Genomic DNA, 57,265 nt, shown 5'->3' with positions numbered 1-57,265 from the left:
GCGATCGCCGCCAGCGCGCGTTCGAGATGCGCATCGTCGAAGCCGACGCTGCCCACGACGTGCAGGCTGCGTTCGACGATATCGGCCGGATGCACCGTCGAGGGCGCGTGCCCGATCGCGATGAGCAGCACCCGCCCGCCGAATTTCGCGGCATGCACGGCCTCGATCAGCGAATCCGGGTACCCGGCCGCATCCACGACCAGGTCGAACCGGCGCCCCTCCCGCGCGGCGAGCACCTGCGCACCCTGTTCGCGGGCCAACCGCGCCCGACGTTCGTTGGGTTCGATCACCGAGCACACGGCCGCGGGCCAGCGCCGGGCGATCTCCGCGTGCGCCAGCGCGCCGATCGGGCCGTAGCCCAGCAGCAGGACCGAGGCCGGATCGCTCGCGCCGACCTGGTCGATCGCGCACATCACCACCGCGAGCGGCTCGGCCAGCACGGCATCGACCGTGTCCAGTCCGGCGGGCACGGCGTACAGGGATTCGCCCGGAATCACCATGCTCTGCGCGAAACCGCCCGGCTGCGCCTCACCCAGCCATTGCAGGTCGGCGTCGAGTCGGTCGGCCCGCAGCCGACCATCGGCCGCCCGGGTGGGAATGCGCGAATCGGCGACCACGAGATCACCGGGACGGAATCGCGGATGTTCGGACCGGCGAACCCGGCCCGCCACTTCGTGTCCGAGCGTGGCGGGCCAGTAGGCGACCCAGTCCCCGCTGCGCAGTACGTGCAGGTCGGAGCCGCAGATTCCAGCCCAGTCCACGTCGACGACGACCTCACCGGTCTGCGGCTCCGGTATCACCCGCTCTCCCACGGACAAAGACAAGTCCTGCTGCAACATCAGGGCTGTCGCGCGCATGGGCGCCCTCCTCGTACCTCATTTGAGACTTACGTCTCGTATACAAGACATAAAGACGGGCTGCGTCAAGAGCGAAGACCCGTCGAGCGCGCGGAACGAGCGCTCCGACCTCAGGCGATCCCCATCTCCACGAGCGAATCGTCCACCCGCGCACCGAACCCGGCGGAGAATTCCCCCGCGGTAGTGGTCACCGCCGCGGCGATGGCCTCGATGTCCTGATCGGACTTGACCGCCGCCATGTACGCCACCCCCAGCGCTGCCACCGCGCGGCCGTCCCTGGTGACCACCGGACTGGCGATACAGTCGATTCCCGTTGTGGTGGAACTCTTCTCGTACGCGTAGCCGCGCTCGCGGGTCTCCGTCAGAACCGGGCGCAGCTCGGCCAGCGACGTGGGGCCCGAACCCGTGCGCACCGGCCAGGTGTAGCCGTCGTAGATATCGGCCAGCTGCTCGGGATCGAGGCGGCTCAGGATGGCCCGGCCGACGGCGGTGAGATGTGCGGGCAGGCGGGATCCGATCTCGGTGACCAACCGGACGCCCGGCGTCAGCGGCTCACGTTTGTCCAGGTAGATCACATCGGTCCCCTGCAACACCGCCAGATGTGAGGTCTCGTTCGTCGCGTTCGTCAGCGCGAGCATGTATTTCTGTCCCGCACGGTGCAGCGGCCCGGACCGCATATAGGACGCGCCGACCTCGAACGCCGAAACCCCCAGCGTCCAGGCTCGCTGATCCGGCCAGTACGACACGAATCGGCGTTCGCGCATGACGTTGAGCAGATGGTGGGTGGTGCTCTTGGGCATGGAGAGGGATTCGGCGATATCCATGGTGGCCAACGGAACCCCCCTGCGGGCAAGCAGATCCAGCACATCCAGGACCCGCTCGGCCGACTTGACCCTACTGCTCGTCGCCACAGCTGCCGTGCACCTTTCGATCGCGATCGCCGCCGAGAACAGCACAGTGGTCTCGGATACCAGACAACGATCTCATATTCGAACATCCGAGGCCGACAGTCCAGCTGCTAGGACGCGGCGAACCAGCCCTCGGGTGCGCGGCCGGACATCGTCCGGGTCAACTGCCGAGCCGCCTCCCGCACCGCCTGCACCAGCGCGTCCCTCGGGACGCCGGATCGATCGCGCCGCCGCGTCACGCTGAACGCCGCGGCGGGTCTGCCCAGATGATCGAACGCGCAGGCCGCGACCGACCGCAGGCCCTGCGTGATGAGCCCGTCCTCCTCGGCGAAGCCCTGCCCCCGCTCGGAGGTCAGCATCCTGCGCAGTTCCGGCAGCGACGCCGGGCCCGCACCGGTGCGATCGATGAACGCGGCCTTGTCCGGAAACAACGCTCTGACCTGCGCGGCGGGCAGATGAGCCAGGATCGAGCGCCCGTTGGCGGTCAGGTGGGCGGGCAGTCGCACGCCCACATCGGTGACCAGGGTGACCGGCACCCGCGTCACGGTCGGCTGCTCTTTGAGCAGGTACAGCGTTTCCGCGCCGTGCAGGATGCCCAGATGTGCGGTTTCGCCCGCCTCGGCGACCAGTCGTTTGAGAATCGGGCGGGCACGGATCTCCAGCGCCTCGTGCCGCAGATAGGCCGAACCGATCTCGAAGGCCGCGATGCCGAGCCCGTAGGACCGCTCCTCGGGTAGATGCACCACGAAACCGCGCGCGATCAGCACGTCGAGCAGGTGATACACCGAGGACCGAGGCAGGTCCAGATCCCGGACGATGGCCGCACCGGCCACCGGTCCCGATCGGGTCGCCAGATAGAGCAGCACGTCCAGCGCTCGGCCGACCGCAGGTGATGTACTCGACGCCATCCACACCTCCGCCGCGCGCCTTCACCCAGATTGTCTCGGATCCGAGACAATAGTATCGATCACACCCTCGAACAACACGCTGCCCCGGGGTGTCATGGGAACACCAGCATCGAGACCTACTTCCGGAAGGACGCCGCCGTGGCCTCCACCCCACCCCGCATCATCTCCGCACCCCGCGGCGCCACCCTGTCGTGCAAGGGCTGGCAGCAGGAAGCCGCGCTGCGGATGCTCATGAACAATCTCGACCCCGAGGTCGCCGAACACCCCGAGGATCTGGTCGTCTACGGCGGCACCGGACGTGCCGCCCGGAACTGGGCGGCGTTCGACGCGATCGTGGCGACGCTGCGCGACCTGGAAGACGACGAGACCATGCTGGTGCAGTCCGGCAAGCCGGTCGGGGTGTTCCGGACCAGCGAGTGGGCTCCGCGCGTGCTGATCGCGAACTCCAATCTCGTCGGAGACTGGGCGAACTGGGAGAAGTTCCGCGAACTCGAGGCCGCCGGTCTGATGATGTACGGGCAGATGACCGCGGGGTCGTGGATCTACATCGGCACCCAGGGCATCCTGCAGGGCACCTTCGAAACCTTCGGCGCCGTCGCGCGCAAGCGGTTCGGCGGCACGCTGGCCGGGACGATCACCCTGACCGCCGGTGTCGGTGGTATGGGCGGCGCCCAGCCGCTGGCGGTGACCATGAACGACGGCGTGGTGATCTGCGTCGACTGCGACCGCAGCCGCATCGAACGCCGCATCGCGCACCGGTACCTCGACGTCCAGGCCACCGACATAGACCATGCGCTGGCGCTGGCCACCGCCGCCCGCGACGAACGCCGCGCACTGTCGATCGGGCTGGTCGGCAACGCGGCCGAGGTCTTCCCCGAACTGCTCGACCGGGACGCCCCGATCGATATCGTCACCGACCAGACCTCCGCCCACGACCCGCTGTCCTACCTGCCCGCGGGCATCGCCTTCGAGGATATGAAGCAGGCCGCGGACAAGGATGCGGCCTGGTTCACCGAGCAGGCGCGAGCGTCGATGGCCAGACATGTCGCCGCGATGGTCGGGTTCAAGGACAAGGGCGCCGAGGTCTTCGACTACGGCAACTCCATCCGCGACGAGGCGCGAAAAGCCGGATACGAGCGCGCATTCGAGTTCCCCGGCTTCGTTCCCGCCTACATCCGCCCGCAATTCGAGGAGGGACTGGGCCCGTTCCGCTGGGCGGCCCTCTCGGGTGATCCGAAGGACATCGAGGCGACCGACCGCGCGGTGCTGGAACTGTTCCCGGACAACGAGCATCTGCGTCGCTGGATCACCATGGCCGAGCAGCAGGTCGCCTACCAGGGCCTGCCCGCGCGGATCTGCTGGCTCGGCTATGGCGAACGGCACCGGGCGGGCCTGAAGTTCAACGAGATGGTCGCCGACGGACGAGTGTCCGCGCCGATCGTGATCGGGCGTGACCACCTCGACTCCGGCTCGGTCGCCTCGCCGTATCGCGAGACCGAGGCCATGCTCGACGGATCGGACGCCATCGCCGACTGGCCGCTGCTCAACGCGCTGGTGAACACCGCGTCGGGCGCGTCGTGGGTATCGATCCACCACGGCGGCGGGGTGGGCATGGGCCGTTCGATCCACGCCGGTCAGGTCTGCGTCGCCGACGGCACCGAGCTGGCGGCCCGCAAACTCGAACGGGTGCTGACCAACGACCCGGGCATGGGCGTCATCCGGCACGTCGACGCGGGATACGAGCACGCCGCGCAGGTGGCCGCCGAACGCGGAGTGCGTATTCCGATGCAGGAGAACTAGATCCATGCGCGAGGAATCGGGACAGCACGTCCCGTGGACGGTCGTCGACAACATCGGCGCCCTGGTGACCAACGATCCCGAACTCGGACAGGGCCCGCTGGGCGTGATCCGCGACGCCGCCGTCGTACTCGGCGACGGCCTCGTGCAGTGGGTCGGCCCGCGCGCCCGAATCCCGGAGGGCAGCGCCGCGACACGCCACGACCTTGGCGGCCGCGCGGCGCTGCCCGGGTTCGTCGACAGCCACGCCCACCTCGTGTTCGCCGGTGACCGCACCGACGAATTCGCCGCCCGCATGACCGGCGCACCCTACGAGGCCGGAGGCATCCGCACCACGATCGCCGCCACCCGGAACGCCTCGGACGCCACACTGGACCGCAACACGGCCCGGCTGGTTGCCGAATCGCTGCGTTCGGGCACGACCACGATCGAATCCAAGTCCGGCTACGGCCAGTCCGTCGCCGACGAACTCCGCAGCCTCGAGATCCTCGAGCGGCACACCACCGAGGCCACACTGCTCGCGGCGCACGTCACCCCACCCGAATACGCCGGGCGCACAGACGATTACGTACACATGGTGATCGACGAGATGATTCCCGCGTGCGCTCCGCACGCCAGCTGGATCGATGTCTTCTGCGAGCGGGGTGCCTTCGATCTCGATCAGTCACGGGCCGTCCTGCGGGCCGGGACGGCGGCCGGACTCGTCCCGCGCGTGCACGGCAATCAGCTCGGCTACGGCCCGGGCGTGCAACTCGCCGTGGAGTTGCATGCCGCATCGGTCGACCACGTCACCCACACCACCGCCTCCGATGTCGACGCGTTGGCGGCGAGCAACACCGTTGCCACCCTGCTGCCGGGCGCGGACTTCTCGACCCGCGGCAAATACCCGGACGCGCGCACACTGCTGGATGCCGGTGTCACGGTGGCCCTGGCCGCGGACTGCAACCCCGGAACCAGCTACACCACCAGCATTCCGTTCTGCATCGCGCTGGCCGTGCGTGAGATGGCCATGAGCCCCGACGAGGCCGTCTGGGCGGCCACCGCGGGCGGCGCGGTGGCATTGCGCCGCAACGATATCGGACGAATCACCGTCGGTGCTCGAGCCGATCTCATCGCACTCGACGCACCCTCGCACATCCACCTGGCCTACCGCCCCGGCGTGCCGCTGGTCCGCGAAATCTGGAAGGACGGTCGCCTCCGGTGAGGTACACCGACGTCGAACCCACCGCTTGGACCGGCCGTGACGACGGACCCGGCATCGAGCACCTGCGCTGGCATCGGGCCGTCGAACCGCTGCCCGAGCACGCCGAGTCCGGAGCCGGAGTCCTGCTCGGGTTCCGCAGCGACGAGGGCGTGCGCCGCAACAAGGGACGTCCGGGCGCCGCAGAGGGTCCGGCGGCGCTGCGCCGGGCTCTCGGCCCGCTGGCGCTGGCCGCGCCGATCCGCGTCTACGACGCCGGTGACGTCGTGGTCGGCGGAACGGATCTCGAGCAGGGACAGTATCGTCTCGGCGCGGCCGCGACGCAGTTGATCGATGCCGGCCACCTCGTCACGATTCTGGGCGGTGGCCACGAGGTCGCGTACGGCAGCTACCTCGGCGTAGCGAACAGCGAATACGTCGCTGCCGGAGCACATTTCGGAGTCCTGAACCTCGACGCCCACTTCGATCTGCGGGCGGACGCGCGCCCGTCCTCCGGAACACCATTCCGGCAAATGGCCGACCGGGAACGCGAACACGGCCGCCGGTTCGACTACGCGGTGCTGGGCATCGCGCAGCCGAGCAATACCGCGACACTGTTCGCCACCGCGGACGACCTCGGCGTGAAGTACCTGCTCGACGACGACTGCACCACGGCGAACCTGACCGGCGTCGAATCGTTCGTCACCGATTTCCTCGACACCGTGGACCTGCTCTACCTCACCATCGATCTCGATGTCCTGCCCGCGGCCGTCGCACCCGGCGTCAGCGCACCGGCCGCGTTCGGAGTCCCGCTCGACGTCGTCCAGCGTGTGTGCGACCTCGTGGCGGGCAGCGGCAAACTCGCCCTGCTCGACGTCGCCGAACTCAACCCGGCGCTCGATATCGACGACCGCACCGCCAGAACGGCCGCCCGGCTGATTCACCGGACGGTCACCACCTCCCTCACCCGATCCGCCGCCGCGCCCATCGACAGCGAGGTCCACCCGGAGAACTAGACCGGTCGCGCTCAACAGCATCTGTGAGAATATTACTCTCGATATCGACAAACTATATTCTCGAAGACGAGGGCATCCGGGACAACGGTCCCTGGCCCGCTGTTCCAGAAAGACCTGCCATGACCGAGCGCCACACGACCATCGAACCCATCGACAGCTTCCGCGACCGAGCCCGCCGCTGGCTCGGGCAGAACCTGCCGCCCGCGACCGAGTACTACGTCGGCGCCTTCGACGAGGCTGTCTGGGCCCGCCACCGGGAATTGCAGCGGACCCTGTTCGACGGCGGGTTCGCCGGGATCTGCTTCCCGAAAGAGTATGGCGGACAAGGGCTCACCCCGGCTCATCAGCGAGCGTTCAGCGAGGAGTCGCTCGTTTACGAGATGCCGCTGGCACTGAATGTGCCGACCTTGGCCATCTGCGCGGCGACGCTGCTGGACCTGGGCACCGAGCAGCAGAAACGCACCCGGCTGCCCGCGGTGCTGCGGGGCGAGGAGGTCATGGTGCAGTTCCTGTCCGAGCCGCGGGGCGGCTCGGACCTGGCCGGGCTGATCACCCGCGCGGAACGCGACGGCGACGAATGGGTTCTCAACGGGACCAAGATCTGGAGTTCGGGCGCCTACGCCGCAGACTACGGACTCTGCCTGGCCCGCACGAACTGGGATGTGCCCAAACATCAAGGGCTCACCCTGTTCCTGGTGCCCACGACCGCCCCGGGCCTGACCATCCGGCGGATCAGGCAGGTCACCGGGTCGGTCGAATTCTGCGAGGAGTTCTTCGACGACGTCCGGCTCCCCGCGGATTCGGTGCTGGGCGAGGTCGGCGGCGGCTGGGCGGCCGCGACCACGCTGCTGCACCACGAGCGCGCGGCGGTGGGCGGCAGCTCCCCCTACATCAGCGGTGACCAGCCACATCTGGGCGGCGAGGCGGACACCCTCATCGAACTGGCCCGCAGCACCGGCTCCCTCGACGATCCCCGCGTGCGGGAGGACATCGGCGCGGCACGAACGACGCGCATCGTGCGTGACCAGTTGATCGCGCACGTCTCGGGTGCGATCGCCGCCGGGGCGATGCCCCCGGCGGCAGGGTCGCTCGTGCGGCTGTTCGGCGCCGAAACCACTTGGCTGCAAACCGATTCCGCACTGCGCATCGCGGGCACGGCAGCGGCGACCGGCGCGCCCGGCGGTCCCGGCAACGGACAGGTCGGCATCGACTACCTGTTCCGCAACGCCGGGAGCCTGGGCGGCGGCAGCACCGAGATGGCGCGCAACCTGATCAGCGAACGCGTACTGGGCATGCCCCGCGAGCACACCGCCGACCGCGACGTTCCGTTCAATCAGGTTCCCCGGGGACGCTGAGTTCGCAGAATCTCGGCCTCACTCCGCTATGGCGTGAGCACCACCCTGCCGAAAACCTCTCCGGCCGCCATCCGCTGATGGGCCACGACCGCCTCGCGCAACGGGAGCGTCTCGTGCACAACCGATTTCAGCTCGCCACGAGCCGCGTCGGCGAACAGCTCGGCGGTGACGGCCTGCCGGTCGGACATGGCGATGGTGTCGGCGCTGAAGGTGGCGAACGACATCGACTTCCTGAAGCCCGCCACCATCTCCTTGCCGAAGTCCACCGGCGGCCAGCCGCCCATCGCGCCGACGGCCACCATGCGGCCGTTCGGTTCGAGTTTGTCGAAGAAGGTGGGCAGATCCGGCCCGGCGATGATGTCGATGATGACGTCGTACCCTGCGGGAGCATCGGCCGGACCCCGGCCCGCGCGGTCCAGCACGTGCGTCGCGCCGAGTTCACGGAGGCGATCACCACGCTCGGCCGAGGACGTCGTGACCGCCACCGCACTCGCACCGGACCGCGCCGCGAGCTGGACCGCCATGACACCGATACCCCCGGCCGCGCCGCGCACCAGCACCGACTCGCCGGGCGCGAAATGCACATGGCGCAAAGCGAAATGGGCCACCATACCCGAACTGCCGAGCGTCACCGCGGCTGCCGCCGACAGTGTCTCCGGCAGCGCGATGACGTTCTCGACGGGGGCGACGACCTGTTCGGCGTAGCCGCCCATACCGGTGAACGCCCACACCCGCCGCCCCACCCACGCGGCGTCGACGCCCTCGCCGACGGCAGTCACGGTGCCCGCGACCTCGCTGCCGAGGATGTGGCCGGAGGTGAATCCGTAATCACCCAACGTGCCGCTGCGGATCAGCGCATCGACCCCACCGACGCCGATCGCCTCGATCGCGATCGACACCTGCCCGCCGCTCGGACTCGGGTCGGGCAGCTCGACCACCGCCAGACCCTCGGGGCTTCCGAACTCTTCGATCGTTACTGCCTGCACTGGTATCTCCCTGTTCACTTCGATCGGGACCGACCAGCGGAACGTAACGGACGCCCCCGTCCGTTTAGCTAAAGTGAGAGCGGTGACCGCTCATTTGCCTCACAACCTGCGCTCGGACGCCCGGGACAACCGCGAACGCATCCTCGACGCGGCGCGCTCGGTATTCGTCACCGACGGCCTGGAGGTACCGATCCGGGAGATCGCGCGCCGCGCCGAGGTCGGCCCCGCCACCGTCTACCGCCATTTCCCGACCAAGGAGATGTTGATCGCCGAGGCGTTCACCGATCAGATGCTCGCCTGCCGATCCATCGTCGACGAGGGACTGGCCGACCCGGATCCGTGGCGCGGCTTCTGCGGTGCGGTCGAGCAACTCTGCGAGTTGCAGGCGCGCGACCACGGCTTCACCGCGGCGTTCATGTCCACGTTCCCGCACGCGATGGATTTCGCCGCGATCCGCACGTCCTCGCTGACCGGCGCGGCCGAACTGATCCGCCGCGCCAAGGACAGCGGACAACTGCGGCCCGATATCGTCCTGGACGATCTCATCCTGATGATCATGGCCAACAACGGAATTCACGCGGATACGCCCGCCGCACGCCTGGCGGCATCGCGCCGCTTCGCTGCCCACATCCTGCAGGCGTTCCACGCCTCTCCCGGGTCCGCGCCGCTGCCGCCGGTACCCCGGCTGGTGCCCGCGGTGGCACTGCACCGACCCGAGCGAGCCAGCGAAACACGTAGTTGATCAACGGTTTTCGACCACCGCCGAGCAGCTAGGTCAGGGCAGGACCTGCGGCACGACACTCGGGTTCGTCGCACCGACGATGGCGCCGATGATCGTGCCCAGCGCGGAACCCGCGGAACCGGTCACCGACCCCGTCGCCAGGCCGACGGCCGACCCGACCGCGGAGCCGACCGAGCCCCCCAGGGACGCACCGTTGAGCACCGGGTCGGGGATCAGCGCGTCAGGGTTGGTCGAAGTGTCCTTCTGCAACGGAATTCCGGCCACGGGCTCGGCAGCCCGACCGGTGTCGGCCGAGGCGACCCCGGCGAACACGGCCGTCGCGGCCAGCGGCAGCGCCGCGACGGCCACCGCGCGCCTCGCTGTGCACAGGGTGATTCCAAGCATTTTTCCCCACTTTCCACCCTTCGGCACAACCGAGGGCACGACGAGCAGAATGGTCCGGCCGCCGAACCGGAGTCGACCGTCGTCGGCCGCACTCACGGTCCGAGGTGCAGCCGGACTCCCGATATCGAGATCATCCAACCATACTGTGGCACAGACGATCTCATCGGCCGCAGTTATAACATGTTGGCGTAGAGCCGATTACGGATCAGGTGTCACCCACGGCCTCGGGCACCCGGGCAGTTCAGGTCTACGACAGCCCCTGGCCTGAAAATACTTACACCACAACCATTTCGCTCGGATCGATGGCTTTGCGCCGAAGAAAGTTACGACAAGTTCTCGCAGGCGGTGCGAATCCCGCGTCGACCACCGAGCAGTCTCGCTCGGACGATGTGCACATTGCGGCGCCGACGATCGGGACATGTTCCCGGCGAATCCGCGACAGCTAGAGCATCTTCGGCGATCCGACGCGACCAGCCCTGCCGGACAGCTGTCACGAACCGGCTGCGTCGTCGGGAGTTGTCTGCGTCGTCGGGAGTTTGATCGCCGACATGTACATTTCCAGGACCGGCCGGTAGAGGTCGATATCGACCAGTTCGCTGCCGAGCACGACCGAATCGCTGGTGGCGATGAGCGCGTGCGCGAAGGTCAGGGGTGGGACCGACAGGGCTCCGCCGATGCGGTCCAGGCCCTCTGTGACGAACTTGCCCAATTCCTCGGCGACCTCGGTCCGTTTGGCCTCGACTCGTGCGCGGGCCTCGGGGTTGCGGATCAGGTACAGCGTGAACTCGTGCCCGAGGGCGGCGTGCTCGGCGCCCCGATCGCGGCTCAGATCGCGCCACCGTCGGGCGATTTCGTCGAGTTCGCGGGCGCCCACCTCGCCTGCCGCGGACAGCACCTCGGTGAAGGTGTCGAAGTACCGCCGCCAGAACCGGTCGCTCAGCGCCAGGAAGAGTTCTTCCTTCGTCGTGAAGTGTTTGTAGACGGCGCCTTTGGTGTAGCCGGCCGCGGAGGCGATGTCATCGATGGTCGCGGCCGTGAAGCCCTTCTCGGCGAACACTTCCTGCGCGGCGTCCAGGAGCAGTGCGCGAGTGCGCTCGAGGCGTCGCTCCCTCGTCCAGCGCTCGACCATGCCAGCGATTATGCCACGAACCTCAGAGACCAACCGATCCCTCGGATACCCACCGGTATCTCCACAGTGGCGCACCGACACGCCCGAGACTCCTGGAGTGCGGTCGAGGTTCGCAGCACTCGTGCCAGGCTGACGATTCGTCACGAATCTCGCGCACGCCCGGCGGGCTGACCAGCCGGTGGATTGTCCGGCGCGGAGGCCGAACGGCCGGAGCGCAGATCGGAACGTCGATGGTCCGAACACGAACTGGAGGCGAATCATGCGAGTGGCGGTAGCGCGGGAACTGGGCGGGATCGACAGCGTGCACCTGACCGATCGGCCGACTCCGACCCCCGGAGCCGGACAGCTGCTGGTGCGGGTGCACTGCGCGGGTGTCGGGCCGTGGGATGTCGGGATGCTCAGCAACGGTTTTCCGGGCCTGAGCACGCCGTTCGTCCCGGGGCAGGAGATCGCCGGAGTGGTCGAGGCGATCCATGACGGAGCCGAATTTCAACCGGGCCAACGGGTGTACGGGACGACGTTCCCCGTCGGCGGCGGATTCGCCGAACTGGCGGTGGTGGACTCGGCCCGGATGGCCCCGATGCCTGCCACAACCGACTTCCCCGAGGCGGCGGGGTTGGTGATCGGCGCCGGAACCGCCTACGAGGGACTCATCGATCGCGGCGGACTGCGAACCGGTGAAACCGTACTGATCACCGCGGCCTCGGGCGGCGTCGGCAGCGCCGCCGTGCAGATCGCGGCAGCCGTCGGGGCCCGCGTCCTCGGGGTGGCCAGCCCACACAACCACGACTACCTGCGGAACCTGGGCGCGAGCGAGGTCTTCGACTATCACGACCCCGAGTGGGCCGAGCACGTTCGCGCGGCCGTCGGCGGCGGTGTCGACCTGCTGTTCGACGGGTCCGGCAGACCGACCCGCGACCTGGCGCTGACCGCGGTCCGCGACGGCGGCCGGGCGATCTCCATCATCATGCAGGACCCGCTGCCCGATCTGGAGCGCGGAATCACCGGCGACACGTTCGCCGCACACGCCGATCGGCAGCGCTTGGACGCATTGAGTCGCCTGGTCGACGCGGGCAAACTCCGGCCGACGATCGAGGCCGTGCTGCCGTTGGATCAGGTCCGGGTGGCGCTCACGCGGGTCGCCGGTGGGCACACGCGCGGCAAGATCGTGCTGCGGACCGCGCAGTAGGACGCGCGGGGCCGCAAGCACCCGCCGTATCGCCACATCCCCTGAACCGACGCGATCGGTCGGTATGCTCCGTGTTTGCGGGCTGTTCGGGCACGGTGATCGATTCCGGTGCGGCACTCGCGCAGAAGCGAAACAGGCCACCGGTTCGACTGATCGTTGCCATGGGAAGGCCACTGGATGTCCACCTATTTGAATCGCTTGGCGAAATGGTCCTTCCACCACCGCAGGTTGGTGCTTGCCCTGTGGTTGCTGCTCGCGGTGCTCATGATCGTGCTCGGCACGGTGAGCGGCGGGAAGACCAACGACAACTTCACCATTCCCGGCACCGAATCCGAGGACGTGGCAACACTTCTCACCCGCGAGATGCCCGCGGCCGCGGGTGGACAGACCCAGATCGTGCTGGCCACGCACGGCAACGCGAAGATCACCGACGCCGGGAACATGACCGCGATCGACTCGATGATCGCGAAGCTGCAGGCGATTCCGGGCGTCGTCGCGGTCGGCGACCCGTTCCAGACCAGGATGATCGCACCGAGCGGGCAGGCGGCCATCGCCACCGTGCAGTACTCGCAGGCGCCGGCGGACGTGCCGGACTCGACCTTCGACGCCGTGCGGACCGCGGTCGAACCCGCGCAGAATTCCGGTGTGCAGGTGGAGTATTCGGGCAGCGCCTATCCCGGATGGCTCATCTCGGTTTCCGAAGTGCCCGAGATCGTCGGCATGATCATCGCGTTCGTGATCCTGCTCGTGACCTTCGGCGCGTTCGTGGCCGCGGGTCTGCCGATTCTCAACGCGATCGTCGGGATCGTGGTCACCCTGATGGGCGTCACCGCGCTGGCCTCGGTGGTCACCATCGCGTCGGCCTCGACCACCGTGGCCATCATGCTCGGCCTGTCCTGCGGCATCGACTACGCGCTGTTCATCCTCTCGCGCCACCGCAACAACTTGATGGCCGATATGAGCGTGGAGGATTCGGTTCCGCTGGCGGTCGGCACCGCGGGCAGTTCGGTGGTGTTCGCGGGGATCACGGTCATCGTCGCGCTGTGCGGGCTGGCCGTGGCGGGCATTCCGTTCCTCACGGTGATGGGCCTGGCGGCCGCCGCCGCGGTTCTGGTGGCCCTGCTCGTCTCGCTCACGCTGTTGCCCGCGCTGCTGGGCTTCGCGGGGTGGACGGTGGCGAAATTCCTGCAGTCCCCGTTGCGTCCGGGACGTCCCGAGGCGATCGCCCGCCAGGCCGTCCAGCAGCCCGAACGCACCGCGGGCGCGGTCTGGGCGCGCTTCGTCGTGCGGTGGCGGTACCCGGTGCTCATTCTTGGGATCGCACTGCTCGCGGTGATCGCGGCTCCGGCGACGCAGATGAATCTCGGCCTGCCCAGCGGCTCGTCCAAGCCGACCTCGGACACGCAGCGCCGGGCCTACGACATCGTCGCGCAGAATTTCGGCCCCGGATACAACGGGCCGCTGCTGGTCGTGGTCGACAACGTCGCCGATCCCACCCAGCTCACCCCGATCACGCAGGCCCTGGGCAAACTGCCCGATGTCGCGGCCGTCGTCCCCGGATCCGGTGCCGGCGCCCTGCACACGATCCAGGTCGTTCCGCAGTCCGGCCCGAACGATCCGAAGACCGCCGACCTCGTGCACTCGATTCGCAACCAGCGCAACGAGATCGAGGGTTCCACCGGCACGCGGATTCTGGTGGGCGGGACGACCGCGTCCAATATCGACGTCTCGGCCAAACTGTCCGGGGCGCTGCCGGTATTCCTGGTCGTGGTCGTCGGACTGGCGTTCATCCTGCTGACCTTCGCCTTCCGGACCATCTGGGTGCCGATCAAGTCGATCTTCGGCTTCCTGCTGTCGGTGGGCGCGGCGTTCGGGGCCGAGGTGGCGCTGTTCCAGTGGGGTTGGGGCCAGCACATTTTCGGTATCGCGCCGGGTGAGATCATCAGCTTCCTGCCGATCGTCATGCTCGGCATCATCTTCGGATTGTCCAGCGACTACGAGGTTTTCGTCGTCTCGCGGATCAAGGAGGACTTCACCAAGAACGGCGACGCGCGCCTGGCCGTCGAGCGTGGCACCGGGTACTCCGCGCGCGTGGTGACCGCTGCCGCGCTGATCATGTTCTCGATCTTCGTCGCCTTCATGATCAACAAGGATCCGACGATCAAGGCGATCGGTTTCGGCTTCGCGGTGGGTGTGCTGCTCGACGCCTTCGTCGTCCGTCTGACCCTCGTCCCCGCGGTCATGGCCATCGCGCACCGCCAATTCTGGTACCACCCACAATGGTTCGCCAAGTACGTCCCGAATCCGGACATCGAGGGCGAGCGCCTCGAACAGCGCCTGGCCGCCGCGGCCGAGCGCTCCGCGGAACCGGACACGGTCGCACCGTAATCCGGGAAGGGAACTGCGCGCTACCGTTGGTCTGCGGCGACAACACCGTCGATGACCCGTCCCTCTCCCGCAGGAGCCGCTCGATGAGCTTTTTCGCCCATTCTCCCGACGATCTGGTCGACCGGGCCCTGGCAGGCTTCGCCCGCGCGCACGCCGGATCGGTCTCGTACACCGCGGATCCGGGCTATCTGAGCGCCGTCGATCCCGCGCCGGGCCGGGTGGTCGGGCTGGTCTCCGGCGGCGGTTCGGGGCACGAGCCGATGCATGCCGGGTTCGTCGGGCGCGGCATGCTCGACGCCGCCTGTCCCGGAAGGATTTTCGCCTCCCCGCACAATCGGCAGGTGTACGAGGCCTCCCGCGCGGTCGCGAAATCCGGTGGGGTGCTGCACATCGTGAAGAACTACACCGGCGATCGGATCAACTTCGGCATAGCCGCCGAACGCCTGCAGCACGACGGCATCGCCTGCGAACGGGTGCTGGTGGACGACGACGTGGCCACCGACTCCGAGGATATCGCGGTGGGCCGCCGCGGCACCGGCGCGACGGTGATCGTGGAGAAGCTGCTCGGCGCGGCCGCCGACGAGGGACGCTCGCTGACCGAACTGGCCGCGCTCGGCAAGCGGATCGTCGACGCGAGCCGCAGCATCGCCATCGCCTCGGCCGCACAGACCGCACCCGGCACGGGCCGACCGGCATTCGAACTTCCCAGTGGTGCAATCGAATACGGCGTCGGCATCCACGGCGAGCGTTCGGGCCGGATACGCGACGACGCCGAAATCGACGCCCTGGTCAGCGATATGACCGACGCGCTGGTCTCCGCACTGGACCTGGGCTCGGGGTCGCGTGTCATCGCGATGGTGAACGGCCTGGGCGCGACCATCCCGATGGAGCTGTACGGCGTATTCGACCGTCTCGCAACACTTCTCGACCAGTACGGCGTCATCCTGGAACGTCAGGTGGTCGGCTCCCTGGTGACGGCGCTGGATATGCGAGGCTTCTCGCTGTCGCTGACCCGCACCGACGACGAACTGACCCGGCTGTGGGACGCACCCGCCCACACCGCCGCCTGGACCGCAACCACCCGAACCGGCGAGGACGCACGATGACCGAACCCACTGCCCGCCACTGGATCCTCGGCTTCGCCGACCGGGTCACCGCCGCCGAACCGCGGCTGACCGCCTACGACCAGGCCGCGGGCGACGGCGATTTCGGCACCAACATCACCGGCGCGGTCACGCTGGTGCGCACCGAACTCGCCGCCCTGCCCGAAACCGCCTCCGCGAGTGAGGTTCTCACCACGACCGCGACCGTCTTCCTGGACCGCGTCGGCGGCACCAGCGGTCCCCTGTTCGGTCTGCTGTTCCAGGCTCTGAGCAGGGCCGCCGGCGACACCCTGACCCCCGCGGCCCTGGCACAGGGCACGGCCGAGGGCCTGGCCGCCATCCAGCGCGTCGGCGAGGCCCAGGTCGGCGACAAGACCCTGGTCGACGCCCTCTCCCCCGCCGTCGACGCACTCCGGTCCCTCGCACCGGACACCGGAGTGGACAAGGCATTCGAGGCCGCAGCAGCCGCGGCCGTCGACGGCGCGCGCAGCACCAGGGATATCCGCGCCCGCCGAGGCCGGGCCAGCTACGTCGGCGACCACGCCGTCGGCGTGCCCGATCCGGGTGCGGTCACCATCGGCCTGCTCTTCGGCGCGTCCGAGGTCGACTGAGCTCGCCCACGCTCCGGCCCGACGCGACTGCGACCGCGTGGAATTCGCCCGCGGCACCGAACTCGGCGTCGACATCTCCATCACTCCGCTCCGAACGGAGTTCGATGCCGTCGTACTGGCATGTGGCGCAACTCAACCCCGCGACGCAGCGGACGAACTCGGCCGCGCGCTATCCGAGTTGCCCGCGGTCGTCCCCGAGCACGGACGGCCCCCGGATTCGGCCACCGATCGCCTGCGGGTCGTACCGGCCTTCGGCCGGAACGTGACCGGCATCGTCACCGACCTGCCTCGCGCTCCCGCCCGGTAAGCGGTGGCCGGCCGGTGCAACGGCACGGAATCGGAGCGTGCACGATGTCGGCAATATCGCTGGCCAGGACTGCCGCGCGTCTCGGTCAGCGGCTTCCCGACCGGGTGCGGGTGGCTATGATGGGGAGGTCGATGTCCGGCTCGTGCCGAGCTTCGGCAGTGTTGCCAGTGGCCACCCGGCGGACGGGACGAACTGCGGGGGTGGCCGGTGGCGCCGCTCGACCGGCGCTGCCGCACAGCGAGCCGTCCGACCCGATTTCGCTGCTGTTCGTGGTCGACGTCTCCGGCCGAGTCCCCAGGTTCGAGCTCACCATCTGCGTACGGGCCCTGCCGCAGCGGGATCACCCGATCGACGGAGAGCGTGTCGACGAGACGAACACGTTCTGGGATCGGACCGGGCGTCTGGTCGCCCGAAGCACCGAGATGCCGGCATACGACTCGGCTGACGGCAATGGCAGTCGGAGAGTTCGAAAAGACTTGGCCCCCAGCACAACGGAGGATGTTTTTCGCTTTGCCCGCGATCGACCGTAGGAGGAGGACCCATCGTGTCGGCTGATATGCGTGAAGAGCGGCTCGCACGCCGCGTCGCCGATTTGTGCGCCACTGACCGGCAGTTCGCCGATGCCCGGCCGGACGAAGCGGTAACCGAGGCGGTCGAGCAACCCGGGCTCCGCCTCGCGGAGATCGTGCGAACGATCATGGCGGGTTACGCGGACCGGCCGGCGCTCGGTCAGCGTGCGGCGGAATTGGTCACCGACCCGCAGACCGGCCGCCGCTCGCTCGATGTGCTGCCCCGGTTCGAGACCATCAGCTACCGCGAATTGTGGGACCGCGCCGGGTGGGTCGCGAGCGCTTCGGCCGGTAATGCGGTGAGTCCGCTGCGGCCCGCTGATCGGGTCTGCATGCTGGGTTTCACCAGTGTCGACTACACGATCGTCGATTCGGCGTTGATCCAGCTGGGCGCGGTGGCGGTGCCATTGCAGACGAGTGCGCCGGTCATCGGACTGCGGTCCATCGTGGCCGAGACCGAGCCGAGGATGATCGCAGCGAGTATCGAGAATCTCTCCGACGCCGTGGAACTGGTGCTGACGGGCCCGACGCTGGCACGGTTGGTCGTGTTCGACTACCACCCCGACGTGGACGACGAGCGCGAGGCGTTCGACGCCGCCCGCGCGCGGCTGGCGCAAGCGGACCACGACGTGGTCGTGGAAACACTGGCCGACCTACTCGACCGAGGAAGGGCGCTACCGGGGACACCGCCGATCGTTGCCGGCGACGACGATTCGTTGGCACTGCTGATCTACACCTCCGGCAGTACCGGCGCGCCCAAAGGCGCGATGTACCCGCAGCGGATGGTCGCCGACCTGTGGCACAGATCGTTCGGTGCGGTGTGGGGTCGGCGCGGCGCCGACCCGTCGATTGCGCTCAACTTCATGCCGATGAGCCACATCCTGGGCCGCGGGACCCTGTACGGGGCACTCGGCGGCGGTGGCACGGTCTATTTCACGGCCAAGCGCGATCTGTCGACGCTTCTGGAAGACCTTGCGCTGGTCCGGCCGACCCAGCTGACTTTCGTACCGCGGATCTGGGACATGCTGTTCCAGGAATTCCACAGCGAGCTGGCGCGGCGCTCTTTCGACGGCGCCGATCGCGCGGTTCTCGAAGCCGAGGTGATGGCGCAGCAGCGGCAGAACATACTCGGCGGACGGTTCGTCTCGGCGTTCACCGGCTCCGCGCCGATCTCGACCGAACTGCGGGCGTTCGTCGAGTCCTACCTCGACATGCATCTGATGGACGGCTACGGCGCGACCGAGGCGTGGCCCATCTTCGTCGACGGGCAGGTTCAACGCCCACCGGTGATCGACTACAAGCTGGTCGACGTCCCGGATCTGGGCTACTTCCACACCGATCGGCCGCATCCGCGAGGAGAACTCCTGGTCAAGTCGGACACCGTATTTCCCGGCTACTACAAGCGGCCCGACATCACCGCCGAAGTGTTCGACCAGGACGGCTACTACCGCACCGGAGACGTGATGGCCGAGGTCGGTCCCGACCGGCTCGTCTACCTCGACCGCCGCAACAACGTGTTGAAGCTTTCGCAAGGCGAGTTCGTGACCGTCTCGAAGTTGGAGGCGGTGTTCGGAGACAGCCCGCTGATCGAGCAGATCTACATCTACGGCAACAGCGCGCGTGCCTACCTGCTGGCAGTGGTGGTGCCCAGCAAGGACGCGTCGGCCCGTAGCGTCGACGACGCTGCCACGCTCGAGCGACTGATCAGCGACGAGGTACAAAGAATCGCGAGAACGGCCGGACTTCGGTCCTATGAAATCCCGCGCGACTTCATCATCGAGACAACACCGTTCACGCCCGAGAACGGCCTGCTCACCGGCATTCGCAAGCTGGCGCGACCAAAACTCAAGGAGCGTTACGGCGAGCGTCTGGAACATCTCTACACCGAGACCGCCGAGGGCCAGGCCGAGGAACTGCGCGCGTTGCGCCGGAACGGCAGCGACCGGCCGGTGCCGGAGACCCTCGGCCGTGCCGCCGGCGCGGTACTGGGGGTTGCGGCCGGCGACCTGCGTCCGGACGCGCACTTCACCGATCTGGGCGGAGACTCCTTGTCGGCGTTGACATTCGGGAACCTGCTGCACGAGATCTTCGACATCGATGTTCCGGTCGGTGTGATCGTCAGCCCGGCCACCGACCTGCGCGCCCTCGCCGGCTACATCGAGGCCCAGCGGGCGCGCGACGAGAAACGGCCCACGTTCGCCACGGTGCACGGCCGCGACGCCACCGAGGTCCACGCCCGGGACCTGACACTGGACAAGTTCATCGATGCCGAGCTGCTGGCCACCGCCGCAACGCTGCCGCGGGCGAGTGCGCAGGTGCGGACCGTGCTCTTGACCGGCGCCACCGGATTCCTGGGCCGATTCCTGGCCCTGGAGTGGCTGGAGCGGCTGTCGTTGGTCGGCGGCAGGTTGATCTGCCTGGTACGAGCGACCGACGACACGGCGGCTCGTGTCCGCCTCGACGAGGTGTTCGACAGCGGCGACGCGCAGTTGCTGCGACATTACCGGGAGCTCGCCGCCGATCATCTCGAGGTCGTCGCCGGTGACAAGGGTGAGGCGGATCTGGGCCTGGACCGGCAAAGATGGCAGCAATTGGCCGACACCGTCGATCTGATCGTGGATCCCGCGGCGCTGGTCAACCATGTCCTGCCCTACAGCCAGCTCTTCGGCCCCAACGCCTTGGGCACCGCGGAGCTGATCCGGATCGCGCTCACCACGAAACTCAAGCCGTTCATCTATCTGTCGACAGTCGGCGTCGGCGACCAGATCACGCCCTCGGCATTCACCGAGGACGCCGACATCCGGGCGATCAGCCCGGACCGCGCGATCAACGACGACTATGCCAACGGCTACGGCAACAGCAAGTGGGCGGGCGAAGTCCTGCTGCGGGAGGCCTACGACCTGTGCGGGCTTCCGGTTTCGGTCTTCCGCTGCGACATGATTCTGACCGACACCGAATACCTGGGCCAGCTCAATCTGCCGGACATGTTCACTCGGCTGATGCTCAGCCTGGTCGCCACCGGCATCGCGCCCGGCTCCTTCTACGAACTCGACGCCGAAGGCCACCGACAACGCGCACACTACGACGGACTGCCCGTCGACTTCATCGCCGAGGCGATCGCCACCCTCGGCCCACATCCGGCCGACGGGTTCGTGACCTACCACGTGATGAATCCGTACGACGACGGCATCGGACTCGACGAATACGTCGGCTGGCTGATCGAGGCAGGGTACGCAATCCAGCGGATCCCCGACTACGCCGCCTGGCTACACCGCTTCGACACCGCCATGCGTGCTCTGCCCGAACAGCAGCGCCAATACTCCCTACTGCCCCTGCTGCACAGTTATCGACACCCCGGAAAGCCGATCCGCGGAGCGATCGCGCCGACCGACCACTTCCGCTCCGCGGTGCAGGCCGCGAAAATCGGCCCCGACAAGGACATCCCCCACGTCCGCGCCCCGATCATCCTCAAGTACATCACCAATCTCCAACTGCTCCAACTGCTCTGAACCACCGAGCCGGGCTGCAGCCCGTGCAGGCCGCAGTCGACAGCGAAACGGCCTCGCTCCGAAAACTGTTCGGAGCGAGACCATTTCTGTACCGTGCACGCTCCCGGCCGCTGAGCGTGCACCTCGCCCGGCCTCGGCCCATCGGGTACCGGTCCACCTGTGGCAGTGCGGAATTCGATCGCCTGCCTACGCGCAGATCACGCCGACGGGTCGCGCGGGCGCGGCCGGGGTCCGATCTGGTCGAGCAGGTCGTTGACCTCATCCGGGAAGCCGTTGGTGACCGGTTTGGCGGTCTTGTGCGGAAACCGGCGCGTGACATGCTCTTCCGCGGCCGATCCGGACAGTACGTAGACCGGTTCCGCCTTGTTCTGCAACGGGCGCACGACCTCGTCGAGATGTTCTCGTCGATTGTCCAGGAAGGCGCCGATCACGTCCTCTCCCGCCGGGCACACCGCCATGCAGTACCCGGCCTTGTAATTGGGTTTGAACGACAGGCTCTGCCACATCGAGAACGATTCGCCGGTGGCCACCCGCTCGCGATAGTCGTCGCGGTCCGCGCTGTCGGCGATGGTCTCGGCCCAATCGGTGAAGCCGCCCATGAACTCTCGGTAGTTGTGGGTGTAGCACGCCTGGAAATCGAAGCCGCCGTCCTCGGCGATCGCGCCGACCGGGCATGCGGACACGCACAATTTGCACTCGAGACACGGATTGAACTCCAGCGCCGCACTGGGCTCGTCGACCACCGCGTCGGTGACCACGGTGCCCAGCAGGATGAAGTTGCCGAACTTCGGGTGAATCACGTTGCGGTGGATACCCATGACGCCCAGTCCCGCGGCCTCGGCCACGACCTTGTGCGCGATCACCCAGATGCGTCCCGGGAACTGGTCGACCTCCATCGGGTACCCGGGCGCGGGATACACCGCGCGGTATCCGGCATCCTGTAGCGCCCGGGTGATCCGGCGGGAGACCTCGTTGGTCTCGTCGTCGGCATGATTGAACTCGGTATTGGCCAGACTGCGCATCGGGCTGCGCAGGTTGTCGCGGTTCATCCGCACGCAGAACGAAACGAACGTCCTTGCCGCGGGCAGGATTCCGCGCGCATGCTCCAATTCCGGAGCCACCCGCGGATCGTCCACCGCGACGAAGCCCACATCGTCGGCGCCGGCTTCCCGGCATATCTCCCGCAGCCGTTCGGCACTCAGCACCGCGGCAGGCCGCACCCTCTCCTGTTCAGCCATCCGCTGGACGGTCGGATGCTCCGCCAACCGCCGCGGTCTCGTGGGTTCGGAATCCATCACCATCGGGGCCTCCTCGCCTGTCTCCCCGAGACCGTCACGGCCTCAACAGGTTAGACACCGCGGCGCGCGGAAACTCATCGCTCACCAACGAAGTAGATCAGCACTCTTGTCTGACGAAATTGACATTCCCCGTTGACGAGAGTGGTATTCTCGTCGCATTCGCACCCACGGAGAGGCGCTTGCACATGTCGGAGCGGCTCGGCGAAAGGACAACGGACAGTGAGTAACGCCATCGACGTCGAAACTGCGGTCGAAAGCCCGAACTCGGGGATCATCCCGGTCTACGACCCGTCCACCGAGGAGTTGATCGCGGAGGTCGCCGATTCCGACCGCAAGGCCGTCGACGAGGCGGTGGCTCGGGCACGCGAAACCTTCGAATCGGGCGTGTGGCGCAAGCTGCCCGCCGCACACCGCGCGGATGTGCTGTTCCGCGCCGCGAACATCATCCGGGACCGCATCGACGAACTCTCCGCGCTCGAGGCCCGCGACAACGGGATGAACGCCACCGCCGCGAGCCACATCATCAAGGTGTCGCTGGAGATGCTGGTGTACTACGCCGGGTGGGTCGGCAAGATCCACGGCGAGTCGGCCAATCTCGTATCCGACGGTCTGCTCGGCGAATTCGAGAACTACCACACCTTCACCCAGTACGAACCGGTCGGCGTCGTCGGCCTCATCATCCCCTGGAACGGGCCGTTCTTCGTCGCGATGCTCAAGGTCGCGCCCGCCCTCGCGGCCGGCTGCAGCGCCGTGCTCAAACCCGCCGAGGAGACGCCGCTGACCGCCCTGAAACTCGAGGAGATCTTCCGCGAGGCGGGGCTGCCCGACGGCGTGCTGAACGTCGTCACCGGCTACGGCGAGACCACGGGTGCGGCGCTCACCGCGCATCCGGACGTCGACAAGATCTCGTTCACCGGGTCGACCGAGGTCGGACGGCTGATCGTCAACGCGGCCGCCGGCAACCTCAAGCGCCTCACCCTCGAATTGGGCGGCAAGTCACCGCTGATCATGTTCGAGGACGCCAACCTGGACAAGGCGATCATGGGTGCGGGTATGGGCCTGCTCGCCGGTTCCGGACAGAACTGTTCGTGCACCTCGCGCATCTACGTACAGCGCGGCATCTACGACCGGGTCGTGGAGGGTCTGGCCGCCTTCGCCAAGATGCTGCCGATGGGCGGCAGTGACGACCCCAATTCGGTTCTGGGACCGCTGATCAGCGAGAAGCAGCGCCAACGGGTGGCGGGCATCGTCGATGACGGCGTGGCCGCGGGCGCAGAGGTGGTGACCGGCGGTCAGGTGCTGGACCGACGCGGCTACTTCTACGAGGCGACGATCATCACCGGCACCACCCCCGATATGCGCCTGATCCGTGAGGAGATCTTCGGCCCGGTCGGTTCGGTGATCCCGTTCGACGACGAGGACGAGGTGATCGCCGCCGCGAACGATACGCACTACGGCCTGGCCGGATCCATCTGGACCGAGAATCTCGGCCGGGCCCATCGCGTCGTCAACGAGCTTCGCGCGGGCCAGATCTGGGTGAACTCCGCGCTGGCCTCGGATCCTTCGATGCCGATCTCCGGGCACAAGCAGTCGGGGTGGGGTGGCGAGCGCGGCAAGAAGGGCATCGAGGCTTACTTCAACCTCAAGTCCGTTTACATCGGTCACTGATCGCCGACGAGGGGTTCGGGCAGCAACAGGGAGCCGGTGGAGCAGCGTCCACCGGCTCCCTGCCGTTCGATCATCGGCCGATGCAGTTGTGCCGAGCCCGGATCGCTTGCTGGCGTGCGTAATTCAGTGTGCGGCCTTGACAACGTCGACGAGCGCTCGGACCGCTCGGGCACAGTCGTCGCGGGCGTACCCCAGACGACGCACCTCGTCCGGGTCGGGCTCGTAGGCCAGCGTATTTCCGCGACCCTGGATGATGGAGGCGTCCGGTTGCAGCCGGTGTTGTTCGTCGCGTTCGGCGATGACCCGATCGCCGCCCGCGGCGTCGACGAGCATCTGGAAGAACTGCCGGTAGGACAGGTTTTCATCACCCACCAGATAGGCCGCGCCGGATTCCCCGTGCCGCAGCGCGCCGCGAATCGCTTGTGCGAGTGAGGAAGCGGACATGTAGTTGGTTCCGCCGACAGGTGCGAAGTCCGGGATATCCGGTTCGTTTCCGGCCGCCCACGACACCATCCGCCGGTAGCGCCGCGCCGAGGAACCCGGCACCGCGCCGATGATCGACGGTGGGTTGAGGGTGCACGCGACGAACGAGTCGTCGGCGAGGGCACGCACGCCCTCGTCGGCGGCCTTGCGCGCCGCGATGTACGGGTTGTGCTCGGCGAGGTCCGGTCGCAGCTGGTGGTAGTAGCTGCCCACCTGCACGAACCGACTCACCCCGGCCTCTCTGGCCAGTGCGGCGATGCGGGGGACGCCGACGCTCTGGGTGGTCTGCCAGAACTCCTGTGCGTCGTCCTCGGGTTTCTTGTGCCGCACGTCCTGCCCCGCGGCGAAGACGATGCCGTCGAACGGCGCGAACTGCTCCCGGGTCCAGGACGGAACGGTGTAATCGCCCATCAGCAAAGGAAATTCGCGCACCGGAGAGTCGTCGGACAACGGGCCCCGACCCGCGACGGTCACCTCGTCACCGTGTTCGCGCAGGTGCAGCGCGGCGTGAGCGCCGATCATGCCGGTTCCGCCGATGACCAGAATCTTCATGAACGGATACCTCTCCGGTGTCGGCCGCCTCGAGCACGTCGCCCCGATGCTATCCACACCGACACGATCCGGTTGTCCGAGTCTCGGCCAGTGGACACATCCCCCGCTCCTACCAGCGAATCTCCTGTGCCCGTGCTGAGATTGGCACCGTGGAACCTGCCGACACGCTTGCCGTGACCATGCTCGCGGCTCGATATGCGCACAGCGTGGACCGCCGCGATGCCACGCGGCTCGCATCGTTGCTCACACCGGAGGTGGTCCTGGTCCTGCCGCCCGAGCTGAACGGGGCGGACGCGCCGAGCGAGTTGACGGGCAGGCAGGAGGTGGTCGATTCGGTCCTGAAATCCGTGTCACGCTTCGTCGTCACCCGGCACGTGCTCGAGCAGCAGACCCTGGAGACGATCTCCCGCGACGGCGCGCGTGGTGAAGCGTATTGCACTGCACACCACATCTATTCGCGCGACGGCGGTCACCGGGACGCGCGGATCGCCATCCGCTACCAGGACACTCTTGTCCGCGACGGGGACACCTGGCTGTTCTCCCGTCGCGAACTCGTGGTCGACTTCATCGAGGACGTTCCGGTGACCTTGTCCGCACCGCCCGGCCCGGCAGTCTGACCGAACGCGGATCGGCTACCGGCCCACGATGGCGAAGTCGGCGAGGGCGGTGGAGATCGGTTCGGGCCGACGGTCGTTCTGATCGGCAGCCGCGGTGAGCACGTCCAGATGGTGATAGCCCGGCGCGACGACCAGACGACCCGAGCGTGGCACGCCGTTGGCGACCACCAGACCCGATCCGCCCAGCAGATTGATCGTCGGATTCGCCGTGGTGCCCTCGGGATGGACCAGGAGACGGGATATCTGCGGGTCGGACGCCTGGAACAGATCGGTCGCCAGCTTCGTCGGGAAATAGTCCTCGGTGAACGGCAAGGGCTGTTCGGCCAGGCTGCGCGCCAGCTCGCCGATATCGGTCACCTCGGTTTCCGGTGTGGCGTAAGGCTTTCCGGCGCGGTCGCGGTAGACCGGCGCGCCGGGTGCGCCGATACGGTCGTAGTTGCGCCAGGTGTACAGCGGGCCACCCGGTTCATCCGGGATGCCCAAGGTGTCCGGGCCCAGTGCCGCACTGGTCAGCGGGGTCAGCGCCGGGTTGTGCGCGAGATCCTGCGGTAGCGGAAAGTCCTTGTCGCGCACCGGTCCCCCGTCGAAGAAACCGGGACTGGTCTGCAGGAAGGCCAGCGGCTGGGAGGCGTTACCCAACAGCGCGCCCAGCACCGCGGAGTTGGTGAGCCGGAACTGCCGGACCGACGGGGACCCCGTAGCGAATGCGGCCGCGTCCCGGGAGAACAGGAAGCGCAACGTGGTGTCCAGATTCGGAGTGAGCGGCAGCGCCGCCGCGAGGTGGCTCAGCCCACCCGGATCCACGTCGGCGGCCAGGCCGACGATACCCAGCAGGGTCATGGTCTCGGGCCCGATGAGTACCGGCAGGTTCAGCGTGCGCGGCGCAACGCCCGAACGCAGCGCGGCCTGGGTCGCCTCGTAATCGAGTCCGCCGCTGGGCAGGATCGCCGAGGGGGAAGGCAGCCCGGACAGCGCGGACAACGACGGGGAGATGGCGGTGTCCAACGCGAAATAGCCTGCGCACTGCCGAAAACCGGGATTACCGCCGAATTCCGCGTCGGCGAAGAAGGCCGTCACGACGCCGCCCAGGGAGTGCCCGCCGCACAACACTTTCCGTTGCCGCAGTGCGGGATCGGGCAGTTCGTGGACCAGCAGGTCGTACTGGTCGGTGATCGTCTGCGCGATACCGACGTTCGCCAGCCACCCCACCTGGTCGTTGCCGAGAAAGCCCGCGAAGGTGTGCCCTTCGACCGGGCGATGGTGATAGTAGTAGTCGATCGCGACGTCGTAGTCGTGCGCCGCCAGGCCCGCGCGCACGCCGGTGTGGTCGTCGAGGCAGTTGGACCGCCGATCCAGCGCCCAGAACTCGATGTGCGCACCGTTTCGCGCCGCCGCGGCGACGGTGTTGCGGGCGACGCTGTCGAATGCCCCGGCCCCCTCCAGGATGCCGGGCTGGGCGATCAGAATCCGGTCCGCGGCGGCCGCAGCGGACGGCCCGTTCGCATCCCGATATCGCAGATACGACAACCAATCGCAGGCCGCGGGATGCGGGCCGATCGAGTTCGGCAGCGGAATATGCACGCGCACAACGGATTCGTCCACGGAACCGACCGGCGATGCGATGTGCACCGGCGTCTCCACCCGATCCGTCCCCGCCGGATCGGCCCCCGCACCGGGAGCGACCGGCACCGCGGCCGCGACCGCACTCGCCGCCACAACCAGCAGCCTGGACACGGATCCGGTGACCCCTCGCCGCATCGAACCACTCTCCTCATCGAGAATCTCGTGGGCTTCGCTCGGTAGCGTACGGTCGGCGGGCGATCCCCGGACCGGATCGCCCTTGTCCGCTCTCCGGACCTGAGCACCTCGAAACTGTGATCCACCACAGTCACCGCACGCCGAGAGACTTCCGGCGATGTCACGAAACACCCTCCCGCACTTGAAGATCAGATCGGGTCTCGCTCAGGCCGACCAGAATGCCGCCGCTTCGCCGAGCCCACTCGGGCGGCGAACGACTCGCCAGTGCCGTGCTACGTACGATCGATCGCGGCAGTGGCTCGGAGGAGGTCTCGCTCACGCCGGTCAGCATGCCGCCATTTGGCCGAAAGCCGGAGATGCTCGCCCCGGGCAGCGGACGACCCGCCAGTCCCGCGCTACGAACAATCGACCGCGGCAGTGGCTTTCGTCAACCGCTGCCCGATCGCATCGATCTGCGCTGCGCTCAGGGCGCACAACGGGTGGACGCCGACGATCAGCCGCACCCTGCGCCGGTCGTCGAGTACCGGGGCCGCGATGGTGACGACGGGGCGGGTCTCCCGAGCGGGGTCGTCTTCGGAAAGGTAACCGACAGTGGAGAATTCAGCGAGCAGTTGCTCGAGGGTCCGGCGTATGTGCGGCGGCAGGCCCGCACCGCGCATGGTGCCCGCCAGTTGCGCGTGTTGCGCCAGAGCCGGTGTGGTCCAGTCGATGTCGAATCCGCGTTCGCGGGTGCGGGTCAGGATTCGGCGCAGGCGCCGTTCGACTTCCGGGTCGGTCGAGGCGGCACGGTGGATCCATGCCCGCTGCTCGTCGGGGGCGTCCCAGGCGGCGAAGGCGACGCCGAACGGCGGCGCGTACGGGATGCGATCGCCGGGGATGCCCGCGGGGTGGCGCGGATCGCCGCCTTCGATCGCGGTCATCACCAACGCGTCATCGATCCGCTCGACCACCGAGGTCGGATAGCCGACGTCGCGATGAACCGCGGCCGCCGCAGCGCGCGCCGACCTGGTCAGCGGACGGGCGGCATCCAGGCGTGCGGCCACCACCGCGGCAGCGGGCCCGAGCGAGAAGGACTTGTCGACCGGATCACGTTCGGCCCAACCGCGATCGCCCAACGTGGTCAGAATCGCGTGCGCGGTCGCCTGCGTCAGCCCCAGCTCGCTCACGATGTCGGAAAACCGCAGTCGCGCCTCCCCGGCCCGCGCGAGCAGTTCGATCACGTCGAGCGCGCGAGCGGTGGGGGCGGATGTCGCTCCGGAGATCTTGACTCCTATGGGTGAGAATCCTACTCTCATTTCGAATATCAGAAATCTTATCTCGAATATTCGAGACTCGGCAAGCGAGGGAGCGGCCGGTGCGCGCGGTGGTATTACGGCGAGGACGGCTCGAAGTCCGACAGACGCCGGATCCGGTGCCCGGATCATCGGCCGGCATCCGTTGGCGCAGGGCAGCTTCGGGCGAGTCGGTCGTCGCCGCCGAAGCGCTCGCGCGGCGGGTGGACGGCGAGGTGTCCAGCGCACTCGACCAGGCACGCGGATCCGAAGGCCCGGCCCGCATCATCGTCCACCCGAACGGAGCTCCCGCATGAGCGAATACGAAGACCGCCAAGATATTTCGGAGGTGCTGGTGCGATATGCGACGGGTATCGACCGTCGGGACTGGGCGTTGTTCCGCACCGTGTTCACCGAGGACTGCGACGTGGACTACGGGCAGATCGGCAGCTGGCGCGGTGTCGACGCGGTCACCGAATTCATGCGCGCCTCGCACGATCAGGCCGGGCACACCCTGCATCGGCTCACCAATCAGGCGATCACACCGGACGGCGACATCGCCGAGGCCCGCACCTATGTCGACGGCCTGATCATGGCCTCCGACAACAACTCCGGAGTCAACGCCGTCGGCTACTACGACGACCGGCTCACCCGCACCCCGGACGGCTGGCGCATCGCACGACGGCGTTTCACCGTCGTGCGGATCAGCACCGTGGGAGGCGCGGCATGAGTTTCGCCGACACCTACGGCCCCTGGGCACTGGTCGCCGGAGCCTCCGACGGCGTCGGCGCGGCCTTCGCCGAACGACTCGCCGAGCACGGCATCAACCTCGTCCTGCTCGCCCGACGCCAGACCGTCCTGGACGAACTCGCAGCCGGAATCACCGATCGCACCGGAGTCGAAACACGCACCCTCGCAGTCGATCTCACCGAACGGAACGCGGCCGAGACCATCGTCACCGCCACCGCGGACCTGGAAATCGGCTTCCTCACCTACTGTGCGGGCGCCGACTCCCGATTCGAGCCGTTCCTGTCCGCACCGATCGCCGCCGCCGAAGCGATGCTGCACCGCAATTGCACGGTCCCGATGCAGCTGTGCCACCATTTCGCCGCAGGTATGGTCGACCGCGGCCGCGGCGGGATCGTGCTGTTCGGCTCCGGCGCCGGATTCGCCGGTGCACCCAACATGGTCGCCTACGGCGCGACCAAAGCCTTCGACATGGTCTTCGCCGAAGCCCTGTGGGCCGAGTTGCACGACAAAGGAATCGACGTCCTGGGCCTCATCCTCGGAAAGACCGACACCCCATCCCTGCGCCGCCTCGAACACGCTCGCGGACAACTGGATTCCCAAGACGACACCCCACCCGACGCGGCACCGATCACCGAGGTCATCGACGAGGCGTTCGCCAACCTCACCAACGGCCCCACCCTCATGGTCGGCGAACAAATGCGCACCGCATACCCGATACTGCAAACACTCACCCGTCGCCAAACCGTCGAGATGATGATCCAGGCCAGCGCAACAACTATGGGATAGAGCCACGGGAACCCTGGCGTCCAGGGCTTGACCTTGCCCCTCGGGCAAGGTTCGAGCATGGTGGCATGAACGAGATAACGCAGCAACTGTCGGAATTCGTCGCCGCCGAGGCCGAGAAGCTGGACCTGCCGGGTGTCGCCGTCGGGGTGTTCGCCGATGGCCGAGAAGATTTCGCGTGCCACGGGGTGACGAGCGTGGCCAATCCGCTTCCGGTGGACCGGGACACGATGTTCGTGGTCGGGTCGGTCAGCAAGACCTTCACCGCTACCGCATTGATGCGGCTGGTCGCCGAGGGGCGAGTGGAACTGGAGGCGCCGGTGCGGCGGTATGTCCCCGAATTCGCCCCCACCGATCCGGGCGCGGACGAGATCACCGTGATGCGGTTGCTCAACCATACGGCCGGGCTGGAATGGAAACTCGGCGTCGACACCGGCGAAGGCGACGACGCGTTGGCGCGGCACGCGGCGAAACTGGCCGATTCGCCCCTGATCTCGGAACCGGGAGCGCGGGCGTCGTACAGCCAGGCGGGGTTCAACCTGGCCGGCCGGATCATCGAGAACGTCACCGGATCCACTTTCGAGCGAGCCGTCACGTCACTGTTGTTCGAACCGCTCGGACTCACGCACAGCCGCTACGCGATCAACGACGTCATGACCCGGCGATTCGCGGTGGGCCACAACGTCGATGCGGACGGTGTGCTCGCGGTGGCGCGGCAGTGGAAGGACAACCGTTCCAACAATCCCGGCGGCGGTGTGGCGACGTCGGTGAGCGATCTGCTGCGCTGGGCGCGATTCCATCTCGGCGACGGCCGGACCGAGGACGGCGAGCGCATTCTGCCGAACGAACTGCTGCACCGGATGCGCGAACAGACCGTGGAACTGCGCGGCAGCACCCTGGGTGACGCATTCGGTATCTGCTGGTTCCTGCGTGAGGTGGACGGTGTGGCGACCATCGGACACGGTGGATCGGGCAATGGCCAGTTCGCCGATCTGCTCATCGTGCCGGAACGGAACTTCGCCGTCGCCGTGACGTCGAACGCGGGCCCCGACGCCGGGCTCGCATTCAACCGGACCCTGGTGAACTGGGTGCTCGAACACTACCTCGGCGTGCTCGAACCCGACCCGGAACCGCTGCCCTACGACATGGTGCGGGCAGCGGAAATCGCTGGTAGCTACGAGAACGAGATGATGCGGCTCACGCTCGACACCGACGGGGCCGTGATGACGATCGGATGTGCCATCAAACCGGAGGTTCGGGCCGCCGCGGACACCGAAATGCCGCCCGACCTGCCACCGGCCTTCCTCGGTCTGCTGCCCGGCGACGCGGACGAGTACATCGTCACCGAGGGTGGTCTGCAAGGACAACGCGGGTTCTTCACCCGTGACGATTCCGGCGTGGTGGCAGGAATCGATCTCGCCGGCCGGTTGTTCACTCGCGTGTGATGATGTGCGACGCGCCTGGGCGCACCAGCGAAGGGAGACGCGCATGATCACGATCGGGCAGCTCGCACGGTATGCAGGCGTAACGATCAAGGCCGTGCGTGTCTACCATCAGCGCGGCTTGCTCCCGGAGCCGCCGCGCGACCACTCCGGCTATCGCCGCTACAGCGCCGAAGACGCCGTCGATCTGGTCAAGATCAGGACATTGGCGCGGGCCGGTGTGCCCCTGGCGCGGGTCAAGCAATTGCTGGCCGCCGACTCCGACGAGTTCGCGGCGGCAATCGCCGAAATCGACCGCATGCTCGCCGAACGCGCCGAAGAGATCCGCCGGACCCGCGAGCAGATCGCCGAATTGGGTTGCGGCGACCGACTGTTCGTGTCCACCGGCGTCGCCGAATACCTCGACCGCCTGCAACACCTCGGGATCAGCGAGCGCAGCATACGGATGGAACGCGACATCTGGATTCTGCTGCAATCGGTCGCCCCGGACCAGGCATCGGAGTGGATCGCCGACAAGCTCGACGCCATCGACGACCCGCAATTCCAGGCCATATACCTCGACTACGACGCGGCCTTCGACTGGCCTCCCGACGACTCGCGCCTGGTCGACCTCGCCGACCGCAGCCGGCGGTGGCTGGCCGCCAGATCCACCGGAGCAGGCCGGACAGCCTCGGTGCTGGACCCGAAACTGGTTCGCCTGGTGAGCGAATCAATCGGAATCACCTCGCCGGCCTGGGAACGACTGACACAGATCAGGTAAAAGCCGACCCATCCGGATTCGCCATGACCACTCTCGGTTTCCGCCGCCTTCAGCCGTGGTGCGGTTGTGTTGGCGTGACATGGGGGGCGACCCATCGGTGCAGGTATGCGCGCAGGTCGGGGGCGGATCTGGGTGGGTGGCCCGGGTCGATGATGAACGACTGCAGGGTGCGCAGCATGTGTTCGGCCAGTTCGTCGAGGTCGCGGTCGCCCCAGCCCAGGCCGGTCCAGTCGATGTCGAACCTGTCGAGGATGTGACGGCCGGTCCGCAGCGCGATCTCGGAGGTCACCTCCGGCGCGAAGCGACCATGACCAGGGGCTGCGAACAGCAGCCCGAACCGCTTGTGGCTGTGCAGCCGTTCCAGAGTCAGGGCGATGCCTTCGACGACAGCGTCGGCCGGGTCGGTGATCCCGCGCAGGGCTTCGGCCAGTTCGTCCAGGAGCTCACCGGTGGCATTGGTCGCGGTGGCCTGCAACAGCGCGTCGGTGCCGGGAAAGTAGCGGTACACGGTCTGGCGGGTCACCCCGAGCCGCTCGGCGACCTTGAGAATGCTCAGATCCTGCCCACCGGCGTCGATCACCTCCCCCGCCGCACGCAGGATGCGGGCGATGGCCTCCTCGTCGCTGGCCGGGGTGGCACCCGCCCATCCGTGAGTTCGCACGTTCCCCCTTGTCGTGGTCGCGGCTGCGCGCCGTCCAGCGGATGACGGTCAGCGTAGCCGCTGTGGGAAGCACGGATTTAGACTAGACAGTTGAAACATGTTCTGTATGGTCTAGCGGGTAGTGCAGTTCTGTTCGAGGAGGACAACCCATGACGTCGAACCTGACCCGCCCCACGCCGCTCGGCCACGACCTGACCCGCCGAGGGCTGGAACTGGCGCTGGGCAAATCCACCGACATGGCCGCGGACGTGCTGCGGGTGCCGTTGGGCTACTACCGCGACGACAAGCTCACCGACCTCGAGGAGTCGGCGATCCTGCGGCGCGTTCCGCTCGCGGTCATGGCCGGCGCCCAGATCCCGAACCCGCACGACTACGTCGTGCGATCCGTTCTCGGCGACTCGCTGCTCATCACCCGCGACCGCGACGGCCGCGCGCACGTGCTGCTCAACTACTGCCGCCACCGAGGCGCCATGCCAGCCTGCGGGTCGGGCAACACCCGCCGGTTCACCTGCCCGTACCACGCGTGGGTGTACGACAACACCGGAAAGCTCCGAGGCGTCCCCGGCAGCGCCGGATTCGACGGCATGGACCGCGAGGGTTACGGCCTGGTGGAGCTGCCCAGCGAAGAACGCCACGGGTTCGTCTGGGCGGTACTCACCGCCGACGCCGAGATCGACCTCGACACCCACCTCGGTTCGATGGGACCCGAACTGGCGCAATGGAACTACGCGTCCTACGGCTACCACGACGAACGGTTCCTCGAATCCGAGGTCAGCTGGAAAGGCGCGCTGGAAGCCTTCGCCGAGGGCTACCACTTCCCGTTCGTGCACGGCCAGAGCGTCATCGGGCAGAACACCCTGGCCAATACCCACGTCTACGACGAGTTCGGCGCCCACCACCGGGTCGGATTCCCCTTCACCTGGATCACCGATCTGCACGGCACCGAACCCGACGAGAACTGGGACCCGGTCCGCCAGATGGGCGTCATCTACTGGATCTACCCGAACCTGATCCTGGCCAACAGCCCCGTCGGCGTGGAGGTCATCGACATCCTGCCCGCCGGATCGGCCACCAGCTGCACCGTCCGGCACAGCTGGATGGCCACCTACCCCGCGACCACCGACGAACAACGCACCATCTACGACACCATCTTCGGCCAGGTCCACGCCGCGGTCCGCGACGAAGACTTCGCCATGCTCCCGCAATGCGGCCAAGGCGTGCGCCGCGGCCAACACGACCACATGCTCATCGGCCGCAACGAAATCGGCGTACAACACATGATCACGGTCTTCGCCGAAAAACTCGGACTATCCCTGGCCTGACCCGAGGCCGGTCCTGAGCCACACACCGCCAGCCGCAGCCGGACCCGTCCCGCACACCAATTCGGCACTCGAAATGCCTGAAGACGATCGTTCACCGGACGAGTGCAGCCCGGACTCGTCGAGTGCATCATGGGTACCTGCTGCTTGTCGGCATCGAAATTGCCTCGTTTGCTTTGGCTTTCACGATGTCGAACAACACACGATCCACGAGCCCGACCCCATTCACCGGCAACGTGGCCGCCACCACCCGCCGGTCACCGTTGAGCATGCCTCGATGCCCTGACGTGCCACGGCGGCCGGATTACCCTTGGGGCACTGCCCTATTCAGGTCTCCAGCATCCTGGCACGCCGGAAGATCGTCGCGACGAACAGGCCACCGCAGCCGACCCCGCATTCAGTGCCACCGCGGCGAGGCCGTTCTCGGTCGCGGCCGCGTAGAGGTGCTCGATTCCCGCGGCGGTGCGCAGGTCTGCCTGGATCGCACGCACCTCGGTGTTGCCGGTCAGGGCGGCAACAGCGGTACCGATCGCGGTGTTCTCGGCGGCGACAATGAGGTCGCAGGCGCGCTTTTGGAGCTGATCGGCGATTTCGAAGCCGTTGCCGCTCGAGGCACCGGTGACCAGAGCGAGTGGACGTGACCGTGTCATACGCGCGATGCTGCAGCATCCATCGCCGATCACGGTTCGGCCGAGTGCGCGACCCAGAAGATGGGCGGACATCCGAAGCGGTTGTTCAGGACGAGGACCATAATCGGGTGGTGCGATCAGCTGCGTCTTCGTCCGGTGATCACGTGTCTCTGTCGTTGCCGGAACCACCCGCCGGACGCCAGCCGTCGGCGGGAAGTTTTCGTTTCTGGTTCGCCAGTCATCGCTGGGAGTGGTCGCCGGAGATCTACCGGATGCACGGCTACGAGCCCGGGGAAATCGAGCCGACCACCGAACTGATGCTCGGGCACAAACACCCCGACGATCGGGAGCCTGTCGCCGAGGCCATCGCCCGCTCCGAAAGCCAGGGCGAGCCATTTTCGAGCCGGCATCGGTTCATCGATACGCATGGCGTCGAGCATTCGGTGATGGTCGTGGCCGACCGGATCCTGGACGCGCACGAACATCCGGTCGGCACCGCCGGGTTCTACATCGACCTGTCCGACACGATCGCCGACGCCGGACATGAAGCTCTCGGTCAGAAGCTGCCGGAGATCGTCGAAGCACGCGCGGTGATCGAACAGGCCAAGGGCGTGCTGATGCGCATGTACCGGATCACCAGCGCCCAAGCCTTCAGCGTGCTGACCTGGCGCTCGCAGGAAACCAACGTCAAACTCCGTGCCCTTGCCGAACAACTCATCGCCGAACTGCCCACGCTCCCGCCACCGGAGACGACGTCGGTGTCCCAGTTCGATCACCTCCTGCTGACCCTCCACGAACGCATCCCGCCGGACTGAACCCGGCCCTGGCCTTCCCTCAGCAGCAGAATCACGGTTCGGCGGCGCACAGACCGACATAAGAGGACTTCGCCGACTACTCGACCGTAGTGTCGAGACTTGTTGCCGTACATGGCATTTTGCCTCATCGATGCTCGCCCGAGTGCCACCTTCGACAGGAGCCCGGCGTCGGATGAGAGCTCAATCGTCACGGGCCCGAGGTTCGAGGTTCGTTCTCTGCCGAGGCACAGCTGCGGGCCCGGCTGTCGGGTATTGGCGAACGCTGTGGCGCCCGGCATCGGATGAAACGGACGCCTTCGGTTCCAATCTGCAGTCGGGCACTGTTCCCACATGCCGCTCTGACGGACAGCGAGTCTCGACATCCCCTCAACGAGGTGGCGACCACCCGCTCGAACCGCGCCCGGACCGCGCATTCGATCGAACATCCGGGTACCACTTACTCCAATTCGGTAGCTGGGAATATGCTGACGGGATGGTGGGGCCGATGCCGATGCTGGCCGTCTCCGGGCAGCCGCCCGATGCTGCCTCATGGGGAATCGAGATGAAGTGGGACGGGGTCCGGACGATCGTCGTGTGCGATTCCGGAGTTTGCCTGTTGTACAGCAGGAATCAGCGCAACATCACCGGGTCCTATCCGGAACTCGCGGCGGCGATCGCCGCGGTGTCCGGTGGAAGGGATCTGGTTCTCGATGGTGAAGTGATCGTGCAGAGCGCCGGCGGTGCGCCGTCGTTCGGTTTGCTGCAACGCCGGATGAACGTTGTGCGACCGAGCACCGAGCTGATCCGGGCGGTTCCGGTGCAGTTGTACGTGTTCGATGTCCTCGCGATCGGCCGGCACTCGACCATGGTGCTGCCGTATCTGGATCGGCGTGCTCGACTGGAAGATTTGGCGCTGGACGGGCCGTTGGTGGTGACGCCGCCGTTCTGGCGAGGAGTGCCCGCGGACCGAATGCTGGCAGTGGCCGCCGAACATCGGCTCGAAGGGATCGTGTCCAAACGCCTCGATGCGGCCTATCACCCCGGCCGCCGGTCTCCGGTGTGGATCAAGACCCCGCTGCGCAAGACCACCGAGGTGGTGGTGGCCGGGTGGACACCGGGCGCGGGGATGATGTCCGCGACGTTCGGGTCGCTGGTCCTGGGCAGTCACGACGAGCAGGGGCGCCTGGTGTACATCGGCAATGTCGGTACGGGCTTCACCCTGTCCGCGCGCCGCAGTCTGCGCAGGCTCCTGGACGAACTCGCCAGCCCGGCAAGCCCTTTCGACGTGGAACCGGTCGATCTCGGCAATGTTCGGTGGGTGACCGCCCAGTTGGTCGGCGAGGTCGACTACCGCGAATACACCGGCGCGGGCCTGCGTCACCCCAGCTGGCGCGGCCTACGACCGGACAAGGAACCCAGCGAGGTCAGCCTCCCGCACTGAACGGCCGGCATTGTTCGTCATCTCCGGGGGCGGCAACCGGCCGAGATACCGAATCACCCACAGCATCAATCGATTCGATGACCGCACGGACGCGGCAGCCGACCGCAACGAGTCACTGAGCGCGGGATTCGACATTTCCAGTGGTCAGACGCCTGTTGACTCGGCAAGTCTCATGCCCGTGACGAGGTCGGGTTCGATCGCGATCAGCGCATCGTTGGCCGTGCGAGTCCAGGACCGTACGAGCGGGGCGTACACGGCGATACGGTCCGGATCGTCGATGATCCGCGCGTAACCGACCACTCGCACCGTCCAGCCCCGATGAGAATCGGGGTCGATCTGATCGGCCTGGTAGCCGAGCACGGCTTTGTCTCTCGCGCGCACCATGTCGGTCAGCCAGGGCGTCGCCCCGGCCCCGACTATGACCTCCCCATCCCGCACCACGTGGTTGACCGGCCGAACGGCAGGCAGGGCATCGCGGGTGTAGAGGACTCTGCCCAGCCGCACACCGGCAAGCAACGTCAGGCACTCGTTCGAGTCCAGCGCGATCATCCCATCTTCAGGAGGGCCGGTCGGGCGTTGCGGCGGATCGGAGTCGATTGACACGATCATGTTGATACCCCTGCTCACTAGGGGGGAAACCGGGGCCGGCGCCCAGCTCGTGTTCGCCTACCGAACGCACTCCTCGGTGTTCACGAAGCCAGCCAACCACTGCGCCGGTTGCCGCGGGTAGGGCTGAATGTCACCGCCGAGGGCGGCCAGGCGGGTCGACCGGCCACGCACCGGCGGTCGTCCAGCCACCGCCGACGCCACGGCCGTCATCCGAGTTCGATTCCACGCAGAACGCAACCGGGGTGGGGCCGAACCAGCGGGTCTCGCCGACGAGACGCGTCGAGCGGGCTCGACGGGCAGTTCCCGCGCGGATGATCGCCGACGGCGGGACGGACTCCGCTCGTGCCATACGTGAGCGACCGTGTCCTGACCGCAGTCTGGGCTCCGGGGGCTGCCCGACTTCGCATCCGTCGCCGTCGTTGTACTTTCCCCGGCCGGCGTAGCGGTGAGAGTGCGGTTCGACCATACTGAGGGCGGCGACGTTCTGATGTGGTGGCGTTCACTCGAGTAGCGCACCCGATCCACAGTCGACGTTGTCGCCGGAGGTGCTGTAATGACCTCGCACGTCACAAGTTCTGCCGCCCCGATGTCGCGGTCCAACCGAGGAAGTGATTCCTACGACGGCGTGGAGCCGTGGTTGGAGAAGCTGGCAGCCCTGCCCGATGGTGATCCCGAGCGTGCCTGGTTGCGCCGGGAAATCATCGATCGGTGTCTGCCGTTGGCCGAACACATCGCCCACCGCTATACCGGGCGCGGGGAAACTTTCGAGGATCTGTACCAAATCGCTTCGCTGGGGCTGATATTGGCGGTCGACCGCTTCGACCCGGGCAAGGCCACGTCGTTCCTGTCCTTCGCTGTGCCCACGATCATGGGGGAAGTGCGGCGCCATTTTCGTGATCGCACGTGGATCGTGCATGTGCCGCGCCCAGCCAAAGAGTTGCAGGCTGATATCGGGCCTGCCACCGAACGGCTCGCCCAGCGCCTGCACCGCATGCCCAATGCCTCGGAGTTGGCCGCCGAGCTCGACGTGGACCGGCTGGAGATCACCCGAGCACTGATCGTCGCGAACGCCTACAACGCCGAAACGATCGACGATTCCTCGGAAGATCCCGACCGTGACACCGGCTCGTACCGAATCGCCGGGGAACTCGGCAGCGAGGACAGCGGATATCAACTGACGGAGGATGCTCTGACGATCGCCCCCCTCCTGTGCGATCTGCCCGCTCGCGAACGCGAAGTTCTGCGGTTGCGGTTTTTCGAGAATCAGACGCAGACCCAGATCGGTGGGCAACTCGGCGTGTCCCAGATGCAGGTATGCCGGATCCTGACCAGGGCCCTGGCCGCGTTACGGGAGCGAGCCTTACCCGACTGACGGGCAGGGGTTTCCATACGACGGCGCGGCCGGCGAACCCCGGCCGCGCCCATCGCCGGAGCGTCAGGGAAGCCGGTCCAGCAGCCACCATCCGGCTTCTTCGGTCATCCACGGGGAATCCGCCGGCGGTGTGGATGGGTAGAACGACTCGTCGAACATCGACAGGCCGGGATGGTCTCGGTCCGTGAGGCCTTCCACATCGATGGTGCTGTGGGTGGTGATCTTCAGGTTCCTGGGTATGCCGGGCATGAAGCCGACGTCACTGAGTTCGGCCTGTTCGGCCGGGGTCGGTTTCGTGCTGTCGAGGGAGAAGCAGGCGCCGACGCCGTGGTCGAATCCCTCGTACTCCAGGCTCGCAAGTACATACCGTGCCACCAGAGCCGCCCGGCCTACGCCACCCAATACCGCGGGCAGTCCGCCCGAGCAGCGCCTCTTCGTCTCCAACACCGCGGATCTGACGGCGCCGACCGCGGTGTCCCAATCCGCCACCGGGCCATAGCTGACCAGGATCGCGTCTCGGCCGCGCTCGGCGAGCCTCGTGCCGAACGGATAGTCGGGACCGTTCACCGCATCGGCGAAGGCCTCGAGCGACGCGGCATCGCGGCCGCGCTCGGCAACCAGAATCATCGGTGCCACCACCTGTGGTCCCGACACCAGATACGCCCATGCGGTCCCCCCGCTATCGAGCGTCCACTCCTGCGACGGTTTGCTCTTGACGGCCATGATCGAACCCTCCTACGGGCGAGTGCGAACGAACCACCGGAAACAATCCGTGAACTCTGCTGCCTCCCCACGCCGGAACGGGCGGGAAGACACGCCACTACCACGCTCGTGTCCGGTGACCAGCCACACGAGCCGGTGACCACCAGACCCAACAATGATAGAAGGCCCTCGAACCGAGCGAAACTGCCGCGGCCCGACGCTGTGAACAGCGACTCGGCCCGCCTACCTGTCGCCACACTTCGATTTCGGGATTGCGGCCGTACCCACGCGTAGGGCCCAATCTCTTTGGGCCGTCACGAGTTACGGTTCGATTGCCCTACGCTCCCGGGAAAAACCGACGGAGACGGGATAGCCACCCAGCATGCGATCGAACGCACCGAGGTCCGCCTGCAACGACTCGGTGACCGTCTGCATCACACGCCAGCCGAAACTCTGCTGATCGATCACATCCTGTCGGATGACGACTGCGGTGAGACACACCCTGGTACGCCCGTCGCCGAACACGACCTCGCATTCGATCGTCGAACCAGGCCTCGCTGCGGCGATCACACTGGTCACTACCTCGTCGATGGCCACCTGAATGTCGGTCACCTCGTCGAGTACGAGATCTGCCATCAGCAGGGCCGTCTCGGTCAGAGCGCGTAGCATCGTCAGCTGCTGGGCCGCCGCTGGTACGCGTATTCCCACCGTCGTCGGACGAGACGGCTCGTTGTTGGACACGTCTGCCTCGTTCCTGTGCTGTACGTCGGCCGTCCGGGGTTGCCTACCCCCGGCCGGCAGCCAGAAACAGTGGCGAGATCAGAACATCGGCACGCCCTCGTGCACCGTGAGCAACAGATGATCGAAATGCCGCCGCCGATTCGATTCGCGATGCGAATCCCGTCCGCGTGCATAGGGCCATAGCGGCCGGGTAGGGCGTCGGTGTGGCGATCGACGCCACAGCACGGCACTGGTTGCCGAGACGAATTGCCACTGTGAAGGAGGCCGAGCAATGGCGGACCAACGCAACCCCGGTCAGTTCGGGAACCGCTCGGACACCGCTGAGCAAGCACGCCGTGGCGGCCGGGCGAGCACCGGCAGCTTCGGTCAACGTAACGCCGCCGACCCGCGGGAGGCAGGCCGCAAGGGCGCCGAGGCGCAGCCGACCGAAGCCAAATCCAAGGGCGGTCGGCACAGCCATGGCGGCCACTGACGAACCAGGCGATCGACCACACGTCCCAGGAGGTATGTCATGCCCGAGGCTTGGACCGACAAACAAGAACGCGAATACCGCCACATCCGCGATTCGGAGAAATCCCGTGGAGCAAGCAAGCGACGCGCCGAGGAGATCGCCGCGCGCACCGTGAACAAGAACCGCGCCCAATCGGGTCGGACGCGCACCGCCAGCCGCTCCACTATCGAGGACCTGTCACCACAACGCCGCGGCGGACAGCGATCGCACTCCGGCGCACAGAGCCCCACCCGCGACCAGCTGTACAACGAAGCCCGGCAACGCAATATCGAGGGTCGCTCCAAGATGAACAAATCCCAGCTCGCGCACGCACTGGGCCGCGACTGACCCGCGATCATGGTTGGGTCAGTAGTAGTGAGCGCGGCCTGCGACCGGGCGTCCGAGCGCTCCGAGCAGGGCCAGGATCGCGCCGACGACCACCGCGACGATGCCGAGGGTCCACAGAATAGGGATCCCGAAAATAAAACCGAGAACCAGAAGAATGATTCCGATAACGATCATGACGAACTCCTGACGCCGATGAGCTGACCTGCAGCCCGATTACTGCACACCCCGCGAAAGTGACGAAGGGTGCGTCGTTTGCCGACCGGGTGCCACTCGCATCAGCATGCTCATCGCACTCGCCCGGCCCTCGATGTGCAGCGCATACCCCGAAATCCGCTGCCGAATCCGGCCGAGGTGCGAATTCCGCTGACACGGCGGCGAATGAAGGGGCCCTGTGCAGTGCTGTTTGGGTGGCCGGTGCCGGGGTAGGCGGATACCGGTGTCGCGCCGCGCGGCGCCGGACGAACCGGAAGGAGACAGCCGCCATGAGCGCTACCGACAAAGCCAAGAACAAGGCCGAGGAGCTGAGCGGCAAGGTCAAGGAGAAGGTCGGGAAGACGACCGGCGATGCCAACCGTGAGCAGGAAGGCAGAGCCGACCAGACGAAGTCCGACCTGAAGACGGCCGGGGAGAAGGTCAAGGACGCCTTCAAGCGCTGAGCCCGAGCCGCGGGGCCGGGCGCGTGCTCAGGCGCTGCGGTCCCGCGCGCGGTTCTCGGTGCGGGATCGGGCACTGTGGCCCTCTCCCTCACCGGAGACGACGATCGGTCTCGATGGATCAGCGACAATCCCGCACGATCGGCTCGAAGCTTCACATGCTGTCCGACCGTGCGGGAATGCCTCTGTCCCTTGATGTTTCGGGAGGCGCAGCCATCGATGCCGACGGCATCACCCGCATGCGCCCGACCACTGCCCGTCCCCGTTATCGGGTTGTTTGCCGCCGACGGCAGTGGGCACACGCTGATTTATGGGCCATTGGCAATATGGCCTACCTCACAAATTGAGGTGTCAACGCTCGAACAGCCCCGCGGCAGCGCCGGCGCAGCGGCAGTCGAGCAAGCCAAGGAGTAAGCCATGAAAGGTGGCACGAGAATTGCTGTAGGGGTGGGTATCGGTTACGTACTGGGTCGCACGCGCAAGATGCGTTTCGCCTTGTCGCTGGCGGGGGCGGTGATGGCGAGGCGGTCCACGGGAATGCCTGCGGAGCTGCTGGAACGCGGGACTTCTCTGCTCAAATCATCGCCGGAACTGTCGCAGCTCAGCGACACGGTCCGCGGGGAGTTGGTGGGTGCGGCCCGGTCGGCGGCGGTGACCGCCGCGAGCACCGGTATCGACGCGCTCAACGACCGGCTGCAGCAGGGCGCGACACTCATCTCGGACACGGACCGGCACCGGTCGCGCGAGACGGAGTCGGATGAACAACAGTCCGGTCACCAAACCCTGCCCGACGCCGGAGACGCGATCAACGGCGAGGATGCGGATCTCGCGGACGAGGACGATTACCGAACAAGCCGTGAGGACGAGGCTGGTGCCGGAGGCCGCCCCGCCACGCGGGCACGGGCCGGACGGACGGTAGCCGCACGAACGCGCAAGACCGGCTCGCGGACATCGAATCGCAGGGCGGAGTCGGCTGATCGTAAGCCGGTCTCGTCCGCTCGGCGCCGTGCCGGTGCTGATGCCGACCAAGCGCCAGTGCGTCGCGCGAGGAGGTGAACCGATGCCGAAGACATTGAGCGACACGACAACTGGAGTCGGCAAGGCGGCCTCCAACACCGTCGGCCGGATCGCCGAAGCCGCCACGCGCGTCGGCGAAACGGCGCGGGATACGCGAGGGCCTGCCCCGACGGGTGTACTGCAGCAATCGATGCAGAACCTCGCCGGGACCCTGGCCGAACGTGCGGTAGCCGGCCTGTCGAACCGCGCAACGAGAACCGCTGACCGGCTCAACGAGTACGCCGAAGGCGGCGGAGGGAATCTGCTGGCGGCGGTGACCGGCGTGGAGAAGCTGGCGGGAGGCGCCTCCCCGTTCCAAGCGGCGATGAGCGCGGGTATCGGCAAACTCGGGCACACCTTCCGGGAGAACTTCGAGTCGGTCAAGGATTCATTGACCGGAGGGAGCCGCAAGGGTGGCGCGAAGAAGCTGAAGCTGGCCAATATCGTCGAGCACATCGACGTGGGAGTGCCGGTCGATCTGGCCTACGACCAATGGACCCAATTCGCGGATTTTCCGAAATTCACGAAGAAACTGGAACAGGTCGAGCAGATCTCCGACGAGAAGCTCAGCTGGACCGGCAAGGTGTTCTGGTCGCGGCGGACCTGGGAGTCCACGATCGTCGAGCAGGTGCCCTTCGAGCGGATCGTGTGGCGTTCCAAAGGCGCCAAGGGCTACATCGACGGTGCGGTCAGCTTCCATGAATTAACCCCGGATCTCACTCGAATTCTCGTGGTGCTCGAATACCACCCGCAGGGAGTGTTCGAGAAGACTGCCAATCTCTGGCGGGCGGCAGGCCGTCGGTGCCGGCTGGAACTCAAGCATTTCCAGCGGTATGTCATGACCGAGTCCGTGCTGCACGGTGAAGACATCGTGGGCTGGCACGGCGAGATCCGCGACAACGAGGTCGTGCAAGACGACGAGACCGCACGGCGCGCGGAACAAGCGAACACCGAAGACGACCTCGCCGACGAAGAAACCGACGAGGAAGAAGAGACCGACGAGCAGGACGAGGATCAGCGCGATCTCGACGAGCAGGACGAAGAGTCGGACTCGCCTCCCCGTCCTACCGCAGCCCGTAGGAGCCCGACGACCCGTCGGTCGCGTGTGAGCGGAGGAGCAAGCAGATGACGATCGAACCAGCAGGCGGCACAGGTGGTGGCGGGACCGGCACATTGGCTCGGCCGAATTCCTCCAGCCTGGCGGATGTCATAGACACCATTCTCGACAAGGGCCTGGTCATCGACGCGTTCGCCCGCGTGTCGCTGGTCGGCATCGAACTGGTGACCATCGACGCGCGCGTCGTGGTGGCCAGCGTCGACACGTATCTGCGTTTCGCCGACGCGGTCAACCGGCTCGAAATCTCGAGCAGCGAGCCGAAGGGCCTGACCGATATCGTCGGCGAGGTCACCGAAGGTGCGGCCAAGCACAAGACCAAGGGCGCACTCGAAGCTGCCGGCGAGCGGGTCGCGGACTTCCTCGGCGACGTGCAGGACAGGCGTCAGGCAGTGCGCAGGCCATCCTCACGTGAGGAGCAGTGATGGCTACCGAATCGACAGCCGTGTACGTCTACGGCATTGTTCCCGCCGACGTCGAGCCCGAGCCACATGCCACCGGCGTCGGCGATCCGCCGGGTGAAGTCGCGGTGGTGCGCCACGGTCAGATCGCTGCACTGGTCAGCCCGCTCGAGTCCGGACGGCCACTGGGCACACCCGAGGATCTCACCGCCCATGAGGAATTGCTGGACGGATCGGTCACCGTCACCCCGGTGTTGCCGCTGCGGTTCGGTGCGGTCATGACCGACACCGATGCGGTGGAGAACGAGCTGCTGGAGGCCAACGAGGAACAATTCCGCGCAGCCCTCGAGCAGCTCGAGGGCCGGGCGCAGTTCGTGATCAGAGGGCGCTACGTCGAGGACACGATTCTGCGGGAACTACTCGACGAGAACGCCGAGGCCGCCCGTCTGCGAGACGAGATCCACGGCAAACCGGAAGACGCCACCCGCAATGCGCGAATCATGCTGGGCGAGTTGATCAATCAAGCCATCGAGATCAAGCGGGCCGAGGACACCGCAACGGTGGTGTCCGAACTCGAAAAACTCGGAGCACTGATCAACCAGCGCGGCCCCAGCCACGAAGAGGACGCCATCCACCTCGCGGTACTGATCGAAACGTCCCGGGAAGCCGAGCTGGAGGACATGTTTCGCCGGCTCGTGGCGAATTGGGGCGGCCGGGTGGAGCTGAACCTGCTCGGGCCGATGGCCGCCTACGACTTCGTCACGACACGAGCCCCCCAGGGGTGAGACATGGGTCTGCTCTCAGCGATATTCTCGCTCCCCCTCGCGCCGGTTCGCGGCGTGATCTGGATGGGCGAACTGATCCAGGACCAGGTCGAACAGCAGCTGCATGATCCCGCCCGACTGCGGCGCGAACTCGAGGAGATCGAGCGCGCCGCAGCGAACGGGGAGCTGTCCGCGAACGAGGCCGAGCAAGCACAGCAAGCAATCCTCAATCGCATGATCGGCTCCGGGCACGGCGCGGCCGCGATGCACCGAAAGGAGTGATTCACGTGGTCCGCAAGACCGACGATTCCGAACATGCGCGTCCGGTATCGGATGAACGACAACTACCGACTGCGGAGCAAGCCGCCACGGTCGCGATCGATCGCCTCGTGGAACTGACGTCCAAACAGGTGCAGGGCGTCACCCGCATGGAACCAGCGGACGATGGCTGGCTGGTCGAGATCGAGGTGCTCGAGGATCGCCGGATCCCCTCGACGGCGGACATCCTGGCGCTCTACGAGGTGGAGATCGATATAGACGCGAACCTGTTGGCCTACCGCAGAATCAAGCGCTATCACCGCGGCAGTGTCGACATCAACTCAGGGGGGCGGTGATGACAGTAGTCGGAGGCAGTTCGTCGGTGCCGCAACCCTACGGAGGCGGGCACCAGTCCACCAACCTCGGCGACATCTTGGAGCGGGTCCTCGACAAGGGCCTGGTGATCGCAGGCGACATCCAAGTCAATCTCCTGGATATCGAATTGCTCACCATCAAACTCCGGCTGGTGATCGCCTCCCTGGAAACCGCCAAGGCCGTGGGCATCGACTGGTGGGAGACGGACCCGTGGCTCAACAGCAATGCCCGCGCGCTGGAACAGTCGGATCGGGACCTCGAACTCGAGAACCGGGAACTGCGAGACCGAATCGCCCAACTCGAGGCGCCGAACGACCGCCGGCCCATCGACCGCTCCCATGAGCCGAAGGGCCAACGATCGTGACCGGCAGCCTCGGCGTCTGGCTGTATTCAGTGGCGTCCAGCCGCGGCGGGCCGGTGGAGCTGAACGAGCTCACCGGAGTCGCGGACGAACCGGTGCGAACGGTCGTGTCGGGGGATCTGACCGCAGTCGTCGGCTCGGTTCCGCTGAAGGTTTTCGGGGAGCAACCGCTCCGCAGGAACTTCGAGGATCTGGACTGGCTGGAGGCCACAGCACGGGCGCACGACGCGGTCGTTTCGGCGGTCGTGCACCGAGGTCCGGCTGTGCCGCTGCGACTGGCCACCGTTTTCCACGATGACGACCGGGTGCGTGCGCTGCTCGACGAGCGGCGGGAGGACTTCGCCGCGGTCCTGGAGTTGGTGAGCGGCCGCACCGAGTGGGGCGTGCGAGCCTACGGCGATCGTGCTGCCCTCACCGCCGCGGTGGCCAGGGCCACGGGCGAAGGCAGCACGACGACGCCGGGCGCCGCGTACCTGGCCCGGCGTCGTGCGCAATTGTCCGCGCAGCAGACCGTGGAACGCGACGCCGCAGAACGCGCCGAGCACATTCACGCACACCTGGTGCGCCACGCCGCGGCGGGACGGCGGCAACCACTGACCGATCCAGCGGTGAGCGGCCGCCGCGACTGGATGCTGCTCAACGGGACATACCTCGTGGACGACGAGCACACCGACGATTTCACCGCAACCGTGGCAACGCTCGGCTCCGAACTCCCCGGCATCCGGCTCGAACTCACCGGGCCCTGGCCACCGTATTCGTTCGCAGGTACGGAACCTGCACCACCATGACCGGATCCGACCACGCCGTCCACGGCGACCGCCGCGTCGCACTGGTCGACCTGCTGGACAGGGTGCTGGCCGGTGGCGTGGTCATTTCCGGCGACATCACACTCGCCATCGCCGACGTCGACCTGGTCCAGATCTCGTTACGAGCCCTCATCTCCTCGATCAGCACCCTGTCCGCGTCGGCCGAATCCGCGAAACTCGATGTGCTGGAGACGAACCCGCGATGACCGAATTCGGCGGCATCCCACCGCGAATCGACACCGATCCCGAATCGGTCGAACGCGGCCTGGTCACCCTGGTCCTGACCCTGGTAGAGCTACTGCGGCAACTGATGGAACGCCAAGCGCTACGCCGCGTGGACGCGGGCGACCTCACCGACGCCCAGATCGAACGCATCGGCACCACCCTGATGCTGCTCGAACAACGCATGGACGAACTACGCGACCACTTCGGCCTCACCCCGGAAGACCTCAACATCGACCTGGGCCCCCTCGGCCCGCTCCTGCCCCACGACCCGATCGATCGCCCCGCCGAGTGAGCACCAGGCACGGCCGTGAGTCGAGGAGGGCGGCTGCCCCGCAACCAGACAATCGAGATGATGGCTCAGGCTGTCCGAGCAACCATGGGTGACGATCGCTGACCACCGACGTGCGCTCAGCTCGGCGAATTGGGTTGGGTCAGGCCGAGATCGTAGGCGATGATGACCGCTTGAATACGGTCGCGCGCACCGAGTTTGGACAGCACCCGGCCCACATGGGTCTTGACGGTGGATTCCGACAGCACCAGACGTTCGGCGATCTCGCCGTTGGTCCAGCCGTGGCCGATGGCGACGAGGATCTCGCGCTCGCGGTCGGTGAGAGACAGCCAGCGCGGGTCGTCACCACCGGGCGGTCCGGGCGGGCCTGCGGGCAGGCGCTGGGCGTAGGTGTCGAGCAGGCGGCGGGTGAGGGTGGGAGCGATGACCGCGTCCCCGCCGGCGACCGCGCGGATTCCGGCCAGAAGTTCCTCGGGGTGCGCATCCTTGAGCAGGAAGCCACTCGCCCCGGCACGCAGTGCGGCATAGGCGTATTCGTCGAGATCGAAGGTGGTCATCACCAGGATGCGCGAGCGTCCCCCGGCGGCCACGATGCGGCGGGTGGCCTCGATACCGTCCATACCGGGCATCCGGATGTCCATGAGCACGACGTCGGGCCGCAGTTCCGCCGCGGCGCGCACGGCCTCGGCCCCGTGTGCGGCCTCGCCGAGCACCTCGGTCTCGGGCGCGGCCTCGAGCAGCATGCGCAGGCCGTATCGCTGCAGCGGCTGGTCGTCGACGATCAGGACGGTGGTCACGGTTGTCCGCCTGCGGAATTCGGGAGCGGGGGGCTGTCGGTGAGGTCGAGAATAGCCTCCACGTCCCAGCCGCCGCCGGAGGTCGGGCCCGCGGTGACGGTGCCGCCGTACAGTGCGGCGCGCTCCCGCATCCCGGCCAGCCCGTGCCCCTCCCCCGGGGATGCCGATACCGTGGAGCCGTCGCGTCGTCCGGTGTCGCGCACGAGGATCCGCAGTTGCCTGTCGTCCGCACCGACCGTGACATCGGCCCGGCTACCGGGGCCGACGTGCTTGAGCGTATTGGTCAGAGCTTCCTGCACGATGCGGTACGCCATCAACTGCACACCCCGATCGAGGCCGTCCAATGCGCCGCCGCTGTGATAGACGACCTCCGTCCCGGCCGCTCGCACCCGCGCGAACAACGTCTCGAGGTCGGCGATGCCGGGCTGCGGTTCGAGTTCGGGGGCCTCGGCGTGTTCGGCGCCGCGCTCCCGCAGAACTCCGAGCATGCGACGCAGTTCGCCCAGCGCCTGACGCCCGGCGTCACCGATCAGCAGCAGCGCCTCCCGGCCTCGCGCCGGATCGGTCTCGGCGGCATAGGCGCCCCCGTCGGCCACGGTGATGATGACCGACAGATTGTGCCCGATGATGTCGTGCATCTCCCGCGCCACCCGGGTGCGTTCGGTGGCGGCGGCAAGTCTGCTGCGCTGGTCGCGCTCGACTTCCAGTTGAGCGGCACGCTCACGCAACGCGACGAGTTGAGCGCGGCGCGAACGCACGACCAGTCCCAGCGCGACGGCCGCCGTCACGGCACTGAGCAGGAAGAACAGCACCTCCCAGCGCAATGCTCCACTGGCGACCCGGAACGAGACCGGCACCATGACCGCGGCCGCCGCGACACACGCCCACAGCACCCGGTCCGGGCGAGCCCGCAGCGCCACGCTGTACAGCGCGATCAGCAGTGCGGCATCGGCGCGCAGACCCGCACCCAGCAACCACTGCACCAGAAATACCGCGGCCATCACGCCGAACGCGACCGTCGGCGCGCGACGTCGCCACAGCAGCGGCAGCAGCAACCCGGCCTGAAGTAGCAGACTGACCGGTGCGGGCAGTTGGTTGAGCACGACCTGCGGGTCGTGCGGGCCGCCGGAATGCGCGGGCCGCCACAGATCCGGTCCGCCGAACAGCAGGAAGACCACCGCGGTCACGGCGGCGTCGAATATCCACGGATGCGCCCGGTCCACACGCAGCAGGCGCTGCCGCACTCGGGCGAACCGATCGATCACCGGCGCGGCGAATCCCGGCAGCGACCGGGCGGCGATCCCGGCTGTGGGGTCGGTGCCCATCGATGTCACCTGCCCATCGTGTCCGATGACCACCCGAATCGCGGCACCGGGACCACGCCCGCCGCCGCGATTCGCCGAGCTGCCCTCACGCGTCGGTACGCGCCAGACGGTATGCGGCGCCGCCCAGCGCCAGGACCGTCCACCCGAGGAAGACCAGCAGTCCGGCCGTCGGCGACAACGTGCTCGTGTCGTGGTGCAGCGCGAACATCGCCTGCCCCGCGTTACTGGGCAGAAACGGGCTCACGTGGTTCTGCCAGCTGTGCGGCAGCAGCGAAACCAGGCTCGGAATCAGCAGCAGCGCACCGATCAACACAGCGACACTCCCCGCCACCGACCGCATCAGCACGCCCAGCGCCGCCCCGATGACACCGACGAGTGCGAGATACAGCCCCGCACCCAGCAGGCTGCGCAGCACACCCCCATCCGTGATCGACTGCGCCGCAGGGGTTCCGGCGACGATGCTCTGGCCGATCAGGTAGGTGAGGAATGCGCCGACCGTCCCGACCACCAGCGCCACCGCACCGAAAACCGCTGCCTTGGACCACAATACGGGCAGCCGACGCGGAACCGCGGCGAGCGTGGAGCGGATCATGCCGGTCGAATACTCCCCCGCGACGACCAGCACGCCGAGCACCCCCAGCGCCAGTTCCGCGAAATTGATTCCGAACAGCGACAGGCTCAACGCGGTCGAACCGACCCACTGCGTATCGAGCGTTTGCCCGGAGTTCACCTTCGACTTGTACTGAACCGCGGCGATCACGCCGAAGCCCACCAGGAACAGCAGCCCCAGCGCGAGCGTGATCCAGGTGGAGCGCAGCGACCAGAGTTTCGTCCACTCCGACCGCAGCACCCGCGCCGCGGTGACGCGGTAGACGGGACGGGTGGACCGCGCGGATGTCGGCGCGGGAGCCTGGGTGACGGTCGTGGTCATGCTGCCCTCCCGAGGGTTTCGATATCGGTGTTGCCGTGGTATTCGACCGAGTCCCGGGTCAGGTCCATGAACGCCTGTTCCAGCGAGACGGTTCGCGCGGTCAGTTCGTACAGTGCGATGCCGTGCTCGGCGGCCTTGGATCCAATTGCGCGCGTTGACAATCCGCTCACCTGCAGAGTCTCCGAGCCGGATCGTCCGGTGATCCGCACACTCGGCCCGGCCAGCACCTCGCGCAACCGGACCGGATCAGCGCTCGCGACGGTGACCGTATCGCCACCGGCCTGACGGACCAGATCCGCCACCGTGGTGTCCGCGAGCAGTCTGCCACGGCCGACGATGATGAGATGCTCTGCGACCAAGGCCATCTCACTCATCAGATGCGAGGAGACGAAGACCGTGCGGCCCTCGTCGGCGAGCGCGGTGAGCAGGTTGCGGATCCACAGCACACCTTCGGGATCCAGACCGTTCACCGGCTCGTCCAGCATGACGGTCTCCGGATCGCCCAGCAGCGCCGCGGCGATGCCCAACCGCTGCCCCATGCCGAGCGAGAACCCACCGGCGCGTTTACCGGCCACCGCTTCCAGCCCGGTCAGCTCGATCACCTCCGCCACGCGCCGACGAGGTATTCCGTGCGTCTGCGCTTGTGCCAGTAGGTGATTGAACGCCGAGCGGCCCGGATGGATCGATCGGGCCTCCAGCAGTGCGCCGACTTCCTGCAGTGGCGCAGGATGTTCCGCGTAACGGCGGCCGTTCACCGTGACCGTTCCCTCGCTCGGCGCGTCGAGTCCGACGATCATCCGCATCGTGGTGGATTTCCCGGCGCCGTTCGGCCCCAGAAACCCGGTCACCACCCCCGGCCGGACGGTGAAATCCAGTCCGTCCACCGCCGTCTTCTCCCTGTACCTCTTGGTGAGCCGATGTGCCTCGATCATCACTCGTCCCTGTGTTCACGCGGTCCGGCCGATCCGGCTCGCCTCCATATCCCAAGGTAGGAGCGCTGCGGCCGCGATCGGTGGTACCGCGGCAGGAATTCCGGGCGGGGCGTGGTACCGCGGTACGACACGGGCTGCGCGCAGCCGACGTGCGTCCGGGAGTACGGGCAGGCTCGCCGTTGCACCCGGCTGTGCGGGTACCGCAGTCACCGATCAGCCGTCGTCGCGGGTCGGCGGATCTCCGGTCGATCGTCGTCGCCGATCGGTGGTCGGTGGTCGGCGGTCGGCGGTCGGCGGTCAACCGTGGTCTCGGGGCGATCATGATCGCCGGTCAGCCGTGTTCGCCGAGTAGTCGCGGTTGCCGGTCAGTCGTGATCGTCGGTCAGTCGTGGCCGGGGATCGTTGTGGTCACGGGTCAGTCGTGGTCGTGAATGTCGGGGCGCGCGCCGATGCGGGCGTTCCTCGGGAATTCGGGGATGGTTTCGTCGCGCAGGCGCAGGGGACGGCTGATGGCGCCCTCGGCTGTGTACAGGATGGCGTGGATGCTGGCGGGGGTGCGCTGGCCAGGGAGTGCGTGGGTGTGGTCGGTGGTGTCGTGGACGAAGATGGTGCCGTCGCGGTCGAACATGCGGTATGCGTATGCGCCGACACCATTGGCATCGGCGGTGGGGTGCACGGCGACGACGAGAGCCTGGGCTCCGGGGCCCAGGAGCTGGAGTTGGCGGGAGATTCGGTGGTCGTCCGGGTAGCCGCGGAGTCTGCCACCCGCGGCTCGCTCCACGTCCCGGCGCGAGCGACCGGTCAGGGGTGCGGGCTGCTGCGGCGGGCGGATGACGGTGCTTCCGGTGTCGCGCTGAATACCGGTGAGCGCGTCCGCGACGGTGTCCAGTGGCGTGCGGATCCGCCGAGTGGTCAGGCTCTCGGAGTTCGTTACCGACGTGCGCGGCGTCGCGCCGTCACCGTGTGTGATGCCGGTGGAAGTGGTTGTGCGGCTACGGAACCGGCTCAGCGGGCGGCGGAAGATGTCCCGGAGATGCCGGTGCGGTGCGTGTTCGATCGAACGAGGGTCCACCTCGGCGGTCGTGTCACCGGAGGTTTCGCGGCCGTGTAGTCGGGAGACGAGGCGTCGGAGGCGTTGCAGGGGTGTGCGCGAGCTCGGGGCACGTTCAGGCGAACCACTGGCGTGTGGCGCCCCGGCGGTCCGAGCTGTTGCGTCGGTGCCCAACAGTGCATCATCGGCGCGGACTTCCGTGCTTCCGTCGGAAATGGGTCTCGTGTGGGATGCGGGGATCGTCAGATCTGTGATGTTTCGACCTTCTGGTCGGGCGGGCGCCACCTCGACGTCGGGCAAGTCCGACAAACGGGGGTCCTGGCTGAGAGATGTCTCGGCGGGAAGTAGCGAGAACGAGCGCCGTCGGGTGACTGGACTCGGGGATATGTGGTCCCACCCTCGCAGAGTCCGGCGGCGCGGTAGTGGCGATGTCGTATGGGTGATCGGCTCGAACATCGGGTGCGATGCGAGCGTTTCCCGGGACAGCACCTCGGAGTCGGCCGGGACGATCAATTTTTCGTGTCCCGCATCGTCGTCATCGCTGTCGAGGCGGAGCGCGGACCGGATATCTTCCAGAGCCAGCGGTTTGGTGGGGAGCATTGATTCGGTGCCCGGCAGCGGAGTGGACTCGGCTGCGTCGGACAGCGCGGATTCGCTCGCACGCAGAGAGAACCGCCGATCCACCACATCGGTCCCCTCGGATTCGTCGTCGCGCACCGGCTCGATCCGAGGGTCGGACTTCTCCTGCATTTTGTCGGAAACGGTTATGTCGGTAGGGGTTTCGTCGTCACCCTGTCGCCGCAGCGGCGGTTCACTGCTGATCACCGGCCGCTGCAACACCGGGGACCGCTCGGCGCCGACAGTCGAATTCGGGTCGGTGTCGGTTCGATTCACCTCCGATGTGGTCGCCAGCTCGGCCCCCATCCGGAACGGTATGTCGAGCTCGTGGTCGTCTCCACCGACCGTCCAGTGCAGCGGGCCGTCCGGCGGTGACGGCTGCACGCCTCGATCGTCGTTGCTGTACACCGAGCTGTCGTCGGACAGATCCGAATCATCCTGCCGCACAGACGCGAACCGAACGGTGCCCATCGACGAAGGAGGCGACACAACGCCCGAATCGAACGACGGGGACAGCTCCTCGGTCCCGTCCGTACCGCCGGACACCAGCCCGCCCTCGGCAGGAGCCGAATCATCTTGCCGCACAGGCGCGAAACGAACGGTGCCCGTCGGCGAAGGAGGCGGAATGGCGCTCGAATCGAACGACTGGGATTCAGTCCAGTCCTCTCCGCCGGATACCAATCTGTTGTCGGACTGGACCGAATCTTCCTGCCGCACAGGTGCGAACACGGCCGTGCTGGTGGGCGAGGGTGAGGGCGTGACACTCGGATCGAACGACTTATCGACCGGATCGGTGTCGAACAGCCTCTCGCCGTCGAGCGACTTGTTTTTCACGACATGTGCCGGGGTGTGCGACGCGATGCTGTCGGTTGCCGACGAATGGTCGGGCGATGACAGGTCCGGGTCGCGGGTTGTCGCCGGCTCCTCGGTCAGGCCGGGGGTGCGGACGACCGTGACAGCGGGGTCGGTGAGGGCTTGCTCGAGGGTGAGCGATACCGGCTGGTCCGTGGCGCCGTGCATCTCACCGGGCCACGAGTCTGCGGGCGGGAGCCAGATGTAGCGTGCCCCGGACTCGTCACCCAGGACCACGATTCCCGTTGTCTGCGGCGAAGATTCGCGGTAGGAACGCGGGGTGTGCTGTTGGACGGCGGGACCGAGCAGATCGTCGAGTTCGTCCCAATCCCGGACCGGTGGATGCGTCGACTGCAGCGCAGCGCCCGGCGCGCGGGGAGCGGAGCCGGGCGCATTGTCTCCGGTGGGTACGGCGAGGTAGTAGTGGCTGCCGTGCACGAGGGTGGTCGCATCCGGTGTGGCGGAGGTGTTTTCGCCGAGGGTCCATCCGCCGGTCGCCCGCAGCTCGTCGTTCTGGACTCGCAGTGTCAGCCCGCGACGTGCCAGGACGGCTGTGGCTGCCTGCGGGACGAGGTGACTGACCGCATTGCGCCACACCCGCCGATTCGTGATCGCCTCGATCTGCTCGTAGAAGCGATCTCGAAGCCGCACAGTGTTTCTGGCCCGCAGCAGATCCCGGAGTTCCGTCCGTTCGAGGTCCCTGGCACCGGGCACCTCCGCGGCGGACAGGATGGTGTGGAACGACCTGAAGTAGGTGTCGGGGTCCGCACGCATTTCATGCGCGACCTCCGCGCGCAGGCCACGGATTCGCCGGTCGAGTTCGGCTGCCGTTGCGGGCGGATCATCGTGGTACACAACGCGTTCCAGGGCGTAGAAGAAGCAGTCGCCGTCAGGCGGCATCGACTCCCACACATGCCCCGCAGGCGCGGGGATTCTGCCTACCGTGCCCGACCGCAGACCCGGACGTCGTATCCGGCCCGATACCGGAGCTGGGCGGTGGTCGGATGGCTTCTCGGGAGGGGTATCGGTCTCGTGCTGTTCTTCGTGGGTGTCCACGTCCTCTTTGGTCAACCGGTCTTCCACAGGCGGCACCGGACGGGGCTCCAGGCCCGGCGGCGTTTCGGTGGTGCGGATCAGCGCATCACCGGAGACCCACAGGGTGCCTTTGGGACCGCGCACCTCGACCTTCGCGAGAGCACGCAGGCGATGGCCGATGGTGCCGACTGTGTCGCCGCCTTCCTCGGGAGCGGGCCCCTCCATGGGAGTCCCGAAACGCAGGAGTTCGCGGCGGTTCGACGTGATGACGTTGAATTGACCGGCGCCGGCATGCTCACCGGTGAGCGGAATCGTGAACGCGCCACGGTCGTTGCCCTCCTCGGTGTAGGGGCTGCTGAGGCTGAAATTGGCGGTGGTGTTGATCGAGTTGTCGGCCTCGGTCTCGAATCCGTCACCCGCCCACCAGATGTCGTCGATCGCGATGTCTTTGCCGGACTTCTCGATCTGGGGTGAGTAGAGCGTGATTTTGACGGAGGTGGGACCGACGTGGTCGCTGTCCGGTTCGGACAGAATCGCTTCCCGCTGCGAGCGGGTGTTGAGGAAAGGCGCGGTGGCGGCGGGACCCAGGAGGGTCAGGCGGTTGCTCTCGACGAGCGTGGTCAGGCGGATGAACATCCCCTCCGAGGAACGATTCGAGAGCATCCGGTCATCCATGTCGAGGGAGGGGTCGACCTGGCGCAGCGCCTGCGCCAGCTCCGGCACACCTTCGAATTCGTAGATCTCGATGCCACGGGTGGGCACCCAGGTCGGCCCGGCCAGCAGTTTCTGCACGGCAGGCGCCACCTCCATCTCGATGACGGCGTCGCCCTCGGTCGAAGCCGGGGGACGGATCGAAGGATCGGATCGGTAGAGGCCGGGCTCGGGAAGTTCGGCGAGAGTGTCGGCCTCCGGAGTCTCTGAAGTGTTGAATCGGATGAGGGTGCCTGCTTTCAGGCTCTCCCGCGATTCCGTCGTCGGCGCGGCCAATCCGGCCAGGTCCGAAAGTTGCAGTGGCGGAAGGAGTCCGATGCCGCCTCCCGCCATGGCGAAACCACTGATGCCGCGCCGCACCAGCATTGCCAGCCGCGCCTCCGCCAGCGGACGTTTGCGGATTTCCACCACGTACTCGTGCGGAACGGGGAATTCGCTGGTATTGCCGAAACTGCGCTGCCAGGCGCGACGTTCACGACTCGAGGTCTGGATTTCGGTCAGATTGCTCTGGCGCTGCACGGCGAGGTCGAATTTGGGCCGGTGACCACCGTGCTGTCCGCTGAGCGTGAAGTCGATCTGGTGCCCGCGCTTGCGGGAGTCCGACATACGGGTGGCCCCCGGCACCTCGAGAGCTGCGCCGTCACCGTTGGAGTGGCCGAAGATATTGTCCACGCCGGAGGTGCTGGTGACCCGTTTGCCACGGATGGTGCTCAGGTCGACGGACGGGTCGGGACGAGCCGAGAACGTGACCTCCACCAGGTGCGGATCGAACGGTCGAGTGCGGTCGATCAGATGGAAGGCGGTGCGGCCGTCGGGTCCGGCGTTGGGCAGCGTGCGCAGGGCCAGCGTGGTGGTGTGCTCGTTGATCCGCGTCTCCACCCCTGCCAGGTAGTTGGCCGAGCCGGGCTTGGTTATCCCGGGGGCGTACTTCTCCACGAGTTCGAGCGCGAGCTTCTGATAGGCGTCCCGGCCGCCTTCGACCTCGACATTGGTCACCGCGCCGTACCCGATCCGCTTTCCCTTCACATAGGCGATCGGAAGTCCGCGGTCGGGTGGATTCGCCTCGGCGATATCGCCGTACTCCTGCCCGAACCCGGCCTCGAGGTTCGAATCGTTGATCAAGGCCAGCAGGTCGGGGTTGTTCTGCAGGTCGTTGTCGACGAGCAGGAACTCCACGGCGTCGGGCATATCCACGACGCGGGTTCGGTCGATGCGCGGCCCACCCGCGATCAGGCCGCGAGCGAGATTGCGAACGCCGACACGGACATTGACGAGGTAGTGCGCG

56 protein-coding genes (2 of these 56 running past the window's edge) are annotated in these 57,265 nt (G+C 67.1%); 35 read left to right on the top strand and 21 right to left on the bottom strand.

All coding sequences use genetic code 11. From position 1 onward, the window contains the following. The 3 genes from K7711_RS12060 to K7711_RS12050 all read right to left on the bottom strand — a co-directional run. Positions 1–857 carry the 5' portion of a zinc-dependent alcohol dehydrogenase gene (locus K7711_RS12060; RefSeq protein WP_222968602.1) on the bottom strand. Its footprint begins 124 nt before the window's first position, so 857 of the gene's 981 nt are visible here — the first part of the coding sequence; the start codon lies at positions 855–857; its stop codon lies off the left edge, out of view. Between the two features lie 110 nt (positions 858–967). Then, a complete protein-coding gene (locus tag K7711_RS12055) occupies positions 968–1,768 on the bottom strand; it encodes an IclR family transcriptional regulator (RefSeq protein ID WP_308014653.1) in 801 nt (266 codons plus the stop codon). A gap of 107 nt (positions 1,769–1,875) precedes the next feature. After that, complete coding sequence (locus K7711_RS12050; protein ID WP_222968600.1) at positions 1,876–2,673, bottom strand: IclR family transcriptional regulator; 798 nt, start codon at positions 2,671–2,673, stop codon at positions 1,876–1,878. A 138-nt stretch (positions 2,674–2,811) separates the two neighbouring features. Here K7711_RS12050 and hutU point away from each other — a divergent pair, with 138 nt between their 5' ends. The 4 genes from hutU to K7711_RS12030 all read left to right on the top strand — a co-directional run bounded on the left by hutU (position 2,812) and on the right by K7711_RS12030 (position 8,021). After that, positions 2,812–4,473, top strand: a complete 1,662-nt coding sequence (hutU, locus tag K7711_RS12045) for a urocanate hydratase (protein ID WP_222968598.1) — start codon at positions 2,812–2,814, stop codon at positions 4,471–4,473. Positions 4,474–4,477: 4 nt separating this feature from the next. After that, a complete protein-coding gene (gene hutI, locus K7711_RS12040) occupies positions 4,478–5,674 on the top strand; it encodes an imidazolonepropionase (RefSeq protein ID WP_222968595.1) in 1,197 nt (398 codons plus the stop codon). Beyond that, the gene (gene hutG, locus K7711_RS12035) at positions 5,671–6,666 is read left to right on the top strand and encodes a formimidoylglutamase (RefSeq protein ID WP_222968593.1); all 996 of its coding nucleotides are present in this window, start codon (positions 5,671–5,673) and stop codon (positions 6,664–6,666) included. Before hutI ends, hutG begins: the two co-directional genes overlap by 4 nt. Positions 6,667–6,785: 119 nt before the next feature. Then, the gene (locus tag K7711_RS12030) at positions 6,786–8,021 is read left to right on the top strand and encodes an acyl-CoA dehydrogenase family protein (protein WP_222968591.1); all 1,236 of its coding nucleotides are present in this window, start codon (positions 6,786–6,788) and stop codon (positions 8,019–8,021) included. A gap of 26 nt (positions 8,022–8,047) precedes the next feature. On the opposite strand, the gene K7711_RS12025 is transcribed toward K7711_RS12030, so the two are convergent. Beyond that, complete coding sequence (locus K7711_RS12025) at positions 8,048–9,007, bottom strand: zinc-dependent alcohol dehydrogenase family protein (RefSeq protein ID WP_222968588.1); 960 nt, start codon at positions 9,005–9,007, stop codon at positions 8,048–8,050. Positions 9,008–9,089: 82 nt separating this feature from the next. Between K7711_RS12025 and K7711_RS12020 the strand changes: the two genes are divergently transcribed. Further along, positions 9,090–9,749 carry a TetR/AcrR family transcriptional regulator gene (locus K7711_RS12020; RefSeq protein WP_308014652.1) on the top strand — a complete coding sequence of 220 codons (660 nt, stop codon included), beginning with the start codon at positions 9,090–9,092 and terminating at the stop codon, positions 9,747–9,749. A 33-nt stretch (positions 9,750–9,782) separates the two neighbouring features. On the opposite strand, the gene K7711_RS12015 is transcribed toward K7711_RS12020, so the two are convergent. Both K7711_RS12015 and K7711_RS12010 read right to left on the bottom strand, forming a co-directional pair. After that, the gene (locus K7711_RS12015; protein WP_222968586.1) at positions 9,783–10,133 is read right to left on the bottom strand and encodes a hypothetical protein; all 351 of its coding nucleotides are present in this window, start codon (positions 10,131–10,133) and stop codon (positions 9,783–9,785) included. Positions 10,134–10,623: 490 nt separating this feature from the next. After that, entirely contained in the window at positions 10,624–11,262 is a 639-nt protein-coding gene (locus tag K7711_RS12010; RefSeq protein ID WP_222968584.1) for a TetR/AcrR family transcriptional regulator, read from the bottom strand. Positions 11,263–11,521: 259 nt separating this feature from the next. Here K7711_RS12010 and K7711_RS12005 point away from each other — a divergent pair, with 259 nt between their 5' ends. The 6 genes from K7711_RS12005 (at position 11,522) to car (ending at position 20,938) form a co-directional block, all read left to right on the top strand. Further along, on the top strand, positions 11,522–12,451 hold the full coding sequence (locus tag K7711_RS12005; RefSeq protein WP_222968582.1) for an NADP-dependent oxidoreductase: 930 nt from the start codon (positions 11,522–11,524) through the stop codon (positions 12,449–12,451). 177 nt (positions 12,452–12,628) lie between these two features. After that, positions 12,629–14,839, top strand: a complete 2,211-nt coding sequence (locus K7711_RS12000; protein WP_222968579.1) for an MMPL family transporter — start codon at positions 12,629–12,631, stop codon at positions 14,837–14,839. A gap of 83 nt (positions 14,840–14,922) precedes the next feature. Continuing rightward, positions 14,923–15,945 (top strand): dihydroxyacetone kinase subunit DhaK, encoded by a 1,023-nt coding sequence (locus K7711_RS11995; RefSeq protein ID WP_222968577.1) that lies wholly within the window; start codon positions 14,923–14,925, stop codon positions 15,943–15,945. Beyond that, positions 15,942–16,553 (top strand): dihydroxyacetone kinase subunit DhaL, encoded by a 612-nt coding sequence (gene dhaL, locus K7711_RS11990; protein WP_222968575.1) that lies wholly within the window; start codon positions 15,942–15,944, stop codon positions 16,551–16,553. The genes K7711_RS11995 and dhaL overlap by 4 nt, the downstream gene beginning before the upstream one ends. Before the next feature lie 37 nt (positions 16,554–16,590). Beyond that, complete coding sequence (locus K7711_RS11985) at positions 16,591–16,860, top strand: hypothetical protein (RefSeq protein ID WP_222969397.1); 270 nt, start codon at positions 16,591–16,593, stop codon at positions 16,858–16,860. Positions 16,861–17,416: 556 nt separating this feature from the next. Beyond that, the gene (gene car / locus K7711_RS11980; protein WP_222969333.1) at positions 17,417–20,938 is read left to right on the top strand and encodes a carboxylic acid reductase; all 3,522 of its coding nucleotides are present in this window, start codon (positions 17,417–17,419) and stop codon (positions 20,936–20,938) included. A 197-nt stretch (positions 20,939–21,135) separates the two neighbouring features. Here the strand turns inward: car and K7711_RS11975 are convergent, their stop codons facing one another. Then, positions 21,136–22,176, bottom strand: coding sequence for a (4Fe-4S)-binding protein (locus K7711_RS11975; protein ID WP_235747017.1), 1,041 nt, complete (start codon positions 22,174–22,176; stop codon positions 21,136–21,138). Between the two features lie 279 nt (positions 22,177–22,455). On the opposite strand from K7711_RS11975, the gene K7711_RS11970 reads away from it, so the two are divergent. Further along, positions 22,456–23,904, top strand: coding sequence for an aldehyde dehydrogenase family protein (locus K7711_RS11970; protein ID WP_222968573.1), 1,449 nt, complete (start codon positions 22,456–22,458; stop codon positions 23,902–23,904). A 123-nt stretch (positions 23,905–24,027) separates the two neighbouring features. On the opposite strand, the gene K7711_RS11965 is transcribed toward K7711_RS11970, so the two are convergent. Next, entirely contained in the window at positions 24,028–24,939 is a 912-nt protein-coding gene (locus K7711_RS11965; protein WP_222968571.1) for an NAD-dependent epimerase/dehydratase family protein, read from the bottom strand. A 149-nt stretch (positions 24,940–25,088) separates the two neighbouring features. Between K7711_RS11965 and K7711_RS11960 the strand changes: the two genes are divergently transcribed. After that, positions 25,089–25,556, top strand: coding sequence for a nuclear transport factor 2 family protein (locus tag K7711_RS11960; RefSeq protein ID WP_222968544.1), 468 nt, complete (start codon positions 25,089–25,091; stop codon positions 25,554–25,556). Between the two features lie 15 nt (positions 25,557–25,571). On the opposite strand, the gene K7711_RS11955 is transcribed toward K7711_RS11960, so the two are convergent. Further along, positions 25,572–27,314: a hypothetical protein gene (locus K7711_RS11955; RefSeq protein WP_235747016.1), complete on the bottom strand. Its 1,743-nt coding sequence runs from the start codon at positions 27,312–27,314 to the stop codon at positions 25,572–25,574. Between the two features lie 395 nt (positions 27,315–27,709). Then, positions 27,710–28,609, bottom strand: a complete 900-nt coding sequence (locus K7711_RS11950; RefSeq protein ID WP_222968536.1) for a helix-turn-helix domain-containing protein — start codon at positions 28,607–28,609, stop codon at positions 27,710–27,712. A 116-nt stretch (positions 28,610–28,725) separates the two neighbouring features. On the opposite strand from K7711_RS11950, the gene K7711_RS11945 reads away from it, so the two are divergent. From K7711_RS11945 to K7711_RS11925, 5 genes are all read left to right on the top strand, one after another. Continuing rightward, positions 28,726–28,902 carry a hypothetical protein gene (locus K7711_RS11945; protein ID WP_222968527.1) on the top strand — a complete coding sequence of 59 codons (177 nt, stop codon included), beginning with the start codon at positions 28,726–28,728 and terminating at the stop codon, positions 28,900–28,902. Further along, a complete protein-coding gene (locus K7711_RS11940; protein ID WP_222968525.1) occupies positions 28,899–29,315 on the top strand; it encodes a nuclear transport factor 2 family protein in 417 nt (138 codons plus the stop codon). The genes K7711_RS11945 and K7711_RS11940 overlap by 4 nt, the downstream gene beginning before the upstream one ends. Beyond that, positions 29,312–30,121: an SDR family NAD(P)-dependent oxidoreductase gene (locus K7711_RS11935; RefSeq protein WP_222968517.1), complete on the top strand. Its 810-nt coding sequence runs from the start codon at positions 29,312–29,314 to the stop codon at positions 30,119–30,121. The genes K7711_RS11940 and K7711_RS11935 overlap by 4 nt, the downstream gene beginning before the upstream one ends. 65 nt (positions 30,122–30,186) lie before the next feature. Then, complete coding sequence (locus K7711_RS11930) at positions 30,187–31,563, top strand: serine hydrolase domain-containing protein (RefSeq protein WP_222968507.1); 1,377 nt, start codon at positions 30,187–30,189, stop codon at positions 31,561–31,563. A gap of 43 nt (positions 31,564–31,606) precedes the next feature. Then, positions 31,607–32,320, top strand: a complete 714-nt coding sequence (locus K7711_RS11925) for a MerR family transcriptional regulator (RefSeq protein WP_222968505.1) — start codon at positions 31,607–31,609, stop codon at positions 32,318–32,320. 49 nt (positions 32,321–32,369) lie between these two features. Here K7711_RS11925 and K7711_RS11920 read toward each other — a convergent pair whose 3' ends face one another. After that, the gene (locus tag K7711_RS11920; protein ID WP_222968496.1) at positions 32,370–32,981 is read right to left on the bottom strand and encodes a TetR/AcrR family transcriptional regulator; all 612 of its coding nucleotides are present in this window, start codon (positions 32,979–32,981) and stop codon (positions 32,370–32,372) included. 149 nt (positions 32,982–33,130) lie between these two features. Here K7711_RS11920 and K7711_RS11915 point away from each other — a divergent pair, with 149 nt between their 5' ends. Further along, positions 33,131–34,303: an aromatic ring-hydroxylating oxygenase subunit alpha gene (locus K7711_RS11915; protein ID WP_222968488.1), complete on the top strand. Its 1,173-nt coding sequence runs from the start codon at positions 33,131–33,133 to the stop codon at positions 34,301–34,303. Between the two features lie 320 nt (positions 34,304–34,623). Here K7711_RS11915 and K7711_RS11910 read toward each other — a convergent pair whose 3' ends face one another. Further along, a complete protein-coding gene (locus K7711_RS11910) occupies positions 34,624–34,983 on the bottom strand; it encodes an SDR family NAD(P)-dependent oxidoreductase (protein ID WP_222968480.1) in 360 nt (119 codons plus the stop codon). 110 nt (positions 34,984–35,093) lie between these two features. Between K7711_RS11910 and K7711_RS11905 the strand changes: the two genes are divergently transcribed. Together K7711_RS11905 and ligD are read left to right on the top strand one after the other, a co-directional pair. Then, positions 35,094–35,744 carry a PAS and ANTAR domain-containing protein gene (locus K7711_RS11905; protein ID WP_308014650.1) on the top strand — a complete coding sequence of 217 codons (651 nt, stop codon included), beginning with the start codon at positions 35,094–35,096 and terminating at the stop codon, positions 35,742–35,744. 472 nt (positions 35,745–36,216) lie between these two features. Beyond that, the gene (gene ligD / locus K7711_RS11900; RefSeq protein ID WP_235747015.1) at positions 36,217–37,164 is read left to right on the top strand and encodes a non-homologous end-joining DNA ligase; all 948 of its coding nucleotides are present in this window, start codon (positions 36,217–36,219) and stop codon (positions 37,162–37,164) included. Positions 37,165–37,308: 144 nt separating this feature from the next. Here the strand turns inward: ligD and K7711_RS11895 are convergent, their stop codons facing one another. Further along, on the bottom strand, positions 37,309–37,767 hold the full coding sequence (locus tag K7711_RS11895) for a pyridoxamine 5'-phosphate oxidase family protein (protein ID WP_222968471.1): 459 nt from the start codon (positions 37,765–37,767) through the stop codon (positions 37,309–37,311). 559 nt (positions 37,768–38,326) lie between these two features. Here K7711_RS11895 and K7711_RS11890 point away from each other — a divergent pair. Next, positions 38,327–39,145, top strand: a complete 819-nt coding sequence (locus K7711_RS11890) for a SigB/SigF/SigG family RNA polymerase sigma factor (protein WP_308014648.1) — start codon at positions 38,327–38,329, stop codon at positions 39,143–39,145. A 63-nt stretch (positions 39,146–39,208) separates the two neighbouring features. Here K7711_RS11890 and K7711_RS11885 read toward each other — a convergent pair whose 3' ends face one another. Beyond that, on the bottom strand, positions 39,209–39,868 hold the full coding sequence (locus K7711_RS11885; protein ID WP_222968469.1) for a hypothetical protein: 660 nt from the start codon (positions 39,866–39,868) through the stop codon (positions 39,209–39,211). Positions 39,869–40,168: 300 nt separating this feature from the next. After that, positions 40,169–40,588, bottom strand: coding sequence for an anti-sigma factor (locus K7711_RS11880; RefSeq protein WP_222968467.1), 420 nt, complete (start codon positions 40,586–40,588; stop codon positions 40,169–40,171). A 271-nt stretch (positions 40,589–40,859) separates the two neighbouring features. On the opposite strand from K7711_RS11880, the gene K7711_RS11875 reads away from it, so the two are divergent. Then, complete coding sequence (locus K7711_RS11875; protein ID WP_222968459.1) at positions 40,860–41,060, top strand: hypothetical protein; 201 nt, start codon at positions 40,860–40,862, stop codon at positions 41,058–41,060. 39 nt (positions 41,061–41,099) lie between these two features. Then, complete coding sequence (locus tag K7711_RS11870) at positions 41,100–41,426, top strand: plasmid stabilization protein (protein ID WP_222968457.1); 327 nt, start codon at positions 41,100–41,102, stop codon at positions 41,424–41,426. An 18-nt stretch (positions 41,427–41,444) separates the two neighbouring features. Here K7711_RS11870 and K7711_RS11865 read toward each other — a convergent pair whose 3' ends face one another. Next, positions 41,445–41,600 (bottom strand): hypothetical protein, encoded by a 156-nt coding sequence (locus K7711_RS11865; RefSeq protein ID WP_222968456.1) that lies wholly within the window; start codon positions 41,598–41,600, stop codon positions 41,445–41,447. Positions 41,601–41,908: 308 nt separating this feature from the next. Here K7711_RS11865 and K7711_RS11860 point away from each other — a divergent pair, with 308 nt between their 5' ends. From K7711_RS11860 to K7711_RS11810, 11 genes are all read left to right on the top strand, one after another. Next, complete coding sequence (locus K7711_RS11860) at positions 41,909–42,082, top strand: CsbD family protein (protein WP_222968454.1); 174 nt, start codon at positions 41,909–41,911, stop codon at positions 42,080–42,082. A 414-nt stretch (positions 42,083–42,496) separates the two neighbouring features. Continuing rightward, positions 42,497–43,135, top strand: a complete 639-nt coding sequence (locus tag K7711_RS11855; RefSeq protein ID WP_222968450.1) for a hypothetical protein — start codon at positions 42,497–42,499, stop codon at positions 43,133–43,135. Positions 43,136–43,139: 4 nt separating this feature from the next. Beyond that, positions 43,140–44,264, top strand: coding sequence for an SRPBCC family protein (locus K7711_RS11850; RefSeq protein ID WP_222968448.1), 1,125 nt, complete (start codon positions 43,140–43,142; stop codon positions 44,262–44,264). Then, positions 44,261–44,674: a gas vesicle protein GvpJ gene (gvpJ, locus tag K7711_RS11845; protein ID WP_222968440.1), complete on the top strand. Its 414-nt coding sequence runs from the start codon at positions 44,261–44,263 to the stop codon at positions 44,672–44,674. Before K7711_RS11850 ends, gvpJ (K7711_RS11845) begins: the two co-directional genes overlap by 4 nt. Continuing rightward, a complete protein-coding gene (locus K7711_RS11840) occupies positions 44,674–45,435 on the top strand; it encodes a GvpL/GvpF family gas vesicle protein (protein ID WP_222968432.1) in 762 nt (253 codons plus the stop codon). The genes gvpJ (K7711_RS11845) and K7711_RS11840 overlap by 1 nt, the downstream gene beginning before the upstream one ends. A gap of 3 nt (positions 45,436–45,438) precedes the next feature. Beyond that, a complete protein-coding gene (locus K7711_RS11835; protein WP_222968430.1) occupies positions 45,439–45,696 on the top strand; it encodes a gas vesicle protein GvpG in 258 nt (85 codons plus the stop codon). Between the two features lie 5 nt (positions 45,697–45,701). After that, positions 45,702–46,028 (top strand): gas vesicle protein GvpO, encoded by a 327-nt coding sequence (locus K7711_RS11830; protein WP_222968428.1) that lies wholly within the window; start codon positions 45,702–45,704, stop codon positions 46,026–46,028. Then, positions 46,028–46,411 (top strand): gas vesicle protein GvpJ, encoded by a 384-nt coding sequence (gvpJ, locus tag K7711_RS11825; protein ID WP_222968426.1) that lies wholly within the window; start codon positions 46,028–46,030, stop codon positions 46,409–46,411. Before K7711_RS11830 ends, gvpJ (K7711_RS11825) begins: the two co-directional genes overlap by 1 nt. Continuing rightward, positions 46,408–47,196 (top strand): GvpL/GvpF family gas vesicle protein, encoded by a 789-nt coding sequence (locus K7711_RS11820; RefSeq protein ID WP_222968418.1) that lies wholly within the window; start codon positions 46,408–46,410, stop codon positions 47,194–47,196. The genes gvpJ (K7711_RS11825) and K7711_RS11820 overlap by 4 nt, the downstream gene beginning before the upstream one ends. Continuing rightward, entirely contained in the window at positions 47,193–47,420 is a 228-nt protein-coding gene (locus K7711_RS11815) for a gas vesicle protein (protein WP_222968416.1), read from the top strand. The genes K7711_RS11820 and K7711_RS11815 overlap by 4 nt, the downstream gene beginning before the upstream one ends. Next, positions 47,417–47,731 (top strand): gas vesicle protein K, encoded by a 315-nt coding sequence (locus K7711_RS11810; protein WP_222968414.1) that lies wholly within the window; start codon positions 47,417–47,419, stop codon positions 47,729–47,731. Before K7711_RS11815 ends, K7711_RS11810 begins: the two co-directional genes overlap by 4 nt. 116 nt (positions 47,732–47,847) lie before the next feature. On the opposite strand, the gene K7711_RS11805 is transcribed toward K7711_RS11810, so the two are convergent. From K7711_RS11805 to K7711_RS11785, 5 genes are all read right to left on the bottom strand, one after another. Next, complete coding sequence (locus tag K7711_RS11805) at positions 47,848–48,471, bottom strand: response regulator (protein WP_222969322.1); 624 nt, start codon at positions 48,469–48,471, stop codon at positions 47,848–47,850. Between the two features lie 50 nt (positions 48,472–48,521). Beyond that, the gene (locus tag K7711_RS11800; RefSeq protein WP_222968406.1) at positions 48,522–49,850 is read right to left on the bottom strand and encodes a sensor histidine kinase; all 1,329 of its coding nucleotides are present in this window, start codon (positions 49,848–49,850) and stop codon (positions 48,522–48,524) included. A gap of 85 nt (positions 49,851–49,935) precedes the next feature. Next, positions 49,936–50,781 carry an ABC-2 transporter permease family protein gene (locus K7711_RS11795; RefSeq protein WP_222968404.1) on the bottom strand — a complete coding sequence of 282 codons (846 nt, stop codon included), beginning with the start codon at positions 50,779–50,781 and terminating at the stop codon, positions 49,936–49,938. Then, a complete protein-coding gene (locus K7711_RS11790; protein WP_222968402.1) occupies positions 50,778–51,713 on the bottom strand; it encodes an ABC transporter ATP-binding protein in 936 nt (311 codons plus the stop codon). The genes K7711_RS11795 and K7711_RS11790 overlap by 4 nt, the downstream gene beginning before the upstream one ends. Positions 51,714–52,128: 415 nt before the next feature. Beyond that, positions 52,129–57,265 carry the 3' end of a WXG100-like domain-containing protein gene (locus tag K7711_RS11785; protein WP_222968392.1) on the bottom strand. The gene runs 6,902 nt beyond the window's last position, so the window shows 5,137 of its 12,039 coding nt (coding positions 6,903–12,039); the start codon falls outside the window, past its right edge; its stop codon occupies positions 52,129–52,131.

The sequence above is a fragment of the Nocardia coffeae genome, from assembly GCF_019890715.1.
Classification (GTDB): Bacteria; Actinomycetota; Actinomycetes; order Mycobacteriales; family Mycobacteriaceae; genus Nocardia; species Nocardia jiangxiensis.
Note: the sequence above shows the minus strand (reverse complement) of the source record. Positions and strands in the feature narration are given on the sequence as shown.

Coding starts and splice junctions, on each gene's coding strand:
- K7711_RS12050 (WP_222968600.1), bottom strand. CDS start 2,673: ATGGCGTCGAGTACATCACCTGCGGTCGGCCGAGCGCTGGACGTGCTG.
- hutI (WP_222968595.1), top strand. CDS start 4,478: ATGCGCGAGGAATCGGGACAGCACGTCCCGTGGACGGTCGTCGACAAC.
- K7711_RS12030 (WP_222968591.1), top strand. CDS start 6,786: ATGACCGAGCGCCACACGACCATCGAACCCATCGACAGCTTCCGCGAC.
- K7711_RS12015 (WP_222968586.1), bottom strand. CDS start 10,133: ATGCTTGGAATCACCCTGTGCACAGCGAGGCGCGCGGTGGCCGTCGCG.
- K7711_RS12010 (WP_222968584.1), bottom strand. CDS start 11,262: ATGGTCGAGCGCTGGACGAGGGAGCGACGCCTCGAGCGCACTCGCGCA.
- K7711_RS12005 (WP_222968582.1), top strand. CDS start 11,522: ATGCGAGTGGCGGTAGCGCGGGAACTGGGCGGGATCGACAGCGTGCAC.
- K7711_RS12000 (WP_222968579.1), top strand. CDS start 12,629: ATGTCCACCTATTTGAATCGCTTGGCGAAATGGTCCTTCCACCACCGC.
- K7711_RS11995 (WP_222968577.1), top strand. CDS start 14,923: ATGAGCTTTTTCGCCCATTCTCCCGACGATCTGGTCGACCGGGCCCTG.
- dhaL (WP_222968575.1), top strand. CDS start 15,942: ATGACCGAACCCACTGCCCGCCACTGGATCCTCGGCTTCGCCGACCGG.
- car (WP_222969333.1), top strand. CDS start 17,417: ATGCGTGAAGAGCGGCTCGCACGCCGCGTCGCCGATTTGTGCGCCACT.
- K7711_RS11975 (WP_235747017.1), bottom strand. CDS start 22,176: ATGGCTGAACAGGAGAGGGTGCGGCCTGCCGCGGTGCTGAGTGCCGAA.
- K7711_RS11965 (WP_222968571.1), bottom strand. CDS start 24,939: ATGAAGATTCTGGTCATCGGCGGAACCGGCATGATCGGCGCTCACGCC.
- K7711_RS11955 (WP_235747016.1), bottom strand. CDS start 27,314: ATGCGGCGAGGGGTCACCGGATCCGTGTCCAGGCTGCTGGTTGTGGCG.
- K7711_RS11950 (WP_222968536.1), bottom strand. CDS start 28,609: ATGAGAGTAGGATTCTCACCCATAGGAGTCAAGATCTCCGGAGCGACA.
- K7711_RS11940 (WP_222968525.1), top strand. CDS start 28,899: ATGAGCGAATACGAAGACCGCCAAGATATTTCGGAGGTGCTGGTGCGA.
- K7711_RS11935 (WP_222968517.1), top strand. CDS start 29,312: ATGAGTTTCGCCGACACCTACGGCCCCTGGGCACTGGTCGCCGGAGCC.
- K7711_RS11930 (WP_222968507.1), top strand. CDS start 30,187: ATGAACGAGATAACGCAGCAACTGTCGGAATTCGTCGCCGCCGAGGCC.
- K7711_RS11925 (WP_222968505.1), top strand. CDS start 31,607: ATGATCACGATCGGGCAGCTCGCACGGTATGCAGGCGTAACGATCAAG.
- K7711_RS11915 (WP_222968488.1), top strand. CDS start 33,131: ATGACGTCGAACCTGACCCGCCCCACGCCGCTCGGCCACGACCTGACC.
- ligD (WP_235747015.1), top strand. CDS start 36,217: ATGGTGGGGCCGATGCCGATGCTGGCCGTCTCCGGGCAGCCGCCCGAT.
- K7711_RS11890 (WP_308014648.1), top strand. CDS start 38,327: ATGACCTCGCACGTCACAAGTTCTGCCGCCCCGATGTCGCGGTCCAAC.
- K7711_RS11885 (WP_222968469.1), bottom strand. CDS start 39,868: ATGGCCGTCAAGAGCAAACCGTCGCAGGAGTGGACGCTCGATAGCGGG.
- K7711_RS11875 (WP_222968459.1), top strand. CDS start 40,860: ATGGCGGACCAACGCAACCCCGGTCAGTTCGGGAACCGCTCGGACACC.
- K7711_RS11870 (WP_222968457.1), top strand. CDS start 41,100: ATGCCCGAGGCTTGGACCGACAAACAAGAACGCGAATACCGCCACATC.
- K7711_RS11865 (WP_222968456.1), bottom strand. CDS start 41,600: ATGATCGTTATCGGAATCATTCTTCTGGTTCTCGGTTTTATTTTCGGG.
- K7711_RS11860 (WP_222968454.1), top strand. CDS start 41,909: ATGAGCGCTACCGACAAAGCCAAGAACAAGGCCGAGGAGCTGAGCGGC.
- K7711_RS11855 (WP_222968450.1), top strand. CDS start 42,497: ATGAAAGGTGGCACGAGAATTGCTGTAGGGGTGGGTATCGGTTACGTA.
- K7711_RS11850 (WP_222968448.1), top strand. CDS start 43,140: ATGCCGAAGACATTGAGCGACACGACAACTGGAGTCGGCAAGGCGGCC.
- gvpJ (WP_222968440.1), top strand. CDS start 44,261: ATGACGATCGAACCAGCAGGCGGCACAGGTGGTGGCGGGACCGGCACA.
- K7711_RS11840 (WP_222968432.1), top strand. CDS start 44,674: ATGGCTACCGAATCGACAGCCGTGTACGTCTACGGCATTGTTCCCGCC.
- K7711_RS11835 (WP_222968430.1), top strand. CDS start 45,439: ATGGGTCTGCTCTCAGCGATATTCTCGCTCCCCCTCGCGCCGGTTCGC.
- gvpJ (WP_222968426.1), top strand. CDS start 46,028: ATGACAGTAGTCGGAGGCAGTTCGTCGGTGCCGCAACCCTACGGAGGC.
- K7711_RS11815 (WP_222968416.1), top strand. CDS start 47,193: ATGACCGGATCCGACCACGCCGTCCACGGCGACCGCCGCGTCGCACTG.
- K7711_RS11810 (WP_222968414.1), top strand. CDS start 47,417: ATGACCGAATTCGGCGGCATCCCACCGCGAATCGACACCGATCCCGAA.
- K7711_RS11805 (WP_222969322.1), bottom strand. CDS start 48,471: ATGCTGCTCGAGGCCGCGCCCGAGACCGAGGTGCTCGGCGAGGCCGCA.
- K7711_RS11800 (WP_222968406.1), bottom strand. CDS start 49,850: ATGGGCACCGACCCCACAGCCGGGATCGCCGCCCGGTCGCTGCCGGGA.
- K7711_RS11795 (WP_222968404.1), bottom strand. CDS start 50,781: ATGACCACGACCGTCACCCAGGCTCCCGCGCCGACATCCGCGCGGTCC.
- K7711_RS11790 (WP_222968402.1), bottom strand. CDS start 51,713: ATGATCGAGGCACATCGGCTCACCAAGAGGTACAGGGAGAAGACGGCG.